59 protein-coding genes and 1 pseudogene are annotated in these 54,907 nt (G+C 71.8%); 28 read left to right on the forward strand and 32 right to left on the reverse strand.

What is annotated here, in order from left to right; all coding sequences use genetic code 11:
- Positions 1-213 precede the first annotated feature (213 nt).
- Positions 214-683 (forward strand): annotated as a pseudogene (locus tag ACIA5G_RS15285) (IS5/IS1182 family transposase); the annotation flags it as partial.
- Here the strand turns inward: ACIA5G_RS15285 and ACIA5G_RS15290 are convergent.
- The 3 genes from ACIA5G_RS15290 to ACIA5G_RS15300 all read right to left on the reverse strand — a co-directional run bounded on the left by ACIA5G_RS15290 (position 683) and on the right by ACIA5G_RS15300 (position 2,962).
- Positions 683-1,696, reverse strand: coding sequence for a YdcF family protein (locus ACIA5G_RS15290; protein WP_395923529.1), 1,014 nt, complete (start codon positions 1,694-1,696; stop codon positions 683-685). The pseudogene ACIA5G_RS15285 and the gene ACIA5G_RS15290 overlap by 1 nt on opposite strands.
- The gene (locus ACIA5G_RS15295) at positions 1,693-2,544 is read right to left on the reverse strand and encodes a phosphatase PAP2 family protein (RefSeq protein ID WP_395923530.1); all 852 of its coding nucleotides are present in this window, start codon (positions 2,542-2,544) and stop codon (positions 1,693-1,695) included. Before ACIA5G_RS15295 ends, ACIA5G_RS15290 begins: the two co-directional genes overlap by 4 nt.
- A gap of 142 nt (positions 2,545-2,686) precedes the next feature.
- The gene (locus tag ACIA5G_RS15300; RefSeq protein ID WP_395923531.1) at positions 2,687-2,962 is read right to left on the reverse strand and encodes a hypothetical protein; all 276 of its coding nucleotides are present in this window, start codon (positions 2,960-2,962) and stop codon (positions 2,687-2,689) included.
- A 248-nt stretch (positions 2,963-3,210) separates the two neighbouring features.
- Between ACIA5G_RS15300 and ACIA5G_RS15305 the strand changes: the two genes are divergently transcribed.
- Genes ACIA5G_RS15305 through ACIA5G_RS15325 form a run of 5 tightly spaced genes read left to right on the forward strand, consistent with a single transcriptional unit; the run spans position 3,211 to position 5,937 of the window.
- Positions 3,211-3,870: a DUF2589 domain-containing protein gene (locus tag ACIA5G_RS15305; RefSeq protein ID WP_395923532.1), complete on the forward strand. Its 660-nt coding sequence runs from the start codon at positions 3,211-3,213 to the stop codon at positions 3,868-3,870.
- A complete protein-coding gene (locus ACIA5G_RS15310) occupies positions 3,867-4,322 on the forward strand; it encodes a DUF2589 domain-containing protein (protein ID WP_395923533.1) in 456 nt (151 codons plus the stop codon). Before ACIA5G_RS15305 ends, ACIA5G_RS15310 begins: the two co-directional genes overlap by 4 nt.
- 13 nt (positions 4,323-4,335) lie before the next feature.
- Positions 4,336-4,857, forward strand: coding sequence for a DUF2589 domain-containing protein (locus tag ACIA5G_RS15315; protein WP_395923534.1), 522 nt, complete (start codon positions 4,336-4,338; stop codon positions 4,855-4,857).
- Positions 4,858-4,861: 4 nt separating this feature from the next.
- Entirely contained in the window at positions 4,862-5,290 is a 429-nt protein-coding gene (locus ACIA5G_RS15320) for a hypothetical protein (RefSeq protein ID WP_395923535.1), read from the forward strand.
- A 5-nt stretch (positions 5,291-5,295) separates the two neighbouring features.
- Positions 5,296-5,937, forward strand: a complete 642-nt coding sequence (locus ACIA5G_RS15325; RefSeq protein ID WP_395923536.1) for a YopT-type cysteine protease domain-containing protein — start codon at positions 5,296-5,298, stop codon at positions 5,935-5,937.
- Positions 5,938-5,990: 53 nt separating this feature from the next.
- Here ACIA5G_RS15325 and ACIA5G_RS15330 read toward each other — a convergent pair whose 3' ends face one another.
- The 3 genes from ACIA5G_RS15330 to ACIA5G_RS15340 are packed head-to-tail and all read right to left on the reverse strand — an operon-like array spanning position 5,991 to position 9,085.
- On the reverse strand, positions 5,991-7,433 hold the full coding sequence (locus tag ACIA5G_RS15330) for an alpha/beta hydrolase (protein ID WP_395923537.1): 1,443 nt from the start codon (positions 7,431-7,433) through the stop codon (positions 5,991-5,993).
- Between the two features lie 32 nt (positions 7,434-7,465).
- Positions 7,466-8,185, reverse strand: a complete 720-nt coding sequence (locus ACIA5G_RS15335) for an ABC transporter permease (RefSeq protein ID WP_395923538.1) — start codon at positions 8,183-8,185, stop codon at positions 7,466-7,468.
- A 15-nt stretch (positions 8,186-8,200) separates the two neighbouring features.
- A complete protein-coding gene (locus tag ACIA5G_RS15340) occupies positions 8,201-9,085 on the reverse strand; it encodes an ABC transporter ATP-binding protein (RefSeq protein WP_395923539.1) in 885 nt (294 codons plus the stop codon).
- A 107-nt stretch (positions 9,086-9,192) separates the two neighbouring features.
- Between ACIA5G_RS15340 and ACIA5G_RS15345 the strand changes: the two genes are divergently transcribed.
- Positions 9,193-10,329, forward strand: coding sequence for a sensor histidine kinase (locus ACIA5G_RS15345; protein WP_395923540.1), 1,137 nt, complete (start codon positions 9,193-9,195; stop codon positions 10,327-10,329).
- The gene (locus ACIA5G_RS15350; protein ID WP_395923541.1) at positions 10,326-10,928 is read left to right on the forward strand and encodes a DNA-binding response regulator; all 603 of its coding nucleotides are present in this window, start codon (positions 10,326-10,328) and stop codon (positions 10,926-10,928) included. The genes ACIA5G_RS15345 and ACIA5G_RS15350 overlap by 4 nt, the downstream gene beginning before the upstream one ends.
- Before the next feature lie 63 nt (positions 10,929-10,991).
- Here the strand turns inward: ACIA5G_RS15350 and ACIA5G_RS15355 are convergent, their stop codons facing one another.
- Both ACIA5G_RS15355 and ACIA5G_RS15360 read right to left on the reverse strand, forming a co-directional pair.
- Positions 10,992-11,552, reverse strand: a complete 561-nt coding sequence (locus tag ACIA5G_RS15355; RefSeq protein WP_395923542.1) for a hypothetical protein — start codon at positions 11,550-11,552, stop codon at positions 10,992-10,994.
- A gap of 325 nt (positions 11,553-11,877) precedes the next feature.
- Positions 11,878-12,747 carry a LysR family transcriptional regulator gene (locus ACIA5G_RS15360; protein ID WP_395923543.1) on the reverse strand — a complete coding sequence of 290 codons (870 nt, stop codon included), beginning with the start codon at positions 12,745-12,747 and terminating at the stop codon, positions 11,878-11,880.
- A gap of 96 nt (positions 12,748-12,843) precedes the next feature.
- Between ACIA5G_RS15360 and ACIA5G_RS15365 the strand changes: the two genes are divergently transcribed.
- Complete coding sequence (locus ACIA5G_RS15365) at positions 12,844-13,668, forward strand: TIGR03620 family F420-dependent LLM class oxidoreductase (protein WP_395923544.1); 825 nt, start codon at positions 12,844-12,846, stop codon at positions 13,666-13,668.
- 52 nt (positions 13,669-13,720) lie between these two features.
- Here ACIA5G_RS15365 and ACIA5G_RS15370 read toward each other — a convergent pair whose 3' ends face one another.
- The 3 genes from ACIA5G_RS15370 to ACIA5G_RS15380 form a co-directional block, all read right to left on the reverse strand.
- Positions 13,721-15,043, reverse strand: coding sequence for an LLM class flavin-dependent oxidoreductase (locus ACIA5G_RS15370; protein ID WP_395923545.1), 1,323 nt, complete (start codon positions 15,041-15,043; stop codon positions 13,721-13,723).
- Between the two features lies 1 nt (position 15,044).
- Positions 15,045-15,965, reverse strand: a complete 921-nt coding sequence (locus tag ACIA5G_RS15375) for an ABC transporter substrate-binding protein (RefSeq protein WP_395923546.1) — start codon at positions 15,963-15,965, stop codon at positions 15,045-15,047.
- Positions 15,966-16,045: 80 nt separating this feature from the next.
- Positions 16,046-17,068: an LLM class flavin-dependent oxidoreductase gene (locus ACIA5G_RS15380; protein ID WP_395923547.1), complete on the reverse strand. Its 1,023-nt coding sequence runs from the start codon at positions 17,066-17,068 to the stop codon at positions 16,046-16,048.
- Between the two features lie 153 nt (positions 17,069-17,221).
- On the opposite strand from ACIA5G_RS15380, the gene ACIA5G_RS15385 reads away from it, so the two are divergent.
- The 4 genes from ACIA5G_RS15385 to ACIA5G_RS15400 all read left to right on the forward strand — a co-directional run bounded on the left by ACIA5G_RS15385 (position 17,222) and on the right by ACIA5G_RS15400 (position 22,736).
- Positions 17,222-17,728, forward strand: a complete 507-nt coding sequence (locus ACIA5G_RS15385) for an ATP-binding protein (protein ID WP_395923548.1) — start codon at positions 17,222-17,224, stop codon at positions 17,726-17,728.
- A 54-nt stretch (positions 17,729-17,782) separates the two neighbouring features.
- Positions 17,783-19,360: an amidase gene (locus tag ACIA5G_RS15390; RefSeq protein WP_395923549.1), complete on the forward strand. Its 1,578-nt coding sequence runs from the start codon at positions 17,783-17,785 to the stop codon at positions 19,358-19,360.
- Between the two features lie 105 nt (positions 19,361-19,465).
- Positions 19,466-21,814 (forward strand): penicillin acylase family protein, encoded by a 2,349-nt coding sequence (locus tag ACIA5G_RS15395; RefSeq protein WP_395923550.1) that lies wholly within the window; start codon positions 19,466-19,468, stop codon positions 21,812-21,814.
- Positions 21,815-21,842: 28 nt separating this feature from the next.
- Positions 21,843-22,736, forward strand: a complete 894-nt coding sequence (locus ACIA5G_RS15400) for an oxaloacetate decarboxylase (RefSeq protein WP_395923551.1) — start codon at positions 21,843-21,845, stop codon at positions 22,734-22,736.
- 70 nt (positions 22,737-22,806) lie between these two features.
- Here ACIA5G_RS15400 and ACIA5G_RS15405 read toward each other — a convergent pair whose 3' ends face one another.
- Positions 22,807-23,646, reverse strand: a complete 840-nt coding sequence (locus ACIA5G_RS15405) for an LLM class F420-dependent oxidoreductase (protein WP_395923552.1) — start codon at positions 23,644-23,646, stop codon at positions 22,807-22,809.
- A gap of 112 nt (positions 23,647-23,758) precedes the next feature.
- Between ACIA5G_RS15405 and ACIA5G_RS15410 the strand changes: the two genes are divergently transcribed.
- On the forward strand, positions 23,759-25,258 hold the full coding sequence (locus tag ACIA5G_RS15410) for a phosphodiester glycosidase family protein (RefSeq protein ID WP_395923553.1): 1,500 nt from the start codon (positions 23,759-23,761) through the stop codon (positions 25,256-25,258).
- Between the two features lie 4 nt (positions 25,259-25,262).
- On the opposite strand, the gene ACIA5G_RS15415 is transcribed toward ACIA5G_RS15410, so the two are convergent.
- Positions 25,263-25,640, reverse strand: coding sequence for an STAS domain-containing protein (locus ACIA5G_RS15415; RefSeq protein WP_395923554.1), 378 nt, complete (start codon positions 25,638-25,640; stop codon positions 25,263-25,265).
- 112 nt (positions 25,641-25,752) lie between these two features.
- Between ACIA5G_RS15415 and ACIA5G_RS15420 the strand changes: the two genes are divergently transcribed.
- The 3 genes from ACIA5G_RS15420 to ACIA5G_RS15430 all read left to right on the forward strand — a co-directional run bounded on the left by ACIA5G_RS15420 (position 25,753) and on the right by ACIA5G_RS15430 (position 27,934).
- Entirely contained in the window at positions 25,753-26,217 is a 465-nt protein-coding gene (locus ACIA5G_RS15420) for an SRPBCC family protein (RefSeq protein ID WP_395923555.1), read from the forward strand.
- A gap of 33 nt (positions 26,218-26,250) precedes the next feature.
- Positions 26,251-27,045, forward strand: a complete 795-nt coding sequence (locus ACIA5G_RS15425; protein ID WP_395923556.1) for a MerR family transcriptional regulator — start codon at positions 26,251-26,253, stop codon at positions 27,043-27,045.
- A 97-nt stretch (positions 27,046-27,142) separates the two neighbouring features.
- Positions 27,143-27,934 (forward strand): GAF and ANTAR domain-containing protein, encoded by a 792-nt coding sequence (locus tag ACIA5G_RS15430; RefSeq protein WP_395923557.1) that lies wholly within the window; start codon positions 27,143-27,145, stop codon positions 27,932-27,934.
- Between the two features lie 28 nt (positions 27,935-27,962).
- Here ACIA5G_RS15430 and ACIA5G_RS15435 read toward each other — a convergent pair whose 3' ends face one another.
- From ACIA5G_RS15435 to ACIA5G_RS15445, 3 genes are all read right to left on the reverse strand, one after another.
- Positions 27,963-29,501 carry a trypsin-like serine protease gene (locus ACIA5G_RS15435; RefSeq protein WP_395923558.1) on the reverse strand — a complete coding sequence of 513 codons (1,539 nt, stop codon included), beginning with the start codon at positions 29,499-29,501 and terminating at the stop codon, positions 27,963-27,965.
- A gap of 124 nt (positions 29,502-29,625) precedes the next feature.
- A complete protein-coding gene (locus ACIA5G_RS15440) occupies positions 29,626-30,441 on the reverse strand; it encodes a hypothetical protein (protein ID WP_395923559.1) in 816 nt (271 codons plus the stop codon).
- A gap of 99 nt (positions 30,442-30,540) precedes the next feature.
- The gene (locus ACIA5G_RS15445) at positions 30,541-31,425 is read right to left on the reverse strand and encodes an SDR family NAD(P)-dependent oxidoreductase (RefSeq protein ID WP_395923560.1); all 885 of its coding nucleotides are present in this window, start codon (positions 31,423-31,425) and stop codon (positions 30,541-30,543) included.
- A 92-nt stretch (positions 31,426-31,517) separates the two neighbouring features.
- Here ACIA5G_RS15445 and ACIA5G_RS15450 point away from each other — a divergent pair, with 92 nt between their 5' ends.
- The 5 genes from ACIA5G_RS15450 (at position 31,518) to ACIA5G_RS15470 (ending at position 36,162) form a co-directional block, all read left to right on the forward strand.
- On the forward strand, positions 31,518-32,168 hold the full coding sequence (locus ACIA5G_RS15450) for a TetR family transcriptional regulator (protein ID WP_395923561.1): 651 nt from the start codon (positions 31,518-31,520) through the stop codon (positions 32,166-32,168).
- A gap of 160 nt (positions 32,169-32,328) precedes the next feature.
- On the forward strand, positions 32,329-32,700 hold the full coding sequence (locus tag ACIA5G_RS15455) for a hypothetical protein (protein WP_395923562.1): 372 nt from the start codon (positions 32,329-32,331) through the stop codon (positions 32,698-32,700).
- Positions 32,697-33,560, forward strand: coding sequence for a hypothetical protein (locus tag ACIA5G_RS15460; RefSeq protein WP_395923563.1), 864 nt, complete (start codon positions 32,697-32,699; stop codon positions 33,558-33,560). The genes ACIA5G_RS15455 and ACIA5G_RS15460 overlap by 4 nt, the downstream gene beginning before the upstream one ends.
- Before the next feature lie 87 nt (positions 33,561-33,647).
- Positions 33,648-34,859, forward strand: coding sequence for an alpha/beta hydrolase (locus ACIA5G_RS15465; RefSeq protein ID WP_395923564.1), 1,212 nt, complete (start codon positions 33,648-33,650; stop codon positions 34,857-34,859).
- 202 nt (positions 34,860-35,061) lie between these two features.
- A complete protein-coding gene (locus tag ACIA5G_RS15470) occupies positions 35,062-36,162 on the forward strand; it encodes a hypothetical protein (RefSeq protein WP_395923565.1) in 1,101 nt (366 codons plus the stop codon).
- A 14-nt stretch (positions 36,163-36,176) separates the two neighbouring features.
- On the opposite strand, the gene ACIA5G_RS15475 is transcribed toward ACIA5G_RS15470, so the two are convergent.
- Complete coding sequence (locus ACIA5G_RS15475; RefSeq protein WP_395923566.1) at positions 36,177-36,962, reverse strand: maleylpyruvate isomerase family mycothiol-dependent enzyme; 786 nt, start codon at positions 36,960-36,962, stop codon at positions 36,177-36,179.
- Between the two features lie 149 nt (positions 36,963-37,111).
- Between ACIA5G_RS15475 and ACIA5G_RS15480 the strand changes: the two genes are divergently transcribed.
- Complete coding sequence (locus tag ACIA5G_RS15480) at positions 37,112-37,300, forward strand: hypothetical protein (RefSeq protein WP_395923567.1); 189 nt, start codon at positions 37,112-37,114, stop codon at positions 37,298-37,300.
- Here the strand turns inward: ACIA5G_RS15480 and ACIA5G_RS15485 are convergent.
- The 6 genes from ACIA5G_RS15485 to ACIA5G_RS15510 form a co-directional block, all read right to left on the reverse strand.
- Complete coding sequence (locus ACIA5G_RS15485; RefSeq protein WP_395923568.1) at positions 37,290-37,490, reverse strand: hypothetical protein; 201 nt, start codon at positions 37,488-37,490, stop codon at positions 37,290-37,292. The two genes, ACIA5G_RS15480 and ACIA5G_RS15485, sit on opposite strands and share 11 nt — an antisense overlap.
- A 148-nt stretch (positions 37,491-37,638) precedes the next feature.
- Entirely contained in the window at positions 37,639-38,394 is a 756-nt protein-coding gene (locus ACIA5G_RS15490; protein ID WP_395923569.1) for a LytR/AlgR family response regulator transcription factor, read from the reverse strand.
- A 10-nt stretch (positions 38,395-38,404) separates the two neighbouring features.
- A complete protein-coding gene (locus ACIA5G_RS15495; RefSeq protein WP_395923570.1) occupies positions 38,405-39,091 on the reverse strand; it encodes a sensor histidine kinase in 687 nt (228 codons plus the stop codon).
- A gap of 44 nt (positions 39,092-39,135) precedes the next feature.
- A complete protein-coding gene (locus ACIA5G_RS15500; RefSeq protein WP_395923571.1) occupies positions 39,136-39,483 on the reverse strand; it encodes a UBP-type zinc finger domain-containing protein in 348 nt (115 codons plus the stop codon).
- Positions 39,484-39,529: 46 nt separating this feature from the next.
- A complete protein-coding gene (locus tag ACIA5G_RS15505) occupies positions 39,530-40,387 on the reverse strand; it encodes an oxygenase MpaB family protein (RefSeq protein ID WP_395923572.1) in 858 nt (285 codons plus the stop codon).
- Between the two features lie 35 nt (positions 40,388-40,422).
- On the reverse strand, positions 40,423-40,611 hold the full coding sequence (locus ACIA5G_RS15510) for a hypothetical protein (protein ID WP_395923573.1): 189 nt from the start codon (positions 40,609-40,611) through the stop codon (positions 40,423-40,425).
- A gap of 139 nt (positions 40,612-40,750) precedes the next feature.
- Here ACIA5G_RS15510 and ACIA5G_RS15515 point away from each other — a divergent pair, with 139 nt between their 5' ends.
- On the forward strand, positions 40,751-41,179 hold the full coding sequence (locus tag ACIA5G_RS15515; protein WP_395923574.1) for a hypothetical protein: 429 nt from the start codon (positions 40,751-40,753) through the stop codon (positions 41,177-41,179).
- A gap of 7 nt (positions 41,180-41,186) precedes the next feature.
- On the opposite strand, the gene ACIA5G_RS15520 is transcribed toward ACIA5G_RS15515, so the two are convergent.
- The 3 genes from ACIA5G_RS15520 to ACIA5G_RS15530 form a co-directional block, all read right to left on the reverse strand.
- Complete coding sequence (locus ACIA5G_RS15520) at positions 41,187-42,497, reverse strand: MFS transporter (RefSeq protein ID WP_395923575.1); 1,311 nt, start codon at positions 42,495-42,497, stop codon at positions 41,187-41,189.
- 115 nt (positions 42,498-42,612) lie between these two features.
- Entirely contained in the window at positions 42,613-43,833 is a 1,221-nt protein-coding gene (locus tag ACIA5G_RS15525; RefSeq protein ID WP_395923576.1) for a PucR family transcriptional regulator, read from the reverse strand.
- 45 nt (positions 43,834-43,878) lie between these two features.
- Positions 43,879-45,333 carry an NAD(P)/FAD-dependent oxidoreductase gene (locus ACIA5G_RS15530; RefSeq protein WP_395924895.1) on the reverse strand — a complete coding sequence of 485 codons (1,455 nt, stop codon included), beginning with the start codon at positions 45,331-45,333 and terminating at the stop codon, positions 43,879-43,881.
- Between the two features lie 26 nt (positions 45,334-45,359).
- On the opposite strand from ACIA5G_RS15530, the gene ACIA5G_RS15535 reads away from it, so the two are divergent.
- Positions 45,360-46,586 carry an amidohydrolase family protein gene (locus tag ACIA5G_RS15535; RefSeq protein WP_395923577.1) on the forward strand — a complete coding sequence of 409 codons (1,227 nt, stop codon included), beginning with the start codon at positions 45,360-45,362 and terminating at the stop codon, positions 46,584-46,586.
- A gap of 15 nt (positions 46,587-46,601) precedes the next feature.
- On the opposite strand, the gene ACIA5G_RS15540 is transcribed toward ACIA5G_RS15535, so the two are convergent.
- Positions 46,602-47,264, reverse strand: a complete 663-nt coding sequence (locus ACIA5G_RS15540) for a hypothetical protein (protein WP_395923578.1) — start codon at positions 47,262-47,264, stop codon at positions 46,602-46,604.
- A gap of 217 nt (positions 47,265-47,481) precedes the next feature.
- Here ACIA5G_RS15540 and ACIA5G_RS15545 point away from each other — a divergent pair, with 217 nt between their 5' ends.
- Positions 47,482-48,360: an alpha/beta fold hydrolase gene (locus ACIA5G_RS15545; protein WP_395923579.1), complete on the forward strand. Its 879-nt coding sequence runs from the start codon at positions 47,482-47,484 to the stop codon at positions 48,358-48,360.
- Here ACIA5G_RS15545 and ACIA5G_RS15550 read toward each other — a convergent pair.
- Together ACIA5G_RS15550 and ACIA5G_RS15555 are read right to left on the reverse strand one after the other, a co-directional pair.
- Positions 48,353-49,012 carry a response regulator gene (locus tag ACIA5G_RS15550; protein WP_395923580.1) on the reverse strand — a complete coding sequence of 220 codons (660 nt, stop codon included), beginning with the start codon at positions 49,010-49,012 and terminating at the stop codon, positions 48,353-48,355. The two genes, ACIA5G_RS15545 and ACIA5G_RS15550, sit on opposite strands and share 8 nt — an antisense overlap.
- Complete coding sequence (locus ACIA5G_RS15555; RefSeq protein ID WP_395923581.1) at positions 49,009-50,133, reverse strand: sensor histidine kinase; 1,125 nt, start codon at positions 50,131-50,133, stop codon at positions 49,009-49,011. Before ACIA5G_RS15555 ends, ACIA5G_RS15550 begins: the two co-directional genes overlap by 4 nt.
- A 116-nt stretch (positions 50,134-50,249) precedes the next feature.
- On the opposite strand from ACIA5G_RS15555, the gene ACIA5G_RS15560 reads away from it, so the two are divergent.
- Both ACIA5G_RS15560 and ACIA5G_RS15565 read left to right on the forward strand, forming a co-directional pair.
- On the forward strand, positions 50,250-51,323 hold the full coding sequence (locus ACIA5G_RS15560) for a LacI family DNA-binding transcriptional regulator (RefSeq protein WP_395923582.1): 1,074 nt from the start codon (positions 50,250-50,252) through the stop codon (positions 51,321-51,323).
- 156 nt (positions 51,324-51,479) lie between these two features.
- Entirely contained in the window at positions 51,480-52,589 is a 1,110-nt protein-coding gene (locus ACIA5G_RS15565; protein ID WP_395923583.1) for a DUF5005 domain-containing protein, read from the forward strand.
- 27 nt (positions 52,590-52,616) lie between these two features.
- Here the strand turns inward: ACIA5G_RS15565 and ACIA5G_RS15570 are convergent, their stop codons facing one another.
- Genes ACIA5G_RS15570 through ACIA5G_RS15580 form a run of 3 tightly spaced genes read right to left on the reverse strand, consistent with a single transcriptional unit; the run spans position 52,617 to position 54,783 of the window.
- Entirely contained in the window at positions 52,617-53,237 is a 621-nt protein-coding gene (locus ACIA5G_RS15570; protein ID WP_395923584.1) for a DUF5947 family protein, read from the reverse strand.
- Positions 53,234-53,767, reverse strand: a complete 534-nt coding sequence (locus ACIA5G_RS15575; protein ID WP_395923585.1) for a NifU family protein — start codon at positions 53,765-53,767, stop codon at positions 53,234-53,236. Before ACIA5G_RS15575 ends, ACIA5G_RS15570 begins: the two co-directional genes overlap by 4 nt.
- Entirely contained in the window at positions 53,764-54,783 is a 1,020-nt protein-coding gene (locus tag ACIA5G_RS15580) for a hydrogenase expression protein HypE (RefSeq protein ID WP_395923586.1), read from the reverse strand. The genes ACIA5G_RS15575 and ACIA5G_RS15580 overlap by 4 nt, the downstream gene beginning before the upstream one ends.
- Positions 54,784-54,907 lie beyond the last annotated feature (124 nt).

Raw genomic sequence — 54,907 nt, forward strand, 5'->3', positions numbered from 1 at the left:
TCTTACCGCCGGTGTTCTTGGACAAGCGCCGAAAACCTCGGCGCAACAACCTTCATCAACCGTTGCCGTTCGCGGCGTGAACAACCGAACACGGGAAAGGCCCGCAGCCAACCGGCTACGGGCCTACACCCACGTTCCGAGCCACCTTGGGCTAAGGGCGGTCTCGTAACCCGGTGCCGGACTGGCGGGTCGTTAGTCGATGATGTCGGTGTGGTGCAAGTGATCACAGCGTCGCGGCCGGAGTGGATTGCCCCGTTCACCGGGCTGGAGCCAGGCCAGTCCCGCAAGCTCGTGCGGCTGGTCGCGAAGCGAGGAGGCGACGAGATCACCGACGGTCGCCCGGGCCGGCAGTGGGCGTTGCCGCTGGCAGATCGGGTGCTGCTGGCGCCGGCCCCGGTCCGGAAGCGCCGGCTGGCGACACCGTCGAAGAACTACCGCTACTCGACCAACGTGCAGGTCGCGATCGACGCCGAGACCCGACTGGTGATCGCCACCGGCGACCCGCAGCCGTGCAGCCGCAACGACTGCACCGTCTACCGCGACTCCGGCATGCCCTACACAAACCCCGCGACGGGAGCGATCTGCCCGGGTGGAAGGAAGACTTCAACGCCACCCACCGCAAGGTCCGAACCGGCAAGCACTCTGGCCGACACCGTCTCCGAAATCAATTACGAGACAGCCGCTAGACAGCCTTCAGCACGCTCAACGCGATGATCACCGCGCACACCACCGAGTTCAGGATCCGATGCTCCACGAGGATCGCAGCGAACTCGCGAAGGGTTGCGCTCGGCCAGAAGTACCACGCGGTCGGTGCGCCGACGACCTGTCCTTCGACCTTCGCCTTGCGTGCGATCAGCGCCGCACGCATGACGTGGAAGTTGTTCGTGACAACGACGCACCGGTAGGCCGGGCCGCGCCGCTCTCGCATGATTTCCGCGCTGTAGGCCAGGTTCTCCTGCGTCGTCCGGGACCGGTCTTCGAGCAGGATCCGGTCGCGGGGCACACCTCGGTCGACCAGGTAGTCCGCCATCGCGTGCGACTCCGGCAGGTCCTCCCCCGGCCCCTGCCCGCCCGAAGTGATCAGCAGCGGCGTGCGGCCCTTGGCGGTTTCGGCGTTCAGCATTCGCCGCCCGCGGTCGAGGCGGCCGGCCAGGAGGGGTGGCACGTTCTTGCCGCCGAGGAGACCGGAACCGAGCACCACGACGAAGTCGACCGGCCGCCGGCTGCGGATTCGCCCGTAGACGACCGAATACAGCAGAAAACACACGAAGAGGAACGACAGGTACGCGACGATGCCGTCGACGCTGTCCCGCACGACCTCCAGCGGCGGCCAGCCGAGCTGCCCGACGATCACGCCGAACAGGACGAGCGCCACGATGCCGAGACCGGCCACGAGGGACAGCAGGTTCGCCGGGCGGCGGCCTTCGCGGCGGAGCATCGTGACGCCGTTGCAGATCAGGAAGACCGCGAGCACCACGATCGTCAGCGGCACCAAGGCGAGCAGCCCGAACCCGGCAATCGCCGCGGCTTCCGGAGAGATCGACGCCAGCAGGGCCAGCACCGCGAGCCCGAAGAACGCGAGCGCGAAGAACAGGTAGAAGCCGTTGCGCAGCTTGCGGCGGTCGAGCAGGAAGCTGACCAGGAAGACGGCGAAGCAGAAGACGGCCGCGGCGAGCGGGATGAGCGCCGGGTTCACCCGATCTCCAGCCTGTGCCACGTCGCCAGGAACACCAGCGCCGCGGCCACCGAACCGAACGACGCAAACGAACTCGCGGCCAGGTAGACGACGTAGGTGTTGTCCCGCAACGTCGCCGCGTACCCCTCTTGGGTCAGCGTCGCGCCGATCAGGATTCCGCCGAGGGCCAGGAACACCAGCCCGCCCAGCGCGGCGAAGGTCACCACGACCACCCGCGGGATCCGGCGCTTGCCCTCGTGGCGGCGCACGGCCCCGCGGCGCGCGAGCCACCACGAGGCCACGCAGGCGAGGGCCAGGGCGATCGCGTCCGCGGCCAGCGTGTCCGACAGCCGGTGCCATTTTGCGGTCACCGTGTACGCGCCGATGCCGACCGCCCAGGAAAGCAGGAAGAACAGCGCCACCCCGCGCCACCGGTAGGGCACGACGATCAGGGCGGCGAACAGCACCGTCATCGCGATCGTGGTGTGCCCGCTCGGGAGGCTGTTCTCCGCGTAATGGCCGGTCAGCGGCACGAGTGACGGTCGCGGCAGCACGAACCGCTTGAGCACCTGCGTCACCACCTGCCCGGCCACGATCACCCCGGCCGCGGCGAGGGCGAGATCGAGCCGGCGGCGCACCAGGCCGACCAGGGTGACCAGCACCACCGCGGCCGCCAGGGAGTACACCGTGATCCGGCCCAGGCTCTCGTCGGCCGCGGCCTGATCGCGAGCGGCAGCCTCGTCGGCGCCACGCAGGGCGGCGTTCTCCAGCTCCTGGCCGGGCACCGTCCAGACGGCGAGGAAGTAGACGGCGATCGCGACGACGGCGCACCCGAGCGCGACGACCAGCCAGCGACGAGCGGGAACCACCGGACCTCCTCGGAGCAAGCGTTACTCCATACAGCGTAGTTACGCACCGCCGCATGACGCACACCGAGGGTTGTCGTCCGACAAACAGTACGACGGACGGTGGCGGAGCATCACTCGATCGAGAAGAACCGGCTCGAACGGCTCAGTGCCGCCCGCGCCGGGAAGCGCTGCGAGCCAGGGCGTCGACACGCTCGCGGACCCGGTTGTCGGCGCGGTAGACCGCCAGCAACGCCCGGATCCGGGTGTTGACGTCCGCGCCGTCGTCGACCCGGCCCTGGCGCAGCACCCGGGCGTCTTCGGGGTGCAGATAAACGCTCACGCGGTGCGCCGTCACGGTTTCGGCCGTGAGGATCCGCGGGTCCTCCGGATCGTCGGCGGCCGGGCTCCCGGCGTCGCCCACGCGTTCTCTGCTGGCCATTTCGCCCTCTTTTGTCGGCACGGTTGATCACCTTTCGAGTCTGATCATCCCGGCCGGGAATGACCAGACGGCCATTGGAGTGACACCGGGGATGACCTGCGAGGACCACGGGAAGACGCGTTGGCGCTTTCACGTGAAATCGTCAAACACAATCGTGTAATTGCTCCGTTGCGGCGAACAATGGCGGCAGAGCGCAATTTCGCGCCTACAGTTCCGTTTTGCCAATACCGCTTTCGACGGAGGAACCCATGGCTCTCGAAAAGATGTCCGACCAGTTCCAGGGACTGCCGATGGAAACGCTCATCGGCGGCCCGCTGACCGCGGCGTGCAACGCCCAGGTGATGCTCGCCAACTCGACCGCGACCTACATCAACACCGTCGGCTTCGACCGTCCCGCCGACGGGACGGTCACCGACCAGGCCGGCTTCGCGCGGCTGCGGACGGTCAAGTTCGCCTTCCAGCGGCCGCGCGAAGTCCCGCCCACCGGGGACGCCGGCGGCGACGGGCAGGCGGTGACCGAGGACGTCAGCCTCTCGGTGCCGCTGCTGTCCATGGTCCCGGTGCCGAACCTGCAGGTGGACACCGTCGACGTCGCGTTCGACATGGAGGTGAAGTCCGCCGAGCAGTCGAAGGACAGCAAGGACGTCGAGGCTTCGCTCGACGCCAAGGGCGAGGGCCGGATCGGGCCGTTCAGCCTCTCGGTTTCGGTGCACGGCAAGGTCGCCACCCACCAGGAGAACACCCGCAGCTCCGACAACTCCGCCAAGTACCACGTGGCGGTGAAGGCGACCAACCACGCGATGCCCGAGGGCCTCGCCCGCGTCTTCGACATCATGGCGACGTCGATCGCGCCGGTGACCACGGTCCTGGCGGACAAGCCCGCTGACAAGGCGGTCCCGGCGAAATGAGCTCCGAGACCGTGGCGGCCATCCTGCGGGCGCTGCACCACGCGGTGCTCGACGCCCAGCAGCTGGCCGAACAGGAGCACGTCCGCCAGCTGCGGCGGCACACGCTCGACGCGTCCGGGGACGCCCGCGCGCCGCAGCTGCTGCCGGTCACGATCCCGGGCACCCTGCCCGAGGCCGAGGACCAGGAGATCCAGGTGCCGGTGCTCGCCCTCGCGCCGCCGCACCCGCTGCGGATCCACGACCTGACCGTCAGCTTCCGGGCCCGGCTGCTCGGCCTCGGCGCCGTCCCGGACACGCCGGGCGACCCGGCCGCCACCGCCCCGCTGCTGGCGGCGCTGGGCGCCGGGGAGGACGGCGACTTCGCCCAGTTCAAGGTCACCTTCGAGACCGGTGAGCGCCCCGAGGCGTTCGCCCGGCTGCTCGACCGGATGACCACGAACAACGTGCCGTGAAAGGAGAACAGCCGTGACGGCACCAGATCCCCCGGACACCCTGTCCCTGGACCAGATGATCGCCGCGCCCGTGGTTTCGGCGGCCCGGGCGGCCGAGGCGCTCGCCGACGCGTCGGCGGACTTCGTGCGCCGGGTCGGCGTCGACGAGCACGGCGCGGTCCGGACCGTCGACTTCGCCTTCAGCCGGCCCGTCGAGCAGCCGGGCCCGGCGGACGAGCCGGCGGTCGTGGCCCAGGACGTCCACGTGTCGCTGCCGCTGCTGGCCCTGGTTTCGGTGCCCAGCCTGCGGATCGACGCCTTCGAGACGCACTTCAGCCTCGAGATCCGGTCGACGGCGCCGACCGGTGACGGCGACCCGCAGGTGCTCGTGAAACCCGCCGCCCAGCGGGAAAACACGCGGGACACCGACAAGACGGCGAAGTACACGGTCGACCTGCGTGCGTCGTCGGCGCCGCCCTCGGAGGCGCTGGCGCGAGTGCTCGACCTGATGGCGCAGTCGGTCACCGCGGTCCCGCGGCCACCGGCGAAGGAGTGACGCGGTGGACACCGTCGCCGACGGGCTGCGGACGCTGTTCCGCGACCTGAACGGCGAGTTCGGCGCGGCTCCGATGCGGGTGCTGGAAGCCGCTTTCTGGGTCGCCGCGCCGGGTGGCGCCCAGGCCGTGCGGGTCACGGTGGACGGCGGTGCCGCCCGGGTGTCCGCCGGGCCGGTGCCCCCGCCCGCGTGGGTCACCGGCCGGCGGCGGGCCGGCCGGCTGGTGGCGCACTGGGCGCCGGTGCCGGGTGCGACGACCTACGTCGTCCGGCTGGTCCGCGGCGGCGTCACCGTCCGCTCGGTCGCGGTTCGCGGCACGACGACGGCGCTGCCGTTCTGCCCGCTGCGCCGTGGCCGCCACTACGCGGTCGTGGTCGCGGCCCGCAACCGGGTCCTCGGGCCCGGAAAGTCTGTTCACATCAACGAAAGGTGAGTTCCATGGACTACGAAACGATCAGCTCGAAGGTGCGCGGCTCCGGCGTGCAGAAGTTCGACCAGTCGGTCGAAGCCGCCCGCGAGCACGTGACCATCGGCAACGGCGTGTGCCGGGCGCTGGTGGTGCAGTGGCTCGCGGCGAGGGCCGGTGGCGAGGACTGGTGGACGAACCGCGGCACGGTGGCCGAACCGTTGCTGGCGGCCGCGACGAGGCTGTCGCTGGCGGTCGACCTCCAGGCGGAGTACGAACGGGTGGCCCGGTCGCGGTTCGTGGTCGACGACGCGACGGAGAAGGCGCTCTCGGCCGCCGGTCTCGGGTTCGTCATCCGCGACACGACGGCGTCGGCCCAGTGGGGCTTCGCGACGGTGAAGCCGAACGACGAGCCGGAGAAGATCGTGGGCGCGGCGTTCGACCGCCGCTCGAGCGCGTTCATCCTCTCGATCAAGGGCACCTCGGGCGGCCATTCCCTGGGCCTGCACCGCGACGAACGCGGCCACGTCCACCTGTTCGACCCGAACATCGGCGAGTTCGCGGCGCGGTCGGAGGCCGAGTTGCGGACACTGCTGGTGGCGGTCGGCGCGGCGTACCGGGAGCACGGGATGGACCTGCACGACAGCTACATCCTGTGGAGCTTCACCGGCTGACGGCGAACGCGGTCCGCGCCGCGAGCGAGGTGCTCGCGGCGCGGACCGCCCCCTCAGCCCTCCGCCGCGCAGAAGCGGTCGGCCGCGGGACGCTTGCCCGTCACCAGGAACTCGGTCACCGCGTTGTTGCCGCACTTGTTGGCGGCGAACAGGTAGGCGCCGTGGCCGCCCTGGTCGACCGTCACCATGCGGGCGCGGTCGCCGAACGCCTGGCGCAGCTTGCGGGCGTTCACCAGCGGTGTTCCCGGGTCGCGCACGTTCTGCACCAGCAGCACGTTCGACGGGCCACGGTCGGTGATCCGCACCTTCGGCTCCGCCGGCGCGGACGGCCAGTACGCGCACGCCCCGATGTTCGCCGAGCCCGCGCCGATCAGCGGGTACCGGACGCGGTCGACCGCGACGTCGGCCTGGTAGCTCGCCACCGACCGCGGCCAGCTCGAATCCCCGCAGATCACGTACAGCCTCGCCGCCAGGAGGTTTTCCGCGGGCGGCTCCCCGCCCGGGAGCTCAGGCGCTTCGCCCTTGTCCAAGGACTTCCACGCCGCCAGCAGCGCCGGGAACTGCCCGTCGCCGTACAGGTAACCGAAGTTCAGGCCGCGGAACGCCGAGCCGTTGATGCCCACGACCGGCGCCCTGTCCAGCCGGTCGGCCAGCTCGAAGAACTTCGCCGTCACCTGGGCCGGGATAATGCCCAGGCCGGGCGCGGCGAACTTCGCGAAGTCGGGGAACCGATCCTCCATGCCCCGGCCGAAGGTCCGCATCGCGTTGATGTCGTAACCGCCCGGCCCGAGGTTGCTGTCCAGCACGATCCGGTCGCTGCGCCGCGGGAACATCGTCGTGTACACCGAGCCCAGGTACGTGCCGTACGACGCGCCCAGGAACGAAACCTGGGACTCCCCCAGCGCTTCGCGGATCCGGTCCATGTCCCGCGCGGTGTTCGCCGTGGTCACGTACGGGAGCATCCAGCCGCTCTCGGACGTCGCACACTGCTTGGCTTCCGCCTTCGCGACTTCGGCCTGCTTCACCACGTCCGCCGCGTTCTTCGCGTACGGGAGGTTGCCGATCGCGATCTGCGCCGACGTCAGGTCGCAGGTCACCGGCGTGCTGTGCCCGACACCGCGCGGGTCGAACCCGATGATGTCGTAGGAGTCCCGCACGCTCTGCGGCAGCGGCGAGGGCAACGTCGGGATCGTGAGCACACCCGGGTAGCCCAGGCCCTCGCCGCCGGGGCCGCCCGGGTTGGTCAGCAGCACCCCGCGCCGCTTCTCCGGGGTCTTGCTGGCCAGGCGGGAAATCGCCAAGTCGATCTTCCGGCCGCCCGGGTCCCGGTAGTTCAGCGGAACCTGCAGGGTGGTGCACTCCAGGCCCGGGACCGGGATGGTGCCGGCCGGGCACGGGCCCCACTTCAGCCCGTTCGTCGTCGCCGCCGCTCCCGGGACCACGACTGTCGCCAGCGCGGTCGCGGTGAGCGCGGTCACCAGTAAGGCTTTGTGCATCGGATTCCCCTCGTTCGTGACGCGGCCGGTGGTCACCGGCGCGGTTCCCAGCGGAACAACCGGGAGGCCAGGGCGATCGCGACGATCACCCAGGCCAGCGTGGGCGCGAGCAGGATCAGCGAGTCGGTCAGGGCGACACCGCCGTTCCAGGCGTTCAGCACCAGCTCGGTGGCCGAGCCGCCGGGCAGCAGGCGCTTGAGCAGGGTGAGGTCCTCGGTGCCGGTGGCCCCGACCCAGCCGGCCACCGCAACGACACCGACGCTGACCGGCAGGGTGGTGACCTGCGCGTGCTCGGGCGAGTTCGTCAGGCCGGCCGTGGCCAGGCCCAGCGCGAGCATCATGACCACCGTCGAGACGACCGCCGCCACCAGCAGCAGCGGGTCCGCCGGCCGGCCGGTGACCCCGGCCAGCACACCCAGGATCACGGCGATCTGGACCGCCGTGATCGCGGTGATCGGCGCCAGCAGCCCGGTGAGGATGCCGGCGTCACCCGCCGCGGTGGAGCGCAGGCGCTTGAGGAAGAGGTTCTGGCGGCGCGAGGCCAGCGTGGTCACCGTGGTCGTGTAGAGCCCGATGCCCAGCACGAAGAACAACGCCAGCGCTGCGATGTACCCGAGGCTGCCGATCTCGGCGAACAGCTCGTGCCGGTTGATGAGGAACGCACTGAAGGCGACCGGCAGGAGCAGCGCCGTGACCAGCACCAGGCGGTTCCGGAAGATCTGGATCAGCTCTCCGCGAGCGATCGAAAGCATGGGAAGGTCCCTTTCTCAGGAGTGGCCGATGGCGCGGAAGACGTCGTCGAGCCGGGTCGGGCCGGCTTCGAGCCCGCTCAGCTCCAGCGCGTGGTCCCGCGCCCAGCCGAGCAGGGTGTGGAGGTCCTTCTGCAGGGCGAAGGTCTCGATGAGGAACCGGCCGTCCTCGCCGGAGGTGGCCTGCAGCGGAGGTGCCGGCGCGTGCGCCGGGAGTCCGAAGTGGATGGTCGCGGGCAGGGTCCGGGTCAGCTCGGCGACGGTGCCCTCCCGGTGGAAGGCGCCCTGGTGCATCAGGCCGATGCGGTCGGCGCGCTGCTGGGCCTCCTCGAGGTAGTGCGTGGTGAGCACGATGGTCGAGCCGTCCTCGCGCAGCCGGTCGACGGCCTCCCAGAGGGCGTCGCGGGACTGGATGTCCAGGCCGGTGGTGGGCTCGTCCAGGAAGATCAGCTCCGGCGTCCCGTAGACGGCGGTGGCGAAGTCCAGCCGCCGCTTCTCGCCGCCGGAGAGCTGGGACACCTTGGTGCCGGCCTTGCGGGTGAGGTCGACGATGCCGAGGACCCGCCCGACGTCGTCGGTCCGCTCGGTGAGCCGCCCGATCAGCCGGACGGACTCCCGCACGGTCAGGTCCGGGGAGAACCCGCTCTCCTGCAGCATGATCCCCATCCGGGGGCGCACGGCGGCACGGTCGCGCGGGCTCTTCCCGAACACCCGCACGGTGCCCGAGGTCGGCGCGCGATGGCCTTCGATGGTCTCCAGGGTCGACGTCTTCCCGGCCCCGTTCGTGCCGAGGAGCGCGTACAGCTCCCCGCGTTCCACCTGGAACGAAAGGTCTTTGACGGCGGGGAAGCCGCCGTAGGTGAGGTTGAGGCGAGCTACGTCGATGACGGGTGTCGTGGACATGCTCCGATTCCAGCGGCCGGCGCGCGGTTCCGGCAGTGTGGCCACGTCACCCCAAGACATGACGCAGTGTCACTGGTGGCGTGCGCCCGGCCCGATAGGCTCGGCTCATGGAGGTGGCCACGCTCGCGCGCAGGACGTTGTGGACCGGTGGCGCGGTCCAGGAGCGGCTGCGGCGGCTCAACCTGATCACGACGGTGCCGCCGCTGGCCGTCGTCGGGGTCCTGCTGCTGATCTTCACCGCCCGCACCTGGTGGCACGTCGTCCTGCAGGTGGTGGGGCTGGCCGCCGCGCTGGTGACCGCCGAACGCTGGACCGCGGGCGACTTCTTCCGCGTCGCGCGGCCCTGCGTGGCCATCACGGCGGTGGTCTGGCTCGCAGGCGCGTTGAACGACGACTCCACCTCGTTCTACGGCCTGTGCATCGTCGTCGCGTTCACCATTCCGCCGCTGCCCCGGCACCGCCTCGCGGCCCTCCTGGGACTGTCCGTCATGGTCGCCGCGCTGGGCGCGCCGAACCTGCTCGTCTTCGACGACAATCCGGGCGGACGGCTGCTGAAGTTCGTCGTCGTCCCGGCGGTGTCCGTCGCGGTGTCGACCGCGTTCACCTTCGTCAGCCAGCGGCTCTACGACCTGGTGGCGGAGCTGGAGCAGTCCCGCGACCGCGAGGCAGAGCTGGCCGTGGTCCGGGAGCGCATGCGGTTCGCCAGCGACCTCCACGACATCCAGGGCCACACGCTGCACGTGGTGAAGCTGAAGGTCGCGCTGGCCGAGAAGCTGGTGGACAGCGACCTCGAACGGGTGAAAGAGGAGCTGCGGGAAGTGCACACGCTGGTCGGCGACACGATCGTCCAGACCAAGGAGCTCGCCTACGCCCAGCGGCGGCTCAACCTGTCCGCGGAGCTGGAGAACGCGAAGAACCTCTTCGAAGCCGCGGGCATCCACGTGCGTGTCGACCGGGAGGCCGAAGTGGACACCCACGCCGGTGAGCTGCTCGGCCAGGTCCTGCGCGAGACGACGACCAACATCCTGCGCCACGCCCAGGCGCGGCAGGTGCGGATCACGCTCACCGCGTCCGGGATCACGATCGTCAACGACGGCGCCGCGGAGGCCGGACCACCGGAGCTCAACGGGCTGCTGACGTTGAAGCAACGGCTGGCGGACAACGGCGGCGAGCTGAAGGTGGAGCAGCAGGACGGCCGGTTCCTGACGGCGGCCGAGTTCCCCCGCCGGGAGGGCGGCCGATGACCACCGTGGTGCTCGCCGACGACGAAGTCCTGCTTCGCAAGGCACTGGCGTCCCTGCTGCCGCTCGAGGGCGAGATCACGGTCCTCGCGGAAGCCGAAGACGGCGCGGCCGCCGTGCGGGCGACGCTGGAGCACCGGCCGGACGTGCTGGTGATCGACCTCGAGATGCCCAATGTGGACGGTCTGGGCGCGGTCGCCGAGATCCGGCGGGCGCGGCCGGAGCAGGTGATCCTGATGCTGACCCGGCACGCCCGGCCCGGCGTGCTGCGGAAGGCGTTGAAGCTCGGCGTCCAGGGTTTTGTCAGCAAGTCCGCGGAACCGGCGCACATCACGTCGGTGATCAAGACGCTGCACGAAGGCAAGCGCTGGATCGACCCGGACGTCTCGGCCCTCGCCGTCGTCGACGACTGCCCGTTGACCGACCGCGAAATCGACGTCCTGCGCGCGACGCGGGAGGGGTTTTCGGTGGCGGACATCGCCGGGCAGCTGCACCTCGCGGAGGGGACGGTGCGGAACTACCTGTCGAACGCGATGCAGAAGACCCAGACCCGGACCCGCCACGAAGCGGCGCGCTATGCGCGGGAGCACGACTGGCTTTAGCGGACACACCGCGACGGACCGGCCCACCCGGAGGTGAGCCGATCCGTCATCGCGGGGTGGTGGTCAGCCGCGGAGCAGGGCGAGGATCTGGTTCAGCAGGTTGACCAGGGCCTGCAGGTTGGTCAGGGGGCCCGGGTCGAGCAGGCCGGCGATCGCGCACAGCAGGTTGCCGAGCAGGTTGCCGGGGCCGGACTCGGCCGTGATGTTCAGGTGGACGCGGTCCAGGTGGACGACCAGGCCGAGCAGGTCGAGATCGAGCGGCCCGAGCACCAGGTCGAGGATTTCGCACGAAGCAGCCGCAACGCCGACCGGCACGGTGACCGCGCGGGACTCACTGCCGACCTGCTGGCCCGCGGAGTCCGTCAGGGTCACGTCCGCAACACCGTTGGCCAGCAAGGTGCTGCCGTCGGCGACGAAGTCGGTCGGGGTGAAGGTGCCGGCCGCGGTGCCGGTGCCGCCCGCCGCGTCGGTGAACGTGCCGGCGATCGGGGCGGTGAGCGCCGGAACGGCGGGAGCCGCCGGTGCCGGGGCGGCGGACGCGGGGCCCGCACCGGTGAAGAGGGCGACCAGCGCGGTGACGAGCACCGCGACGACCGCCGCGCGGCCGGTGTTCTTGACTCTCATGGTGGACTCCTTCGAGTGGAGGAACGGGACGCTCCAGGGATCCACCAAAACGGCGTCGAGAAACACGATTCGCGGGAAATACCCGGGTGAGCAATGTCAACTGATCAACATCGTGTTGCGCCGTAACCGATCCGGCTTCGGCTCGTTCGCGACCACTGTGGCATTTGCCGAATTATCCTTACCGTACCAGGTTTATCGAGCTGAGGACTGTCCACTTGGAACTATTGTGACAGACGCGGAGAAATGTTCCCACGGTCGGGTTGAACCGAATGCACGACTCCGGTGCCGCCGAATGTCGGCACTGTGCTCACCCGTGATTCCCGCGTCACGACGTGGTGTCGCGGAACGCCGCCACGTGGGCCGAGGCGCACGGGCGCGGCAGGTCCTCCGGGATGACGACGCTGCCGGTGATCGTCACCGGCGGCTCCAGCGGGATCGCGCGCACCCGCGCCGACCCGATCTCGCCCACCTGGCCGGCGGGCAGCACCGCCCAGCTGTCCGGATCGGACCCGACCTCGACGATCGTGTCCCGGGGGGTGCCGGCCGGACGCCCGAGCCGGGGCCGGACCCCGGCGTCGCGCAGGGCGGTCGTGACGGCGTCGTGCAACGGCGGGTCGAGCTGACGCGAAGGGATTCGCAGGACGCTGCCCGCCAGTTCGGCCAGACCGGCGACGGCGTGGTCCGCCGCAGTGTGCCGGGTGGACACCACCGCGAGCAGCGGCTCGGTCCAGGTCGGCAGCACGGTGAGCCCCGGCGCCGAGCGCACCCCGCGGGCCAGTGCCAGGTCGAGGTCACCCTGGCGCAGGGCGTCCAGCCGGGCGGCGACCGGGAGGTCGACAAGCACAACGTCGAGGGCCGTCGCGGCCCGGCGCAGCGAGTCGATGCCCCGTTCCAACCGGGACGTGAGGCCGGCGGCCGTGCCGATCCGCAGGGCGCCCGCCGGCAGTCCGGCGGCGCCCTTGACGCGGTCGACGGCCACGAGCGCCTCCCGGGCCGCCGCGAGCACCCGGCGCCCGGCCGCGGTGAGCCGGACCCGCCGCGGTGAGCGGTCGAACAGCCGGACGCCCAGTTCCCGTTCCAGCCGCGCGATCTGCCGGCTGACCGCGGGCTGCGCGATGTGCAGCCGCTCGGCGGCGCGGCCGAAGTGGAGCTCCTCGGCGACGGTGACGAAGTACTGCAGGGCCCGAAGTTCCATCGCTCCTCCAGCGTGCCGCCGACGATGTCTTCAGGTTATCGCTGCACGTCGGTTCCGGATCTGGTTCGGCACGCGGCATCGTGCTGAAGTCGGGGCATGACCATCGAACTGGGCTTGCTGGGCGCGCACCTGCGCGAGCACGAGGTGACGCCGGAAGGCGCCGTCGAGATCGAAAAGGCCGGTTACGGCACGCTGTGGCTGGACGCCTCTCCCCCGGCCGACCTCGCGTACGCGGAGGAGCTGCTCGACGCCACCGCGCGGCTGACCGTCGGCACCAGCGTGGTGAACGCCTGGACGGCCGACGTCTCCGCGGTCGCCGCTTCCTACCACCGGATCGAGGCACGCCATCCCGGCCGGTTCGTGCTCGGGGTGGGAATCGGGCACCGGGAGGTCCACGCCGAATACGTTTCGCCGTACGAGAAGCTGGCGTCCTATGTGGACGCGCTGACCACGGCCGGGGTGCCGGCCGGCCGGATCGTGCTCGCCGCGCTCGGCCCGAGGATGCTGCGGCTGGCGCGCGACCGCACCGCCGGGACGATCCCGTGCATGGTGACCCCCGAGCACACCCGGCGGGCCCGGGCGATCCTCGGCCCGGGAAAGCTGCTGCTGCCCGGGCACTTCGCACTGCTGGACGACAACGCCGAGCGTGCGCGCGCGTCCGCCCGATCCGCACCCCCGGGAACGGCCCTGCAGGTGACCAACTACGCAGCCAACCTCCGGCGGCTCGGGTTCACCGAGGAGGACCTGGCCGGCGCGGGCAGCGACCGCCTGATCGACGCACTCGTCCTGCACGGCGGGGCGGGTGCGATCGCGGCGGGTGTGCGGGAGCACTTGGCGGCTGGTGCGGATCATGTCGGGATCTATCCGCTGGGTGCGGATCTGATCGCCACGCTGCGGGGCGTCGCCGAAGCGGTGCTCTGACGCCGCCGCCGATCGCACCTCGGCGACCCCGACGCGGGGTCGCCGAGGTGCGTCAGTGACCGGCGGCCGGCCGCTCCAGTCCCAAGTGGTCACGCAAGGTCGAACCCGTGTATTCCGTACGGAACCGCCCCTTGCGCTGCAGAATCGGGACCACGTGGTCCACGAACGCTGCCAGCTCGTACGGCAACGTCGAGCCCATGATGGTGAACCCGTCAACCGCGCCCACGTCCTGCCAGGCCAGGATGTGCGTCGCCAGCTGCTCGGGCGTCCCCACGAAGTGGAACTGGCCCGCGCCGCTCTTCAGCTGCTGGGCCACCTCACGCAGGGGCGCCTCCGGCTGCGCGCGCGAAGCGGCGAACAGCTGCTCCGCCCGGCTCGACACGTTCGCCTCGTTGCTCCACAGCTCCGCGGGCAGGGGCGCGTCCGGATCGAAGCCGTCCGGGTCGAGGCCGGCCGTGTACAGCACGTTCTGCCAGCGGAACTCCGGGCTCGACAGCTCTTCCAGCCGCTGCGCCCGTTCCTGCGCTTCGGCTTCGGTGCCGCCCAGGGTCACCATCAGCGCCGGGAGGACGAGCACCTGGGCGGGGTCTCGGCCCGCCGCGGCCGCCTGCGCGTGAAGGTCCGCCCGGAACGCCGCTGCCGCTTCCAGCGACGGCGGCCCGGAGAACACCAGTTCCGCGTACCGCGCCGCCAGTGCGACACCCGCCGAGGACTGTCCGGCTTGGACCAGCACCGGCCGGCCCTGCGGGGAGCGCGGGAACGGCAGGATGCCTTCGACGTCGTAGAACTCGCCGTGGAAGCGGGGCGCGTGCAGCTTGCTGCGATCCGCCCACACCCCGCGCTCACGGTCACCGATGACCGCGTCGTCCTCCCAGCTGTCCCACGCGCGGGTCACGACGTCGACGAACTCGTGGGCGCGCGTGTACCGGTCCGCGTGGTCCGGGTGGGCGCGCTCGCCGAAGTTCGCCGCGGCCAGCGGGGTGATCGTGGTGACGATGTTCCAGCCCGCGCGGCCGCCGCTGAGGTGGTCGAGCGTCGCGAACCGGCGGGCCAGCTCCCACGGCTTGTTGTACGTCGTGGAGCCGGTCCCGATCAGTCCGATGTGGCTGGTGACCGCGGCCAGCGCCGAGAGCACCGAGATCGGGTCGAACTGCGTCTGCGGCAGGTGCGTGGCCCGGTACTCGGCGATGGCGATGTTGTCGGCCAGGAAGACCGTGTCCAGCAGGCCGCGCTCCGCCGTGCGCGCGATGTCGGCGTAATAGGGCAGCCCGAGCACACCGCGGACGTCGTCGTCGACGACGCGCCAGGCGGACTCGTGGTAGCCGTTCGGCCAGATGAACGCGTTGAAGTGCAGTTGCCCCGCTGCGTCCGGCATCTCAGGCCAGCCCCTGCTGCGTCAGCCAGTCCTTCGCGACGTCGGCGGCCTGTTCACCGTCGGAGTCCACCCGCTTGTTCAGCTCGCGCATGCCGTCGGTGGTGAGCTTCGCGCTCACCGCGTTGACCACGGCCGCGAAGTCCGCACCCCGCTCGTCGAGCACCTTCTTGTTCACCGCCGGCACCACGTTCTCCGTCGGGATCATGCTCAGGTCGTCCTTCAGCGCGACGTACTTCTGGTCGCCGGCGGGCGGGCTCACCGAGTCCACCGGGATCACGGTCACCGCGCCGGAGTCGAGCTGCTGGATCCGCGGCCCGAACTCCTGCACGGTCTGGAACGACGCGTTGGTCAGCTTGTAGACGTCGGTGAAGCCCTTGAAGCAGGTCAGCCGCTTCTCACACTCCGGACCACCGGCCAGGACGACCTTGTCGAGCTTCTTCAGGTCGCTGATGTTCGCGAGGCCCTTCGACTTCGCAAGATCGGCCTTGACGATGTAGGTGTTCTTGTCCTCGGCCGCGGCGAAGTTCAGCAGCGAGACGCCGCTGGGCTCGAACAGCTTCGCCAGCTGCTCGTGCTCGCCCTTCGCGTCCTTGACCGGCTCGGCGCCGAAGCCGGTGGTGATCGCCGACCCCTGGTACTCCGGGATGAACTGCAGCTCACCGGACTTCAGCGAGGGGTAGATCAGCTCCCGCGACCCCAGGTTCAGCTTCTTCGTCACCGGGTAGCCCTTGGCCTCCAGCGCGGCCGCGTAGATCTCGGCCAGGATCTGGCTGTCGGTGAAGTTGAACGACGCGACGACGATCGGCGCGCCGCCCTTGCTCTGCGCGGCGGGCTGGTCACTGCCCCCGCCGCCGCACGCGGCCAGGCCGAGGGCGGCCACCGCCACCAGCACGGCCGCTCGGATGTTCCGGCTCCAGCCCACGACCCACACTCCTCTATCCACGATCAGACGAACGGAACCCTAACCAGCACCACCGACAGAAACCACATGGTGGATTCCGCTCAGCGCCAGCCCAGCTCGGGGGCCACCTGCGTGAGAATGCTTTCCAGCACGTGGACGTTGTAGTCGACGCCGAGCTGGTTCGGGATGGTCAGCAGCAGCGTGTCCGCGGCCTGGACGGCCTCGTCCGCTTTGAGCTCCCGCACCAGGTCCGCCGGCTCGGCGGCGTACGACCGGCCGAAGATCGCCCGGGTGTTCTCGTCGATCATGCCGACCTGGTCGCGCGAGTTGCGGTCACCGCCGAAGTAGGCCCGGTCCAGGTCGTTCGTCAGCGCGAAGATGCTGCGGCTGACCGACACCCGCGGCTCCCGCGCGTGCCCGGCTTCCTTCCACGCCTCGCGGTAGGCCTCGATCTGCTTGCGCTGCTGGACGTGCAGCGGCTCGCCCGTCTCGTCGTCCTTGAGCGTGGAGCTCTGCAGGTTCATGCCCAGCTTCGCGGCCCAGACGGCCGTCGCGTTCGAGCTCGAGCCCCACCAGATGCGCTCGCGCAGGCCCTCGGAGTGCGGCTCGAGCCGCAGCAGGCCCGGCGGGTTGGCGAACATCGGCCGCGGGTTCGGCTGCGCAAAACCGTCCCCTTCGAGCAGCTTGAGGAAGACCTCGGTGCGCTCGCGGGCCATGTCGGCGTCGGTCTCGCCGTCGGCCGGGGCGTACCCGAAGTAACGCCAGCCCTCGATCACCTGCTCGGGGGACCCCCGGCTCACGCCGAGCTGGAGCCGGCCCCGCGAGATGAGGTCGGCGGCGCCCGCGTCCTCGACCATGTACAGCGGGTTCTCGTAGCGCATGTCGATCACGCCGGTGCCGATCTCGATCTTCGACGTGCGGGCGCCGATCGCCGAGAGCAGCGGGAACGGGCTGCCCGCCTGCCGCGCGAAGTGGTGCACGCGGAAGTAGGCGCCGTCGACGCCGAGCTCCTCGGCCGCGACCGCCAGGTCGATCGACTGGTGCAGGAAGTCGGCGGCCGACCTGGTCTCGGAGTGTGCGCTCGCCGACCAGTGGCCGAACGACAGGAACCCAATCTTCTTCACGCACCGTCTCAGCGCCGGACGACCGGGTTTGATTCCGCAAGTGACGAGACGCGGTGAAGGTCACGAATGGGAAACGAGAACCGTGGGTACCTCACCAGCACGCGACGCCCGAGGCCATGGGGGGCCGGAGGCGGACGAAGGGAGGAGTAGATCGTGCAACGACATACTCCGGAACCGAGCACCGGAAGCGACACCGACGCCGGGACCGACGAAGCCACTGCGCCGGCCGCGGCCGGCGCACCGATCGACGCGTCGGTGCGGTCGAGTTTCGAAGAGCTCGTACCGGCGGAGTCCGGTGAGATATCCGTCCTGCGCCGCAAGCTGACGGCCTGGCTGGACGAGCTGCCGGTGGACCCGGACAGCAGTTACGACATCGTCCTGGCCACCTACGAGGCGCTGGCCAACGTCGCCGCGCACGCCTATCCCGACGGCCACGGCTGGGCCCGCCTGTACGCCGACTGGGCGGGCGACACGGTCACCGTCGTCGTCAGCGACACCGGAAGCGGCGGCGCCGTGAAGCGTGTCGGCGCCCCTCCGCTCACCGCGGGCGGGCGCGGCCTGCTCTTGATCGACGAGGTCACCGACCAGGCGATCGTCGAAAGTGGAGAGCACGGAACACGCGTGACGATGATCTGGCGGCCCGCCGCGCTGCGGTCCTGACTCGCCGCCGCCCCGACCATCGAGGGGTTGACCGGCACCCGGGCGTGGAGTGGCATGGACGCCGTGATGCGTATGCGCTCGGCCGCCGTGATCGTCGCTCTCGCCGGGTGCCTCGTCGCCCCCGCGCCCGTCTCCGCCTCGACCTCGACCGGGCCAGGGCTCGGGTTCGACCTCGACGCGGCCACCATCCCCGAGCTCCAGCAGCGGATGGACCACGGCGGGCTCACCGCCGTGCGGCTGACCTCGGCCTACCTCCACCGGATCACCACGGTCGACCGCAAGGTGCACGCGGTGGTCGCCGTCGACCCCGGTGCGCTCCGGGCGGCCGCCGCCAGCGACGCGCGCCGCCGGGCGGGCCGCACGCTCGGGCAGCTGGACGGGATCCCGGTGCTGCTCAAGGACAACATCGACACCCGCACGCTGCCGGCCACCGCGGGGTCGCGGGCCCTGCCGCGCAGCCGTCCGGCCGCCGACGCGGCCCTCGTGAACCGGCTCCAGCGCGGCGGCGCCGTCATCCTCGGCAAGACCAACCTGTCCGAATGGGCCAACTTCCGCTCGACGCACGCGACGTCCGGCTGGTCGGGCATCGGCGGGCAGACGAACAACCCCTACGTCCTCGACCGCAACCCGTGCGGCTCCTCCTCCGGCTCCGGCGCGGCGGTGGCGGCCACCCTCGCGCAGGTCGCGATCGGCACCGAAACCGACGGCTCGATCGTCTGCCCGGCCGGCGCCAACGACGTCGTCGGCGAGAAACCGACACTGGGCCTGGTCAGCCGGACCGGCGTCGTGCCGATCTCGGCGGAGCAGGACACCGCCGGGCCGATGGCCCGCCACGTCGTCGACACCGCCATCACGCTGTCCGTCCTGCAGGGACCCGACCCGGCCGACCCCGCCACGGCCGCCATCCCGGCGGGCCAGCCGCGGGACTACGCGGCGCTGCTGAATCCGGGAGCCCTGCGCGGCGCCCGGATCGGCGTCTGGCGCCTGGCCGGGCTGGACGCCGACGTCGACCGGGTGGTCCAGGACGCCGTCCGCACGCTGACCGCCCGCGGCGCGACCGTCGTCGAGGTCGACCTGCCTTACCAGGACCAGATCGGCGCGGCCGAGTCCCCGGCGCTGCTCACCGAGTTCCGGCGCGACCTGAACGCGTACCTGACGCACCGGCCGGGCCACCCCGCGACGTTGAACGAGCTCATCACGTTCAACCGGCGCGATCCGGTCGAGCTGTCGAAGTTCGGCCAGGAGCTGTTCGAGCAGGCCGCGGCCGCCCCGGGCCCGAGCGACCCGGCCTACCGCGCCCAGCGCGCGACGGCCACGGACCTGGCGCGCCGCTCCATCGACGAGACGCTCGCCCGGCTGCACCTGGACGCCGTGGTCGCCCCGACCAACAGCCCGGCGTGGAAGACGACGTACGGCACCGGCGACGACTACGTACTCGGCTCGTCGACGCCGGCGGCGGTTGCGGGCTATCCGAACGTTTCGGTGCCGGCCGGGTTCGCGGGACCGTTGCCGATCGGGGTGTCGTTCTTCGCCGGGCGCTGGGCCGACGCGCGGGTGCTGGCGCTGGCGGCGGCGTTCGAACGGGCCGCACCGGCTCGCCGGGCGCCGGCGTACCTCCCCTCCATCGGCTGACCCCCTACTCACCCCCTACCCGGCACCTGCCGTTTTCTCGGGTTCTCAACACCCCGTCCGGTTGCCACATTGAGTGTCGGCAACCAGACAAAGGGGGACGAATCCGTGTTCCGAAAGAGGACGGCACTCATCGCCGTCGTGGTGTCGGCGCTTTCCGCCGTCGCCGCCGTTGACGCCGGGGCGATGCCGCGGACCGTGGTGACCGCGGCCGGGCTTGAACGGCCCGTCGAGGTCGTCACCGACAAGTGGGGTGTGCCGCACATCTACGCGGGCAGCGCCGCCGACGCCTACCTCGCGCAGGGGTTCGCCGCGGCCGCCGACCGGCTCTTCCAGCTCGACCTCGGCCGGCGGCGCGGGCTGGGGACCCTGGCCGAAGTGCTCGGGCCCGCCTACATCGAGCGTGACCGCGCCGCCCGGCTGTTCCTCTACCGCGGGGACATGGCCGCCGAATGGGCCGCCTACGGACCCGAGGCCAGGACCGCCGCGACGCGGTTCGCCGCCGGGATCAACGCCTACCTCGACTGGCTCGGGCGCAACCCGGCTTCGCTGCCGCCCGAGTTCGGCCTGCTGGGCTTCCGGCCGGCGCGCTGGTCGGCCGAGGACGTCGTGCGCATCCGCACCCACGCGCTCACCCAGAACCTCACCAGCGAAGTCAGCCGGGCCAAGGTCGCGTGCGCCGCCGGCGTTGCGGCCGACCGGGTGCGGGTGGGGCTGCAACCCGCGCACGACCTGGCCGTGCCGGCCGGGTTCGACCCGTGCTCGCTGCCCGCCGACGTGCTGGCCACCTACCAGCTGGCGACCGCGCCGGTGGTGTTCACCGGCGCCGGCGTCACCTCGGTGCCCGCGTCGGCGTCGGCCCCGGCCGAGGGCAGCAACAACTGGGCCATCGGCCCCGGCCGCACCACGACCGGGCGCCCCATCCTGGCCGACGACCCGCACCGCGCGCTGGGCTCGCCGTCCACCCGGTACTTGGCGCACCTGTCCGCGCCGGGGCTCGACGTGATCGGCGCCGGCGACCCCTCCGCGCCGGGCGTCACCGCCGGGCACAACGGCACCGCGGCGTTCGGCCTCACCGTCTTCCCCGTCGACCAGGAGGACCTCTACGTCTACGACCTCGACCCCGCCGACCCGGCCCGCTACCGCTACGGCGGCGGATGGGAGCGGATGCGCACCACCACCGAGCGGATCGCGGTGCGTGGCGAGGCCCCGAGGGACGTCCAGCTCGCGTTCACCCGCCACGGGCCGGTGATCAAGACGGCCGGGAACCACGCGTACGCCGTGCGGACCGCCTGGCTGGAGCCGGGCACCGCCGGATACCTGGGGAGCCTGCGCCTGCTGCGCGCGAACGGGTACCGCGAGTTCTCGGCCGAAGCCCGGAAATGGGGCGCCCCGGCGGAAAATCTCGCCTACGCCGACACTTCCGGCACGATCGGCCTGGTGTCGGTCGGCCTGGCCCCGAAGCGGACCGGCTACGACGGCCTCCTGCCGGTCCCCGGGGACGGGCGCTACGAGTGGAACGGTTTTGTCGACGGCGCCGCGCTGCCCGAGACGGTCGACCCGCCGCAGGGGTACGTCGCCAGCGCGAACCAGTACAACCTGCCCGACGGTTATCCCGTCGAAGGCCTGAGCTACGAGTGGAACAACCCGGCGCGCCACCAGCGGATCGTCGAAGTGCTGAACTCGCGGCCGAAGTCGTCGGTGGCCGACTCCGTCGCGCTACAGGCGGACAAGCTGTTGATCCCGGCCCGGCGGGTGACGTCGGTGCTCGCGGGCCGGTCGAGCACCGACCCGGACACGGCGGCCGCGCTGAAGCTGCTGCGCGGCTGGGACGCGGTCATGAGCGAGGGCACCTCGGTGGGCGCGTTGTACGAGACGTGGATGTTCACCCACCTCGGCCCGGCGTTCGTGCAAGCGATCGCTCCCGAGGCGCTGCCGCACGTGTACATCCCGGACAACGCGGTGCTCGTCTCGGCGATCGAGAACCCGGTGCCCTGGTTCGGTTCCGCCGCCGCGCGTGACGAACTCCTGCTGAGCACCTTGGGTGCGGCGTACCGGGACCTGGTCGCCGAGCGCGGCCCGGACCCGGGCGCGTGGCGCTGGGGATCCTTGCAGACGACGACGTTCACCCACCCGCTTTCGCCGGTGCGCGGCGACACCGCGTGGGACGTGGGTCCGTTCCCGCGCGGGGGCGCCTGGTACACCGTCGACGCGTCCGTCTACGACCCGGGAACGCGCCGGCAGCAGGTCGGCGCGTCCTTCCGGATGGTGCTCGACGTCGGCCGCTGGGACGAGTCCCGCGTGGTCAACACCCCCGGCCAGTCCGGCGACCCGCGCAGCCCGCACTACCGGGACCTCGCGAACCGGTGGCAGGCCGGGGAAACGGTGCCGCTGGTGTACTCCCGGGACGCGGTGCTGCACAACGCGGAACGTGTGACGGTGCTCGCGCCTGGGTGAGTACCGTGGCGGCCAGGAGGTGATCGACGTGGCCGATCTGCTGGCGCCGCGGGTTCCGGGTCCGGCGCGGTTGCGGGAACTGCTGGCCGGGGACGAGATCGTGGTCGCGCCCGGGGCGTTCGACGCGCTGAGTGCCCGGCTGGTGGAGGCGGCGGGCTTTCCCGCCGTCTACATGACCGGCTTCGGCACGACGGCTTCGCTGCTCGGGCGGCCCGACGTCGGCCTGCTGACGATGACCGAGATGGTCCAGGCGGCGGGCCGGATCCGGTCGGCGGTCGAGGTGCCGGTGATCGCCGACGCCGACACCGGCTACGGCAACGCCCTCAACGTCATCCGGACCGTCCGCGAGTACGAAGCCGCCGGTGTGGCCGCGATCCACCTGGAGGACCAGGTCGCGCCGAAGCGTTGCGGGCACCTGGAAGGCAAGCGTGTGGTGCCCGCGGAGACGATGACCGACCGGGTGCGGGCCGCCGTCGCAGCGCGGTACAACCCCGATTTCATGTTGATCGCGCGGACCGACGCCCGCGCGGTCGAAGGTCTCGACGCGGCGATCGAGCGGGCCCGTCGCTATCACGACGCCGGAGCCGACCTGCTCTTCGTCGAGGCGCTGCAGTCCGAAGCCGAGGTCGAACGGGTCGCGGACGTCTTCCGTGGCGTGCCGCTGCTGTTCAACTGGGCCGAAGGCGGGAAGACGCCGCCACTGAGCCGGGATCGCTTGCAGGAGCTGGGTTTCCGGCTGGTGATCTGTCCCATCTCGACACTGCTGGCCGCGACGGAGGCGATGCGGGCGGTTCTCGGGCGGATCGCTCAGGACGGCACCCCGGTCAACGCGGTGCGGGACTTGCCCGGGTTGACCGGTTTTGCCGACTTCGTCGGTCTCCCGGAGGTCAACAAGATCGGCGAGACCTACGGCGACGGCTGAGCGGACGCGGTGAACGACTCTTCATGGCATCCGGCGCCATGAAAGAGTCGTTCACCGCAGTCGGAACGGCTCAGCGCAGCGGTTCCAGGGCCTTCGCCAGCGGCTCCAGCACGGCCGGGGTGTGCGGCGGCGGCAGGTACACGATCGCCAGGTCGAGGCCGACCTCGCCGAGCGCCTCGACCTCCGCCGCGACCTTGGCGTAGTCGGCGTCCGGGCCGAGGCGGACGTGCGAGGACAGCGTGATCTCACCCGGGTCGCGGCCGAGGTCGGCGCAGTGGCGGTGCAGCACCTCGCGCTTGTGCGCGAACTCCTCGGGCGTGCCGCCGACGAAGTTCCAGTGCTGGGCGTACTTCGCGGCCGTGCGCAAGGTGCGCTTCTCGCCGCTGCCGCCGATGCAGATCGGCGGGTGCGGGGTCTGCACACCCTTCGGCTCGCACCGGGCGTCGGTCAGCTGGTAGTGCGCACCCTTGAAGGTCGTCGTCTCCTGGGTCAGCAGGCCGACGAGCACCTCGCAGCCTTCCTCGAACCGGTCGCTGCGCTCCTTGACCGTGCCGAGCTCCATGCCGTAGGCGCCGGACTCCTCTTCGTTCCAGCCCGCGCCGATGCCGATCTCCAGCCGGCCGCCGGAAACGATGTCGAGCGTCGCGGCCATGTTCGCGAGCAGCGCGGGGTGGCGGTAGTGGATCCCGCTGACCAGCGTGCCCAGCCGAAGCCGTTTGGTGGCCTGCGCAAGCGCGGTGAGGGTGACCCAGCCTTCCAGGCACGGCCCGGTCGAATCGGAGAAAATGGGATAGAAGTGGTCGAACGTCCAGCCGGATTCGAACAGCTCGATCTCGTCGGCGGCCTGCCAGACGGCGAGCATGTCGGCCCAGACGGTGTTCTGGGGCGAGGTCTTGATGGCGAATCGCATGATCACGATGGTAAACCTGGAGTCCCTCCAGGACCGGGCTCGCGGCCGCCGTACACCGGGAATTCGGCCGGAACCCGGCAAAAATCCACCCCGCGGGAGTACGTTGCCTCGCGTGAAGACGAAGCTGCCCGCCGCGCTGGTCCTGTCCGCCGCGCTCACCGTCGCGCTGAGCACGCCCGCCGATGCAGCGCCCGGGCTCGCGCCCGGCCTGACCGTCCGCACCACCGTTGCCGGCGAAGGCACCGGCCACAACACCTGGACCGTCACCGCGCTGGTGCCCGACGGCTCGAACCCCGACCCGGACGCGCCACCGTCGGCGCTCGGCACCCGCGAGCACGCGGACACGCTGGTGACCACGTTGCGCGGCAAGGGTTTTGCGGCGCGCGCCGAGCGGGTCGACTGGCCGGCCTTCAGCGACACGCCACGGGGCGCGCTCGGCTGGCGGGTGCGGGTCGGCTCCTTCGCCGACCGGGCGCAGGCCGCCGCGACGGCGAGCGCGATGACCGCGAACGGCTTCACCAACGCCGTCGAATGGACCGGCCAGGACGGCCCGGAAGCGCAGGGCCCGCAGCGCGTGCGGGTCGCCGTCGTCGATCCGCGGCGGTTCGCCGGAAGTGTCGTCGCGTCACACGGCGAGTCGGTCTCGGGGCGGCGCACGACGTCGGCGCTCGCGGCCGCGGCCGGCGCGCTCGTCGGCACGAACGGCGGGTTCTTCGTCATCGACCCGCGGGACGGCATCCCCGGCGAGCCGGCCGGTGCCGGCGTCTACCAGGGCCTCCTGCAGAGTGAAGCCACCGCCGGGCGGCCCGCGCTGATCCTCGGCGACCGCCCGTCGATCGGCGTCCCGCGGACCACGGTCAGCGTCGGCGGCCGCGAGGTCAACGGCGTCAACCGCAAGCCGGGCCTCATCCGCAACTGCGGCGAGCCGGGCGACGTCCCCACCGACCGGCCGCTGCACGACACGACCTGCACCCACCCGGACGAGCTGGTGCTGTTCACCCCGCAGCTCGGCACGCCCACGCCGGCCGGCAACGGGGTCGAAGCCGTGCTCGACGCCCGCGACGTCGTCACCGCGGTGCGTCCGGCGGGCGGCGAGGTGCCCGCGGGCGGGCACACCGTGCAGGGCATCGGCACGGCGGCGACCTGGCTGACCGGGCACACGCGGCCGGGCGCGAAGCTGCGCGTCGAAACCCGGATCTTCGAGGGCGGCCGCCCGATCCACCCGGCGGGCGTGGTCAACGGCGGCCCGTGGCTGGTCCACAATGGACGGATCGCGGTCAACGCCATGGCGGACGGCGTGGTGCACCCCGGCGACCCGTCGTTCGTCTACGGCTGGGGTGTCAAGCGCAACCCGCGCACGATGGTCGGCCTCGACCGCCAGGGCCGGCTGCTGATCGTCACCGTCGACGGCCGCCAGCCCGGCTACAGCGAAGGGCTTTCCCTGATCGAGGGCGCGCAGCTGATGGCGCGGCTGGGCGCGGTGACCGCGATCAACCTCGACGGCGGCGGCTCGACCGCGATGGCGATCGACGGAAAGCTCGTGAGCTCCCCGTCGGACGCGACCGGGGAACGCCCGGTCGGCGACGCGCTGCTGGTGCTGCCCCGGCGGTAACGGCTCAGGACCCGCCGCGGATCCACTCGCGGGCGCCGGACACCGTCGGGTGCACGGCGAGCGCCGCGTCCAGCCGGGTCAGTTCGAGCGCGCGCAGCACCGCGCGCCGCTCGGTGACGACCGCGAACGGCAGGGCCGCGGCTTCCGTCTCGGCGATGAGCTCGGCGAGCACCTGCAGCCCGGCCGAGCCGCAGAAGGTGATGCCGCCGAGGTCCACGATCAGCGCTCCGGGCCGCCCGTCGAGGGCGTCCCGGGCCCGGGTGCGCAACATCGGCGCGCTGCCGAGATCCAGGTCACCGGCCGCCGCGACGACGACGGCTTCGGGCAGGGTGCGCACCCGCACCGTCAGCGGGGGTGTCCGCTCTTCGGCTTCGTCGACCACGCCGCCTCCTTCCGTCGGTGCCCGACCTTAGGCGGCTTGCATCGTTTTGTCATCGATTTGCGGGGTAACCGTGTCGGGACCGAGCCTCCACCAGGAAGGGAACACCTCAGCGATGAGCACCGTCACCGAGTCCGTCGACGTCGAGACCGACGTCAGCACCGCGTACAACCAGTGGACCCAGTTCGAGTCCTTCCCGCACTTCATGGAGGACGTCGACGAGATCCGGCAGGTCGACGCCACGCACACGCACTGGAAGGTGAGTGTGGGCGGGGTCACCCGCGAGTTCGACGCCACGATCACCGAACAGCACCCCGACGAGCGGATCGCGTGGAAGTCCGACGCCGGCCCCAACCACGCCGGGGTCGTCACGTTCCACCGGCTCGACGACCGCCACACCCGGGTGACCGCCCAGATGGACATCGACCCGGAGGGCTTCGTCGAGAACGTCGCCGACAAGCTCGGCATCCTCGACCGCCGGGTCAAGGGTGACCTGGGCCGGTTCAAGACGTTCATCGAGGAGCGCGGCGGCCACGAAACCGGCGGCTGGCGAGGCGACGTCCAGCGCCCCGGGAACTGAGCGGGTCCGCCCGGCCGGGCGGACAATGGGCTGATGAACCGGCCAGCCGCCCCCGCCGCGACCTGGACGGCGGGGGCGGTCGCCCGGATGGTCGGCCTCCCCGCGTCCACGTTGCGTGCGTGGCACCGGCGTTACGAGCTCCCGCTGGCCACGCCCCAGACCGGCAGCCACCGCCGGTACGGGCAGGCCGACGTGCACGCCCTGCTTCGCATGAAAGAGCTGATCGAGCTGGGGATCAGCACGGAAACCGCGGCGGCGCGCGCGTTCGGCGCCACCGACGTCGCCACCCTGCTGACCGCCGTCCGGCGGCTGGAGATCGACACGGCCACCGCGCTACTGGACGCGCACCTGGCCGGGCACGGCGTGGCCGGCACCTGGGAGCACCTCTGCCGGCCCGCACTCACCGCCCTGGCCGGGCCGGACGCCGACCACTGCATCGACCTCGTCCACGGGCTGTCGTGGGCCGTGGCGGCGGCGCTGCACCGCGTCCCGGCCCCCGTCGGCGCCGGCCCGCCGGTCCTGCTGGCCTGCGCGGAGGGGGACCGGCACACCCTGCCCCTGGAGGCGCTGCGCGCGGCACTGGCCGAGCACGGCCGCGCCGCGCTGTTCCTGGGCCCGTCGGTTCCCGCGATGGCGCTGCGGGACGCCGTCGACCGCACCCGACCGGCGGCCGTCGTGCTGTGGAGCAGCCGGCCTGCCACTCCCCCGCGCCCGATCCGGGCGGCTCGGCTCGTGCTGGCCGGGCCCGGGTGGCCCGAAGGCGCCGGGCAGCCTGCCCGCCCGGCCACGCTCGGCGAGGCCGTGGCCCTGCTGAGCGCCGGCACGTGACCGGGTCGTGGCGACCCACGGCCCGGGAGGTTAGGTTGGGCGTCGCGATGGTTGAAAAGCCAGCCGTCTTCCCCGCCGCAGCATCAGGGAGACCGGCATGACCAGCGAACACGAATGGCAACGCGACAAGGCGGCGTTCACCGCCACGCCGCAGGCGCCCGGGACCGGCCCCTTGGCCCGGCAGTTCGCCGAGCTGACGACCAGCCTGCTCACCGCCCCCACCGTCGAGGACGTGCTCCGGCGTGTCCTCGAGGCCACGACGCTCATGGTGCCCGCCGCCGACCTGGCCAGCTTCACCCTGATCGGCCCCGACGGGCAGTTCCACACCCCGGCCGAGACCGGTGAGGTCGCGATCGAGCTCGACCGGCTGCAGTACCGGTTCGGGGAAGGCCCGTGCGTCGAATCCGCCGATCCGGCCGGGCCGGCCGTGGCGATCGCGCCGGACCTGGCCGATGAACCGCGCTGGCCCCGCTGGGCGCCGGGCGCCGTCGAGCTCGGTGTCGGTTCGGTGCTGTCCACCGCGCTCATCCCCGGCCCACCGACGGGCCGCTCCGCCGGCGCCCTCAACGTGTACGGGCGCTCCCCCAACGGCCTGGACGAAGCCGACCGCGACGTCCTGCTCCTGCTGGCCACCCACGCCTCCCTCGCCATCGCCCGCACCGACGCGGTGACCCGCGCCGAGCTGCAGGCCGCCCACCTGCGCACGGCGATCGACAGCCGGGACGTGATCGGCCAGGCCAAGGGCATCATCATGGCGCGCCGGGGCGTCACCGCCGGCGAAGCGTTCGACGTGCTCAGGCGCACGTCCCAGGACCTGAACGTCAAGCTGGCCGAACTCGCCGAGACGCTGGCCGCGCGGCACAAGGAGATCGACCTGCCCTCGAGATGAGGTCACCCCGCATCGGTTCGGCAGCGGTTCACGCCGTCCCGGTGAGAGCGCAGCCCGGCCGCGCCAAATCCAGCTTCGACCCCTTGACCAGGCACGCCACGATCCCGGCGACCTGCTGGCCGTAACCCCGGCCGCGCACCGACGTCACCGTGCCGTCCGGGCCGACCTCGCAGGGGTTGTCGTCGGTGCACGGTCCGCCGTCGTCGTTGTGGGTGTTGTGGATCCCCACGACCGTCGTGCCGTCGGGGGCGAGCAGCGCCGAGCCGGACATGCCGTGCCAGGGCGCGCAGTTCTCGCCGGTGGCGTAGCGGATCGAGCCGTCCAGCTGGTAGCCGCCCTCGCGCAGGTGCGGAACCACAGCCTCGGCGACGCAGTTCAGCCGGCGGCTGGTGTAGGCCATGGTCAGCGGATCACCCGCCCGCACCGGGGTGGTGGTCAGCCGGAAGACCTTCGCGCCTTTCGCCCGCAACTGCGCGTAGGTCTTGTCCAAGCGGAACAGCGCGACGTCCGTGCCGGTCATCGTCGCGTACAGCAGCCGCTTCGCGCGGGCCGTGGCCTGCGGGTAGCCCTGGTGATCGGCGATGGGCGCCTCGAAGTCGGCCGGCTGGTCCACCAGCGCGGCCCCGGGCGCCGGACGCTGCCCCGGCACACAGTGCCCGTTGGTGAGCAGCAGCGCGGGATCGTGCGGTCCGGCCTGCGGGGTCCGGACCACCGAGCCTGCACAGCCGTTCAGCTCCACGGCGCCTTCGACGTCCAGGATCTCGTCGTCGGGCGGCACGGCGGTGCCGGAAATGATGCCGGTGATCCAGCCGGCGTGGCGGGTGACGTCGGTGTACAGGGTCGGCGACCGGTCACCGCTGGGTCCGCTGACCACGCCGGCCACGGCCCACCCGGCGCCGTCACGGACTAGGGCTGGGCCGCCGGAGTCCATGTTGCCCGCGGCGACGCTGCCGTCCCGGCTGCCGACGCAGAGCTCCCCGACCGGCGCGGCGGCCGGGCAGACGGAGTTCGGCTGTACCACGGTGTCGGCTTCCCGCAGCTTGGTGGGGAAACACGCGGGGTTCGTGCTGTCCTCGCAGGACATACCCCAGCCCAGGATGCGCACGGGCGTGCCGTCCGCCGGCGTGGCCGAGGCGATCCGCACGGGCTTCGCCCGGACCGGTTTCCGCAGGTGCAGCAGGGCGACGTCCTTGCCCCAGAACCCGCCTTCGTCACTGCTGGTCGCCAGCCGGTAGTAGTGGTCGACGTCGGCGACCTCGCCGCCGGAGGTCGTGTCGAGCGACCCGATGCGGACCTGCCAGCCCCGCGGGACGCCCGTCCGCGCCCCGGTCGGGTTCTTGCCGGCGCAGTGACTGGCGGTCAGGACCCATTGGGGCGCCAGGACTTCCACCCCGCACCCGTGCCCGTCCGGCCGCGGCGGCCGCGGGAAGGACGGTTGGAACGAGCCCAGGAAGGAGTAGGCCCGGGTGGACTCGGCGCCCCCGAGGATGGCCTGCGCGGGAACGGCGCCCACGAGGGCGGCGGTCAGCGCGAGCACCACACCGAGCAGCAGAGATCGACTTCGCATGCGCCACACCGTGCTCGGCGGATGTCCGCGTCTCGTGCGCACTCCGTCACAGGTTCGCGACAAGAACAGGCCGGGGCGCCGCACTGACGGTCTCAGCGCGGCGCCCCGGCCTGCGAACCCGGGTCTAGCGGGCCTTGTTCTGGCCGCGCCCGGCCGCCGTGCGGCCGTTCGCGCCTTCGGTGTGCTTCCCGTCGGGCTCCGCCGGCTTCGGCGCAGGCTTGGGAGCCGCCGGCTTTTCGGGCGCCGGCGTGGTCCCGGCGGCCGGAGTTACCGGCGCGGCCGGAGTTACCGGCGCGGCCGGAGTTACCGGCGCGGCCGGAGTCACTGGCGCGGCCGGAGCAGCCGTCGTCCCGGCAGGTGTCGTGGTCGCGTTCCCGGTCGGCGGCGTGGCCGGCGTCGGAACGGAATCCTCTTCCACCAACGGGTTCGACCGCTTGACCTGCACGACGGCCACCACCGCGGCGGCCACCGCGCCGAACACCAGCAGCCACGGCCAGCGGGCCCGCCGGGAGCGTTCGCCGCGCGCCGCGCTCTTCGCCTCTTCGAGCGCCACGGCGAGGTCTCGCTTCGCCGTCGCGACGGCCTTCCGTCGCTTGCGGCCCGACTCTCCCGCCGACCCGGCCACGGCCGCGACCGCCAGGGCCGCCTTCCGGCCCGGGTCACGCATCTTCACCGCGCGGGACAGCACTTCGTCACGCGCGGCGACGGAGTTCGCGCGCACTTCACGGCGGGACGACCTGGTGCTCTTGTCCAGGTCCTTGGTCGCCGCGCGGCCGACCTTCGCGAGTTCGTCCGCGCCTTCGGTCAGCTTGCGGTCGGTGATCTCGACCGCCCGCGCGGCCGCGGCCGCCCCCACTCGCGCGGCTTCCGCGGCGAGATCCCGGACACCGGCCGCCGCCGTCTTCACCGATCGCCCGACCGGGGCGTCGCCCTGGCTCATGTGATCACCTCTCACTCGTCGCAGCAGGCGGCGCCTGCAGCCTCACACCTGGGGGCTACCCACCCGAGGGCCATCCGGAACCTCGGCCACCCGACGGCGTCACGCGCGGACGTCCGGCAGGCTCGCACCACGCTGCCGCCGCCAGGCCTCGCCGGACTCGGCGTCGTCGGTCGAGCTGCTGAGGTGGGCCCACTTCGCGTCGGTGTCGACGCGGTGCTGCCACGCCTCGCGGCCGAACTCGTAGGCGTCACTCCCGGCGAGCAGGCGCACCGGCGGGTCGTCGAGGCCGGCGACGGTGAGCACCAGGTCGGCGACCTTCCGCGGGTCGCTGTTCGCGTGCCGCTCGAAGTCGGCCATCGCCCGGGCCGACGCGCCGACCGTCACCTCGTACGGCTCGCTGATCGGCGGCGTGGCCATCGACGCGCCGCCCCAGTCGGTGCGCATCCCGCCGGGCTCGAGCACGGTCAGCTTGATGCCCAGCGGCGCGACCTCGGCGGCGAGCGCTTCGGTGAACCCGCCCACGGCCCATTTCGCCGACTGGTACGCAGTCATCCCCGGGCTGCCGACCCGGCCGCCCACCGACGAGATCTGGATGATCCGGCCGCCGCCTTGCTTGCGCAGCACCGGAACCGCGGCCTTGGTGACGTAGACGGTGCCGAGGAAGTTCGTCTCGATCTGGCGGCGGAAGACGTCGAGAGTGGTGTCCTCGAGGGACACCCGGTCGCCCTGTCCCGCGTTGTTGACCACGACGTCGAGCCGGCCGAACGCGGCGACACCGTTCGCCACCGCGGCTTCGACGGCCGAAGCGTCGGTGACGTCGAGCCGCTCGACGTGGATGGTGTCGCCGTACCGGGCGGCGAGGTCGTCGAGCGCACGCGGGTCGCGGGCGGTGGCGACCACGCGGTGCCCGGCGGCGAGGGCCTGCTCGACGATCTTGCGGCCGAGCCCGCGGGACGAACCGGTCACGAAGAACACTGAACTCATCGGAAGCTCCTTCTTAACGCAATGTATTTGCGTTAACTCGACGGTAGCGCCGCGCCGAAGTTAAGTCAAAGGCGTTGCGTTATCCTGGCGCGGTGCCCCAGCCTCGCCAGCGCGCCCGCTCCGACCAGGACAAAGAGGTCCGCAGGACCGCCCTGCTGACCGCCGCACGGGAGCTCGCCGTGGAACGCGGTGTGCGCGAGGTCACCCTCACCGAGGTGACCACGCGGGTCGGCCTGCACCCGTCGGCGCTGCGCCGGTACTTCGAATCCCGCGAGGAGCTCCTGCTCGAACTGGCCGAACAGGGCTGGGCCGACTGGCGTGAGCGCCTGGTGAGCGACCTCGGCGGGCGCCGGCTGAGCGCCGTCGAGGTCGCCGACGTCGTCAGCGGGTCCCTCGACGCCCTGCCGCTGTTCTGCGACCTGCAGACCCATGTCGGCCTCAGCCTGGAGGGCGCGGTGCGCCTGGAACGCGCCCGCAAGTACAAGACCGCGGCGTCGGCGGCGTTCGACATCATGACGGCCGCCCTGGTCGAGACGGGGGCGGGCCTCGATCACGACGGCGCGCGGACGGTGCTGACGGCCGCGATGAGCTGCGCGGCCTACCTCTTCCAGCTGTCCCGGCCGTCCCCGACCCTGCGCCGGCTCTACGAAGAGGAGCCGAGGTGGGCCCACACCGCGCTGCGGTTCCGGGAGCAGCTGACGACGGTGCTGACGGCGGTCACCCTCGGCGCGCGACGCACCTGACTTGGCGGAGCCGGCTCAGCTCCCGATCGCCACGCATCGCGGGCGGGTGCCGAGGAGTTCTCCGAAAGCCGCCTTCCGGCGCAGGCAGCCGGCGTATCGTCTACTCCGATTCGCAGAGGGGGCGTCCCGCAGGGACGAACTGCAGTCGCGAAGGGGGAAGATGGTGCAAGGTTTCGAGGCTACTCCCGAACTGATCCAGCACGCTGCCGAGCGGGCAACCGAGGCAGTGACGCATTTCGAAGCACACGGTACGGCCGTCAAGCATGCGCAGGCGGCACTCGAAGGAAATTCCGTCATCCTCGGCGACTACGGCGACGCCGGAGTGTTCTTCCACGCCTGCGAGAGATTCAACAGCAAATTCAAAGAAGTCTTCGACACCCTCATTGCGGACAACGACAACTTCGTCGGCACGGCCCGCCGGCTGCAAGGCAGCCTGCAGTCCGCGTCGAAGCTCTACGCCGAGGCCGACACGGCCTCGAGCGAGCACCTCCGGCGCATCGGGGAATCCTGGCCGGACGGGGGAAGCCGGTGAACCAGCCACCCTACTTCCCCGACCGCCCACCGGGGCGCTATCCGCAGTTCGACCGGTACGAGGACCAGTGCGGCGAGGTTGCGCTCTGGGCCCGCTGGGTGGCCGGCTGGGTGGACTGGCTGCTCCACGACTTCGGCCCCACCGGCCCGCATCCGGAGCGGTGGGCCAACTATCCGTTCGAGCGGTTCTTCTACCCGTCCGACGTGATCGCGCAACAGCAGGTCAAGGTCATGCACCAGGCGTGGCAGGCCATCGACGAGCTGCGCTACAAGTCAGGCGGTGACGCCCATCCCGGCATCGACGTGCTCAACAACCTCAACAGCGCGCTCGGGGTGGCTCTCGACAAGTGGGAGGCCGATGCCGCCGTCGACGTGCAGACCTACCGCGAAGAACTGCAGGCCTACAGCGAGCCCTACATCGAGGCGGTCGGCAAGCTCGGCCAGTGTCTCATCGCGTACTCCCAGATCTTCGAGCAGGCGCGGGCCGACATGGTCAAGGTCATGAAACAGTTCGTCGGGGCGCTGCAGGCCGAGACGTTCAGCGACCCCGGGTTCGAACGGGTCGGCCTGACCGTCTTCAAGGCCATCGGAGACTGGGTGCTGGGCAAGTTCCCGTTCGAGCTCGACAAGATCCTCCAGCTGGACACCGTGCTGGACGAAGCGGTGAAACACGCGCAGCAGAAGAAGGGTGCCGCGGAGATCGGCGGCAGCAACTACTGGGAGATCTGCGACTCGTACCTGGTGGCCGCCAACGGGATCTGCGACGACGCCCGTGCAGCGATCCAAGAATTGACCACGCGGCTGGGCAAGGTCGACAACGAACTGCGCAGACCCCCGGCATTGTCCGACAAGGTGAATTAGCACTGCCGAGGCCGTCGGCGCCAACGGCATCGGCGAGTCGGCGACGGTCGCGGTCCCGGGTGAACAGCGGCGCTCGCGATAGCCGGGTTGCTCACGAGCTGCACCGCGTGGGAGGCGAACGCGCCACGCCCGAGCCTGTCCTGGACCGACTGCACCGCCGAGGTGCAGTGTTCGACCCTGACCGTCCCGGCCGACCGGCAGGACCCCGGCGGGCCGGCCACAGCACTCAACCTCGTGCGGCTGCCCGCTTCGGGCCACCGGCTCGGTTCCGTCGTGGTCGGCCTCGGCTCGGGCAACGGCACGAACGCCCTGCTCGGCCGAGTCCCGGCGCCGCTGCGCGAACTGGCCGAAAACTTCGACGCGGCCAACGGCACCTTGGTCCGCTGCGACCGGGCGCCCTCGGTCTACGGGCTCGTGCTCGACCCGACCGAGGCCGGCTGGGCGGCGCAGGCGCACAACCTGGACGCTTTACGCGCCGCACTCGATGAGAAAACGTTGCGCTACTTGGGAAACTCCTACGGCACCAGCGACGGGCAGACTTACGCCGAGCAGTTCGGCTCGCGGCTCGGGCGGATGTACCTGGACGGCGTCGCCGACCACACCCAGCCGGATCCGGCCGCCTCGCTGACCGACCACGCCCGCACCAAGGAACAGCAGCTGCGCACCTTCGGCGACTGGTGCGCGGCCACCCCGGCGTGTGCCCTCCACGGCCAGGACGTCACGGCCGTGTGGGACCAGGTCGGAGCGCCCCGGGCCGGGATGCTCATCGGCCTGGCACCGCCCCGATGGCGAGACCTCGCAGCAGGCCTCGCGGCCGCCCGGACCGGCGACTTCAGCCGGCTGCCGGCCGAGCTGCCGCCGGAGCCGTTCGGCAGCGTCCAGCCGGCGTTGCTGTGCCACGACTTCATGCCGGCGGCGCCTAGCCACCGGGAGTTCCTGGCGATCGAAGCACAGTTGCGGAAGGTGGCGCCCCGCGTCGGCCGGCTGGCCGGGCGCATGCAGCTCGGCCGCTGCGTCGGCGTCGAAGGCGGCCCGGCGTACCCGCCCGCGTCACCGAAGGCCCGCAACCTGCCGCCGATCCTCATCGGCATCGGGGAACTCGACAACAACACGCCCAACCTCGGGGCCGAGCGCGTGGCCGCGCAGCTGCCCGGCGCGAGAGTCGTCCACCACGGCGACGGCCACGCGGCTCACCTGCTCGGCAACCACTGCCTCGCCGGCCACGTGCGCGCCCATTTCGTAGCCGGAACGCTCCCGCCCGCCGGCACGGAATGCGCTGCCGAACTGATGCCCCGCTAGCCGCAGCCCCACGGCCGGCCGGTGCACAACCTGGGAGAACGCTTGGCACCACCATCCGGTTTAGGGCCGGCCACGAATGCGATTCCGGCTGCGCAAACGGGTGACGATTGGCTACAGCGAGCCGAATTCGTCGGCTGATTCCCCGTTTCCGTCACTCAGATGGAACCGGGACGCGGCGCCGAATTCGCGTTACGCTCTTCCCATGCAAATGGGGGTAATGCGCCGCTTGGCCGCGTTCGGAGCCGTAGTCTTGTCCGTGCTCGCCTCGACGATGGCGCTCAGCGCGTCCGCCGCGCAAGCTGCACCAACGCCGCTGGGCAAGCAGAACTGGGTGGTCAGCGTCGCCGGTTTCACCGAGGCCGTCGGCAACAACTACCTGCGGCTGGGTTACCTCGTGTTCGACCCGGCCAGCAACGTCGTCCAGCACAACTTCTGGACCTGGAGCCAGCGCGACAACCCGGTCCCGGTCAGCAGCGGAGACGTCTACTACTGCGGCCAATGGGAGCCGGGCACCAATCCGCGGAACAACTGCGCCATCAAGACCGCGCCGGGATTCACCGGTGATCCGAACGGCCATTTCACCGGCACCTACGCCTACAACGCCACGTCCGGCCAGGTGGCCATCACCTGGACCAGCAGCACCATCAACGGCGCCACGACCGCGGTGGACCTCGGCGAGACCTGGGCGGTGTCCGAGCTGCACCCGGGGCTCGGCCGGCTGCAGCTGGTCGGCGACACTTACTCGATCACCGGCGGGTTCGGCTACGGCAGCAACGCCTCGCTGGCCCAGACCAGCAAGGCCCCGATGAGCACCGTCCGCGCCACGCAGCGGTCGTACCTCTACGAGGCCCAGAGCTGGCACGGCAAGACGATCACCAACTCCGGCCGCGGCGCGCCGGGCAGCGGGAGCTTCACCGTCGGCCCGGACTGGAACGCCTGCACGGACGGCTCGTGCCTCGGGTACGTGCAGTACAACGCGCATTGTGACGAGGCTTCCTGCTGCGGTCTGCCGAGCGCCCCCGGTTACGCCGCGTGCGTGCAGAAGCTCGCCGACAGCGGCAACCGGCGGTTCTACTACCTGACCGGCGACCTGGGCGGGCGCCGCAACAGCTGCGAGTTCTGGTGCGAGTGCCTGTCCTACGACGGCTGTTACCTGCTCAACAGCCACGTGCGCCCGATGCTCCAGGTGATCGACGACTCGGGAACCTTCCAGGGCTGGGTCGGGGCCGAGGTCAACCCCGACCGCAGCGGCACCCGCGATCAGACCGGTGAGTACTACGCCAGCTTCGCGATGGTGGCGTAGCGGGCCGGAACAACCTAGCCCGCCACGTGGGCGGTGTGCTCCAGCCAGTGCCGGACCAGATCGACGTCGCCGTCGACGGTGACGTCGTCGCTCAGCGGCCGCCGGCGGGTCAGGACCAGCAGCATCGATTTTGCCGGACCGTGGACGGTCACGTCGGCCGTGCCGGCGCGGGGCTGCCACCGCACGCCGTCGGGGTGGCGTTCGATGTGCCAGTCGCCGGGTTCGTCGGTGGCGTGCCAGAGCAGGGTCTCGCCGGCGCCGCGCGTCGCGGCCGCGGATTCGGGCCGCCGGGCCGCCCAGGTCGGCGAGGCGAGCATGGCCAGGTGGTGGGTGATGAGATCGGCGGCGACGTCGGCGTCGAGGTTGTAGTCGCGGCCGGCGGCCGCGGCCGCGTCGAAGCCGTGGACGACCGCCTCGTTGAGCAGGCTGTGGAGCCAGAACCGAGCACCGGTCCGGTGGTCGCCGGCGGCGTTGAACACCGGGGCTTCCAGTGCCGCGTCGGAGCAGGCCGCGGCCGCGCGGGCGGCGGCCTCCGCCAGCCACGCCGGCCAGGCCTGGGGATCGGCGGGCAGCTCGGCCACCTCGGTGGGCAGCTCCGCCGGATCGGTGATCCGGCGTTCGACGATCTCGGACACCCAGTGCAGGGTCTGGCCGACGTGCTCGACCAGACCGGTCACGGTCCAGCCCGGACAGGTCGGCACCGAAGCCGCCGCACCCGCGGCGAGGGCCGACTCCGCCAGCTGTCGGGTGTGGTCCTGAAGTGCCTGCCGGCAGCGTTCCGCGCTCAGCTCGAGACTCATGGTCCGTCCTTCCCCTCGGGTCGGCGTGCGACTCGCCCGGTTCGAGAACTTACGCCGCAGCAGTCACCTCGACGGTCGGCACGACCATCGCCTGCGCACACTGCGCGGAGATCCTCGGCGACACCGGCGAAGGACCACTGACCCTCGCCGTGTACGACGGCGCCGCAACCGACGCCGGGCCGCAGATCATCGCGACGGCCTCGGACTACGTCGACACCCCGGTGGTGTTCCGGCAGTACAGCTGCCCGTCGTGCTGGATCGCGTTGTCCTCGGCCGTGGTCCCGGTCGACCACCCCGACCACGCGGCCACCCTCGGCCGGCTGACCGTCACCGCGTGACGTCCCCCGGGTGGGCGGGCGGTGCCCCCGCTCGCTCACCCGGCGCTTCGTCGCCGCTCTCGGAGGCCCCGTACTCGAACACGAACGGCCCGAACTTGACCTTGAGGTGACCGCCGGCGGCGCCCTTGTGCAGGTGCAGGGCAAGCGCGCTGACGCAGAAGGTCGCCAGCACCGCCACCAGAACGATCACTCCTGCGGATATCCCCGCCATGCTGTTCGCCCCTCCCGAGCCGTCGACGAACACGATGCTAGGAAGCCCGCCGGCACCGGAGTAGCGCTTGCCGATCTTCGCTCGTGATGGGACGACGAGTGGTCGACGAGCGGACCACCAGCGGTCGTCACCCGGGCTCGGTCGCCCGCGCGGCGCCGAACAGCCGCTCCCGCACCGCCCGGGCGTGCCGCCGGCTCACCGGCACGTCACCGAGCTCGGTGTGCGCGACCAGGCCGCCGGTGGGATCCGTGCGCAGTTCGGTGATCGCGCCGACGGCGGCGAGGAAACTGCGGTGCGTGCGCACAAAACCGGCCTCCTCCCAGTGCTCGGCCAGCTGAGCGAGCGGCATCCGCACCGGGTGGACACCGGAGAACGTGTGGAGCTTGACCGTGTCCCGGCAGGCCTCGGCGAACACGACCTCGCGGCGTTTGACGTACCGCGTCCGGCCGGCTGCTTCGACCGGAAGGGAGACCAGGGCGTCGGGGACCGGCGGCGGCGCGGGTTCGGCGGCGGGCAGCATCTTCACCACCCGGCGCAGCGCCGCCGCGAGCCGGTCGGCCCCCACGGGTTTGCGCACGTAGTCGACCGCCCCGAGGTCGAAGGCGTCCGCGGCGTGTTCGTCGTACCCGGTGACGAAGACGACCAGCGGCGGTTCGGTCAGTCTCGTCAGGAGCTGAGCCAGCGCGAGACCACTCATCCCCGGCATGGCGACGTCGATGAACAACGCGTCGAAGTGCCGGGTGCGGATCAGGTCCAGCGCGGTGAGCGGATCACCCGCCTCGCAGACCTCGGCCACCTCGGGGCTCTCGCGCAGCAGCCGGCTGATCCGTTCGAGCGCGACCGGCATGTCGTCCACCGCGAGCACTCGCAGTCCTCGGCCCACTCCGCCTCCTTCACTTGGGGAACCGCAGGGTGACCTTGGTGCCGGCCCCCTCGGCGGTCTCCACGACCAGCGCGTAGCCAGGGCCGAACGCGGCACGCATCCGCTCGTTGACGGTGGTGAGGCCGGTTCGGCCGCCGTCCCGCAGGTCCGCGAGGCGCGTGGGATCCATGCCGACACCGTCGTCCTCGACGCTCACCATCGCCTCCGTGCCGGCGTCCACCGCCGTGACGCGCACCGTGCCGCCGCCAGGTTTCGGGCGCACTCCGTGGGTGACGGCGTTCTCCACCAGGGGCTGGAGGATGAGGAACGGCAGCACGACGGCCAGCACCTCGGGCGCGATCTTCAGCTGGACGCCGAGCTGCCCGCGGTGCACGGCCCCGGCGATCGTCAGGTACCGGTCGACGTTCTGCAGCTCTTCGGCCAGCGAGGTGAGCCGGCCGGACACCCGCGAGGAATACCGGGTGAAATCGGCAAAATCCTGCAGCAGTTCCCGCGCTTCCGCGGGTTCGCTGCGGATGAGCTCGGCGATCGTGTTCAGCGCGTTGTAGGTGAAATGCGGGGAAATCTGCGCCGGCCGCGCTTCGACCTCCGCCGGCACGCCCTCCGACGGAGTGGCCGCGCGGCCACGGAGGGAGAAGCGGATCGCGGCCGCGGTCGAAACCACGGAAACGACCGCGAGCACAACGGTGATCACCACGGCATCCCCCTCGGACGAGGGTAGCCCGGGACGCCGCGGCCGCGTCAGTGCACGTGCGACTGCCAGTCGGCCGGCACCCGGCCTTCGGGGCCCGGCACCGGCTGCGTGACCGGCCGGTGCTCCGGGGGCGCCAAAGCCGGGCCGTCGTACCCTTCACCCGTCTCGAAGCTGTAGAACCAGTCCTCGCCCGGCTCGAAGCTGCGGATCACCGGGTGCCCGCTCGCCTGGTAGTGCGCCGTCGCGTGCTGGGCCGGTGAGCTGTCGCAGCAGCCGATGTGCCCGCACTGCGCGCAGCGGCGCAGGTGCACCCACCAGCCGTCCACGGCCAGGCACTCCGCGCAGCCCGTGCCGCTCGGCGGCGCGGAGACGTCGATTCCCTCGATTTCGGCCATGCCGACAGTCTGCCCCGAACGCGGGCCGCTCGCACCAAGGCCGGCGTCACGCCTCCGGAACCGGTGCGCTCATCGCCCAGCGGACCGACTTGACCAGCACCCCGGCCATCAGGCGCACGGACGTCCCCTCGGCCACCGGGAGGTACGGCAGGCGCAGCTGCGGACGGGTCCACCTCGGCAGCATCGCCACCCCGGCGGCGGCCAGGACCGCGTAGGGCACCCGGGCGGCCCACGGGATCGGCGGGGTGACGAGCAGGAACCGGGCCGCCGCACGAGCTTCCGCGGTCCCGCGCAGCTCCGGCCGGTACGCGGCGAGCGCCTGGTCGAGCTCGTCGCGGGTGCGGGGCGGTTCGAGCACGCCGAGCTTCTCGGCGATCACCGCGGTCTCCGCCACGTACCGATCGCAGCCGGCCTCGTCGAGCGGGTGCGCGCCGTAGCGCTGGTGGGCCCGCAGGAAGCTGTCGACCTCCGCGATGTGCACCCATCGCAGCAGGTGCGGGTCGTCGGCCCGGTAGGGCCGGCCGTCCGCCGCCGTGCCACGCACCCGCCGATGGACCGCCCCCACGGTGGCGACGGCCCGCTCGGCGTCCTCCGCGGTCCCGAACGTGGTCACGGCGAGAAAGGTGCTGGTGCGCTGCAGCCGGCCCCACGGGTCGCCGCGGTAGCCCGAATGAGCCGCCACCGCGGCCATCGCCAGCGGGTGCAGGGACTGCAGCAACAGGGCGCGCAGGCCACCGACGAACATCGCGGTGTCCCCGTGCACCCGCCGGATCGCGCTGTCGGCAGCGAACCAGCGTGGTCCGGGCGCACCGTGGATCCGGGCCCGGTTGCTGGGGCCGTCGGGTCCGGCCACCCGGGCGAAGAGCGCGTCACGAACCCGTTCCCGAACGTCGGTCAAGCCCATCACCAGCTCCGCTCTCCCCGTATTCCCAGGCTACGTCACCAGGTGACCGGCAGCTCCCTGACGCCGAGCAGGCGCGGGCGGATCTCGAGCTCTTCGGGGTCGGCGGCGAGCCGCAGGTCCCGCAGGGCCGGGATGGCGATCTGGAGTTCGACCCGGGCGAGGTTCTGGCCCAGGCGCCGGCAGTGAACCGCCCCCGGCGGCCACCCTCGTCTTCCCGGCCGCACCAGCGCCGTGAACAGCCGGGTGTGCGGTCGTCCGGACGTGCCGGTGCACCGACCCCCGGGGTGGTGGTGTAATCCTGGTGCACCGCGGTCGTGACCGAGTGCACTGTGGACAGGTTCCTGGGGAGGAAGCGAGCGGCCCGTGCCGGTCATCTCCCCCACCCGCGCGATGGAACGCTGGACCGTCCGGATCGACGGAAGTGAAACCGTCTTCAGCTGCGCCCCGATCGTGGAGGACCACACCGCCGCCCGCGCGCTGCCGAGGGTGTGGGCCGGCCGCGGCCTCGGTGTCCCGGACGTCGACCTGCCCGGCCTGGTCGCCGCGCTCGGCGAGGTGATGAAGACCCCGGCCTACTGGCGGGCCCGCACCCCGGGCAGCCACCGGCCCGGCGCCACCTCGGCGTGGTCCCGGCCGCGGCGGGATCCCGAAGACGGGTTCGTCTACCTGACCGGGCCGTGCGGCCGGCCCACCGCAGGCTCCGGCTACCGGCCCGTCTACAGCTTCTCGATCGACGTGGCAGCCGTGCGCGACCTGCGGATCCGGCTGACCGCCTACCACCGCGCGGTCTAGCCCCCTCCTAAGCGCGCAGGTCGGCGCCCTTGGTCTCCGGAATGCCTTTCAGCAGTACCGGAAGCGCGATCAACGCGACGACGCTCGCGTAGATCGCCGGTGCGATCAAGCTCCCGGTCCGGTTGACCAGCAGCTCGCTCACCAGCGGTGCGGTGCCGCCGAAAATCGCGTACGCCACGTTGTACGGCAACGCCATCCCGCTGAAGCGGACGCCCGTCGGGTACAGCTCCAGCACCGTCAGCGCGCCCATCTGGAGCAGGGCGATGGCCACCACGAACACGAGCAGCGCCACGATCACGGCGAGCAGGCTGCCGGTGCCGATCAGCAGGTACGCGGGCACGACCAGGACGGTCGCCGCCACCGCGCCGAGGCGGATCTGGGTCCGGCGGCCGTGGCGGTCGGCCAGGACGCACAGCCCCAGGGAGACCGGGATCGACACCACGTTCGCCGCGGTGGTCAGCGCCAGCACCGTCGTGGCGCGCATCTCGATCGCTTCGTTCAGGTACGTGGGCAGGTAACCGAGGAGCATGTGCGTCAGCAGCCCCAGCACCGCGAAGTAAGCGAACAGCACCAGCAGCGTCCGCCGGTGGCCGCGCACCAGGTCGCGGAACGGCCGCGCCGGGGCCGCCGCCTGCCGGTTCCGCATCGCCTGGAAGACCGGGCTTTCGTCAACACGCAGGCGCAGCACCAGGCCGACAACCGCGACCAGCCCGGCGAGGACGAACATCCACCGCCAGCCCTCGGTCGCGAACCGGTCGCCGAACGCCGACCGGAAGACCAGCGCGACGGCGGTGGCCCCGACGGCGCCGAGCATCGTGGACGCCCCGACCAGGCCCAGGTACCACGCCCGGCGGTGGTCCGGCGCGTGCTCGACGGTGAACGTCAGGGCACCCGTGTACTCGCCGCCGGCGGAGAACCCCTGCACCAGGCGGCAGACGAGCAGCAGCACCGGAGCGAGGACACCGGCCGACGACCACCCCGGCAGCAGGCCCATCACCGCGGTCGCCGCGCCCATGATGACGATCGACAACCCGAGCGCGACCCGCCGGCCGCGCCGGTCCCCGATCCGCCCGAACACGACCGCGCCCAGCGGCCGCGCGACGAACGCCACCCCGTAGACGGCGAACGTGCCGAGCAGCGCCGCGGCCTGGTTCCCCGGCGGGAAGAACGTCAGGGCGATCACGCCGGCGGTGTAGCCGTACAACGTGAAGTCGAACCACTCCACGAAGTTCCCCACCGACGACGCGAACAGGACCCCGTGCCGCATCTTCGCGGTCCGGACCGGGTCGGACGACATCACCTGCGTCGGCTGGCTCATCAGGCCTCCAGTGGTGGTGCTCGATCAAGTCGTTCGAGTGTGCGGTGGTGGCCCGGCCCCGAACCAGCGGCGGATGTCGTGTCCGGACACCCGCGAGGACGACGTTCGTCGATGCTCAGCGACCCAGCTGGTCGCGGTAGGCCGCGGCGATGACCCGCAGCTTGAGCCCGAGGTGCAGCATGAGCCGGTCGTCACCGGAGTCCAGGCTGCACCCGGTGATCTGCTCGATCCGCTTGAGCCGCTGGTACAACGTGGCGCGGTGGACACGCAGGGCGTCGGCGGTGCGCTGGATGTTGCCGCCGTGGTCGAAGAACCCGGTCAGCGTGGTGAGCAGGACGTCGTGGGTGTCCTCCTGCTCCACCTTCACGAGCGCCGGCACCGACGACGCGTTGAGGAGGTCTTCCGGCGGGAGCTTCAGCAGGAGTTCGTAAGGCCCCAGTTCACCCCAGCGGGCGAGGGTCCCGATGCCGGGCAGCAGCAGGGCGGCGCGGGCGGCCAGCAGCGCCTGCCGGTAGGACGTGACGACGTCGTCGAGGGCCGTCACGGTGCCCCCGAGCCCGAACACCGGCCGGGCCTGCTCGGCACCGAGCCGCCGGAAGCGGGTCGTGATCCGCTCGGCGATCGCCTCGACCTGGGCCCGGGACGGCGGAACCCGCTGCACGAGCAGGATCCACGCGCGTGACCGGTTCGCCGCCATCAGCGCGACGTCGTCGGCGACGGCGCGGACCCCGTCTTCCACCGCCGCCTCGAACGCGACCTCCTGCGGCGCCGCGGTGGCCTGCGAAGCCGGGCATTGCACGGCCAGCACGGTGAACTGGGTGCTCTCGTCGCCGAAGAGCTGTTCGGCACGCAGGTCTTCGATCGCCTGCGCCCGCACCGCCAGGTCACCGGAGACGAGCTCGCGCAGGATGCCTTCCTGACGCGCCTTCGACCGCTCGTGCAGCAGCAGCCGGCGCAGGAGCATCGCCCCGGCGGTCGCGGCCGCCGCCCCGGCGGCCGCCGTCTCGTCCTCGGTGAACACGCCGTCCTGGTCGATCAGCCACAGGTAGCCGAGCAGCATGCCGTTGCAGCGCACCGGCGCGCACAGCCGCGGCATCGCGCCCGCGACGTCGACGACACCGGGCGTGACCCAGCGGCTGATGCCCTGGGCCAGGATGTGGTCGACGATCTCCGGTTCGACCGCCCGGTTCATGACCGAGCTGACGCGGAGGGCGTCCTCGTCACCGAAGTGGCGGCTGGCGGCGAGCAGGCGGATGGCCGGGTCGTCGATCGCGACCGACCGCTGGAGGCGCTCGGCGAGTTCGTCCACGATGGACTGGAGATCGCGGTCGGACACGGCGCCCCTTCCCCTCGGCGGCTGCCGTCCACGGTAGCCCGCCGCTCAGCCCAGCACGGTCCCGGAGCTGCCCGTGTTGCGGTCGCGTTTGCGGGAGAACGCGCCGAGGTCGATCTCCAGGCCGGTGTGGACCCCTTTGTAGCGGACGGGATCGGCGTCGTGGTCGGCCCCCGACTCGACCCGGTCGACCAGCGTCGCCATCAGCCGGCCGACGACGGGCGCGTTCTTGAACTGGTTGCCGCTGGTGCCCATCGCGACGTAGAACCCCGGCAGCTCGGTGCGGTCGTAGATCGGCGTCCAGTCGTCGGCGGCGTCGTACACGCCGACGACCCCCCGGGCCCGGTTCGGCACCCGCAGCCCGGGCAGCCGCCGCGCCGCCCGGGTGACCTGGGCTTCGAACACCGCCATGGTCGGGTGGGGCCGGGCGTCGTCGGGGTCGTCGAGCCAGTGCAGCGGGTCGCACGCCGGTTCGGTGCCGCCGATGAGCAGGCCGCCGCCGACCTCGCCGCGGAAGTAGGTGCCGAGGTCCATGTCGGCCACGACCGGGCCGACCCCACCGGGCGGGTGGTACCCCTCGGGCGCGAGCACGTGGGCGACCTCCTGGCGCAGCGGCCGCACGCCGATGGTGAAGTCCGACCCGACTCCGGCCAGCTTGTTGAGCTGGCCCGACCAGGGCCCGGCGGCGTTGACCACCACGGGCGCGGCGATCTTCGTGCCGTCCGCCAGCAGGACGGCGCTCACCCGCCCGGCGCGGGACTCCACCCCGGACACCGTGGCGCGGAACCGGAACCCCGTGCCCTCCTTCGCGGCCGCGGCCGCCAGGTTCCGCGCGGCGAGCTGGGGGTCGGTGACGTACCCGGCATCGGGGGTGTAGACACCACCGAGTGTCTCCGTGGCGTCGGCCCAGAAGGCGTCGTCGTCCACCCGCTTGGGCGGCCAGAAGCGGCCGGCGTTGATGCCGGGAACACGGTCGAGCAGGGTCTCGCTGTCCCATTCCTGGTAGGGCACGCCGACTTCGTCGAACAGCGGCAGCCAGCCGGCCCTCGGCGCGGCGGCCACGTCGAGCATCACCAGGCCGCTGCGTTCGAACCGGGCCAGGTCGCCGACGTCGTGGCCGAGGTGCTCGCCCCACGCCGACCAGCAGAACTGCGACTCCCAGGCGGCGGCGACACCCGAGAGGGTGGAGAAGTTGTAGCGCACCACGGCACTCGACGCGCTCGTCGAGCCCTGCCCGGCGCCGCTCGCGCGGTCCACCACCACGACCCGGCGGCCCGCCCTGGCCAGTTCGAGCGCGATCGCCGATCCGATCACGCCGGCGCCGACCACCACGACGTCCGCGCTGACTTCCGAGCTCATCGGCTTCGTCCTCCCTGTGTTCCCGCGTCCCAGTGTGCGGAGCCGGGCGCCCGCCGTCGCCCGACAGCTGTCGCGATCCGGGCTTGCCCCGGACGACGGATGTCCATTGGCGCCGGCGACCCGCCCGGACGACAGTGGGCGCAGTCACCCACGCACGGACGGAGTAGTTCATGTGGCTCACCGGAGCGACCGTCATCAACGGCACCGGCGCGGATCCGGTCCCCGGCCAGGCCGTCCTCGTCGAGGACGGCCGCATCGCGGCATTGGGCGGCACGCCGCCGGCCGGCGCGGACGTCGTGGACCTCACCGGCCTGTACCTCACCCCGGGGCTCATCGACGCGCACGTCCACCTGGGACTGTCCAGTGATCTGGACAAGCTGAGCACGTCCCGGCAGCTGTCCGTCGCGGAGATCGCCGCCGACATGTTCGCCAACTGCCGCCGGACCCTGGAGTCGGGCTTCACGACCGTCCGGGACACCGGCGGGGTGGACGACGGCATCGCCCGGGTGGTCGCGGACGGCCGGATCCCCGGCCCGCGCATCCTCCACTGCGGCCCCATCCTGGCCCAGACCGGCGGGCACGGTTACCTCGGCGCGGAGTGGGATTCGGCCGAGGACTGGGACGCCCGCCAGGTCCCCGGCCTGTTCGCGCTGTCCCTGCTCTCCGACGGCCCGGACGCCGTGCGGCGCAACGCCCGCGAGGCGTTCCGCCGCGGCGCGGGCTTCCTCAAGATGTGCGTCACCGGCGGGGTCGTGTCCCGCCACGACAAGCTCTCCGACACACAGTTCACCCACGACGAGATCGCGACGGCCGTGGCCGAAGCGCGGGCCCGCGGCACGTACGTGACGGTCCACGCGCACAACAACGAAGGCCTGCGCACGGCGATCGACGCGGGCGCGGAGTGCGTGGAACACGGTTCGGCGGTCGACGCGGAGATGGCCGCGCTGATGGCCGAAAAAGGGGTCGCGCTGGTGCCCACGCTGGCGGTGGCGCACGCCCTGCTCAAGGACTCGACCGCGGCCGGGCTGCCCGCGCACATCGGCGAACGGGTCGGCCACGCCATCGACGGCCAGGCCGACGCCATCCGCGCCGCCCGCGCGGCCGGGGTGCTCATCGGCTCGGGCTCGGACTACGTCGGGCCGAACCAGGACCATCGCGGCCACGAGCTGGTGCTGCGCAGCGAGATCGAGTCGCCGATGCAGGCGCTGGTCTCGGCGACCCGGGACAACGCGCGTGTCCTGCGGATCGGCGACGAAGTCGGCACGATCGAGCCCGGCAAGCTCGCCGACCTGGCCGTGTTCGGCAGCGATCCCCTCGCGAACCCGCTCGTGTTCGACGATCCCCAGCAGGTCAAGGTCGTGCTCCAGCGCGGCCGCGTCGTGAAGGACGTCCGATGACCGGCTGACCCCCGATCAAGAAGTGATGGTGTCGATCAGCCGGTTGAACCGGAGCCTCGAGGCGCGTTCGACAGCGGCGAGGGCCCCGGCGACGCCCATGGTGATCTTCGCCCATGTGGGCAGCCGGACCGGCGAGGTGAACGTGCCGACGTGCTCGGCGACGACCGGAATCCGGGTGAGGGCCTCGATGCCGTGGAGGAGGCTGACGACGAGCGCGGTCAGGAGGACGACGAGGGACACGAAGCCGACAACGGCGCTGGTACGGGGAAATCGGTACCCGAACCGCTCCCGCAGTCCTTCTTGCGAACGTCGGTCGGGGCGCAGCGCGAGTTCGCTGCCGTCGTCCGACACGAAGCGCATGCGCTTCAGCCCGAACGCACTGGTGGCCACTTCGATGACACCGCCGGGCACCGGAAACACCGCCGGAAGATTGGACCGGTGGACCTGAACACCGTCCCGGTACAGCGCGGCCGGGCTCTTTCCCACCGCCTTTTCGTGCTGCTTCCGGCTTTTCGCCTCCGCGAGGTGCCGGACGTCGACCGCGTACACGTGGTCCGCGAGATCGAGGTAGAAGAGGGACCGGGAAAAGAGCTGCCAGCGGCGATATTCGGGAAGTGTGCTCCCGTCGCCGGCTCTGACTTTGCCGAGCCGCAAGCGCCGCGCGAGGTTCTTGACCATGCCCTTGATTCCAGTCGTTCGCCCGCCCGGCCACCAGTGGGATCACGTCATGACGTCACCATGACATTCCTCGGGCGCGGCCTATGACGCAGTGTCATGTCACCCGTGCGAGCTACCCGGAGGTGTCCACCGAACGGTGACGCCGCGAGGGCTCCGGATCCGTAGCTTTCACCGCGTAAGCCTTTCCTCGTAATGCGTTTTGCACCAGGAGCTCATCATGACCCGTAGGACCTCCGCGGCGCTCGCCCTGTGCTGCGCCGTGGCCGGAGTGGCGCTGGCCGGCTGCGACGAAGCCCCGGAAGCGGACTCGGCTCCGCCGGCGAGCACTTCCTTCACCGGGCCGGAAAAGATCAAGGTCGGCGACCGTTCGGTGAACGTGTCCTGCTCGGGAGAGCCGGTTGACGGACGTCCGGTGGTCGTGCTGCTCCACGGGGGCGGCGACGGGCTGGACAAGCTGGCGGGCATCCAGAAGACCCTCGCGGAAAAGGACCGGGTCTGCTCCTACGACCGGCTCGGCGCGGGCGCCAGTGACCAGCCCGATGGGCCGCAGACCTTCGAAACCACCGGGAAGGTGCTGACCGCGGTGGTCGACCGGGTCGCCGGGGACAAGCCGGTCGTGCTGGCCGGGCATTCCCTGGGCGGGCTGATCGCCGCCCGGTACACCCCCGACCACCAGGACCGGGTCAAGGGTCTCGTCCTGATGGACGCCACCTCGCCCACCCAGACCGCCGACCTCCGGGCGGGGATACCGGATTCCGCCACCGGCACGGCGGCCGAACTGCGGGCGCAGACCCTGGCCGTCCTGCAGGGGGACGGCCCGGAGAAGCTGACGGCTCCCGACGGCGCCGTCCGGCCCGCCGGGGACATCCCGGTCGAGGTGATCCAGCACGGAAAGCCTTACCTCGCCGCCCTTCCCGAGTACGGGCCGGCCCTGGAGCAGGCCTGGGCCGAAGGCCAGAAGAAGTGGCTCGCGATCTCCGGCCACAGCACGCTGACCACCGCGACCGGCAGCGAGCACTACATCTACGTCGACCAGCCCGAGCTCGCCGTGCAGGCGATCCGGCGCGTCGTCCTGCAGGCCACGGCGGTCAGGTGACCAGGCCGTGGCGGAAGGCGTAGATGACCGCTTGGACACGATCGCGGAGCCCGAGCTTCGTGAGCATGCGTGACACGAAGGTCTTGACGGTCTCCGGGCTGATCATCAGGGTCGCGGCGATCTCGCTGTTGGAGAAGCCGTCCGCGATGAGCCGGAGGACCTCGAGCTCCCTCGGGGTCAGCGTGATGTCGCCCGCGTCGTCGTCGACGGGCCGGATCCGGGCGGCGTACTTGCCCACGAGCTGGCGCGTCACCTCGGGATCCAGCAGCGCCGCGCCCGCCGCCACGGTCCGGATCCCGTCCAGCAGCCGGTCCGGCGGCGCGTCCTTGAGCAGGAACCCGCTGGCCCCGGCGCGCAGGGCCCGGTAGACGTACTCGTCGAGGTTGAACGTGGTCACCACGAGCACCTTGCCGGGCTGGGACACCCCGGCTCCGGCCAGCAGCCGGGTGGCTTCGATGCCGTCGAGCACCGGCATGCGCACGTCCATCACCACGACGTCCGGGCGCAGGCGGGCGGCGAGGTCGACCGCGGCCCGCCCGTCCCCGCATTCGCCCGCCACCTCGAGGTCGGGCTGGGCGCCGATGATCGTCACCAGCCCGGTGCGGACCAGCATCTGGTCGTCGCAGACCAGCACCCGGATCGGCGCGGTCACGACGGGCTCCCCGCGGGAATGCGGGCCCGCACGGAGAACCCGCCGCCGGCTCTCCCGCCCGCGCTGAACTCGCCGCCCAGGACGTCGACCCGCTCGCGCAGACCGGCGAGGCCCCGGCCGCTCCCGCCGAGCGACCCGGGGTGCGGGCCGGGACCGTCGGTGCTGACTTCCACGGTGATCTCCCGGGCGCCGTGGCGCACCTCCACCGAAGTCCGGCTGCCGTGGGCGTGCTTGAGGGCGTTCGTCAGCCCTTCCTGGACCACCCGGTAGGCAACGGGACCGGCGGGCGACACGACGGGCGTGCCCTCCTCGACGAACTCCACCGGTTGCCCGGCCCGGCGGGTGTGCTCCACGAGGGTGCGCAGCCCCTCGGCGGTGCCGTGGTCCGGGTCGAGCACGTCGAGCAGCCGGCGCAGATCGCTGACGGCCAGCCGCCCGGTGCCGGCGATGGCGGCCAAGCTCTGGTCGAGCCGCTCCGGCGCGGCGGTCAGGTAACGGGCCGCCTCGGCCTGCATGACCATCGCCGTCACGTGGTGCGTCACGACGTCGTGGAGCTCGCCGGCGAGGCGAGCGCGTTCGGCCGCGCGGGTGTCTTCGGCGACCCGGCGACGACGTTCGGCCTCCGCGGCCCGGGTCGAACGCAGCCACGTCCCGATCCCCCACGCCAGCACCAGCGCGAGGTAGAACGTCACGTAGCCGTCCAGTGGTTCGTCCCCGCCGAGCAGGGCGAACGCGGTCGCCAGCACCACGTATGCCACGGAGAACACGAGTGCGACGGTGCGGCGGCGCCGTTCCAGCAGCAGCCCCACGGTCAGCAGCGCGAGGGGCAACGCCGTGCCCGCGAACGAGTGGTAACCACGAAGCTGGTCGAGCGCGAAGCCGAGCGACACCAGCACAAAACCGGTGAGCGGCCACCGCCGGCACACCGTGAGGGGCGCGCACTGGAGGGCGACCGCCACGATGGCCAGCGCGTCGTAGGGCCGGGCCGGCATCCCGCCGAACTGCGTCCCGTGACTCTGCAACGCAGGCAGCAGAGACCCGGCGAAGAGCACCAGCGCGACCAAGGGGTACCAGACCACGCCGGCGCGCCACAGCTTCGAGTCCCGCGGAAGGATGACCACGCGGGGAAGCTTATTCCGGGCGCGCGGGCGGCGGCACCGAGCTGGGGCTCACCGGCGTCCGCACGGTGAATCCTGTTGCCCGACAAAGGCTCCGGAGCTGAGGTAGGGTGCCCGCCGTGACGCGAGCCTCGGATGCGGAGCGGCCGGCGGCCGGCCGGCGTGGACCGGCGCCCACCGGGCGGCCGACCATGCGCGACGTCGCGTCGGCCGCGTCGGTGAGCGTCAAGACGGTCTCGCGGGTCGTGCACAACTACCCGTTCATCAGCGACGACGTGCGCGGCCGTGTCCAGGCCGAGATCCGCCGGCTCGGGTTCCGGCCCAACAGCAACGCGGTGGGCCTGCGCCGGACCGACCGGCCCGCCGGCGGCATCGGCGTGCTCGCCGCGGACCTGGCCGACCCGTTCTACGCGGGGATGCTCAGCGCGATCGAACAGGTCTGCACGGCGCGGTCGTTCACCACCCTCGTCGCCGGCTCCGACGAGGACCCGGCGCGCGAACGCGGACTGCTCGGCACGTTCGTCGAGCGCCGCCTCGACGGGCTCATCGTGGTGTCGGCCGACCGCCGCCACGACCACCTGCGCCCGGAGCTGGACGTCGGCACGCGCATGGTGTTCGCCGACCGCCCGCCGCAGCGGCTGCCGGTGGACTGCGTGCTGGCCGCGCACGCCGAGGGCGCCGGGCAAGCCGTGGCGCACCTGCTCGGGCAGGGGCACCGCGCGATCGCCTACGTCGGCCACTCCCCCGTGATCCACACGGCGCGAGAGCGGCTGCGCGGGTTCCGCGCCGCACTGGCCGAGGCGGGTCTCGAGCCGCACGCGGTCCGCACCGACGCGGTCGACGCCGCAGCCGCCCACCGGGCGGCGGCCGAGCTGCTGGCCGCACCCGACGCCCCGACGGCGTTGTTCGCCGACAACCCGCGGCTCGTCGGCGGCGTCGCCCGGGCCATCGCCGAGTCCGGCGCACCACGAACGGCGTTGGTGGCCTTCGACGACTCGGAGCTGGCCCAGGTGCTGGGCGTCACGGTGGTCGCTCAGGACCCCCGTGAGCTGGGAAAACGGGCGGCGGAGCTGCTGTTCGCCCGCCTCGACGGCGACCGTTCCCGCCCGCGGCGGGTGGTCCTGCCGACCACGCTCGTCCCGCGCGGGTCGGGCGAAGGCCGAGGTGTCGCGCTGCGCCCGGCCGAGCACTGAGCCGACGCCCCAACCGAACCCGCAGCCGGTTCGGAAACCCGCACCGGACTACGGTTCTGTCCGGTCCTGGCCATTGACAACGCTGACAACGCCGACCGAGACTGAGCCGCGTTGCCAACGTTGTCAATCAGCACCAGGACACCTGAGGAGCGACCCGTGAAGTTCCGCCGCACCCTGGCACTGTCCGCCGCCGTCACCGCGTCCCTCGCCATCGCCGGACCCGCCGCCGCGACCGACCGTCCACTTCGGATTCTCAGTGCCACCGCCGACACCGCGCTGACCCAGCGCTGGCAGGACTTCGGCCGCCGCCCCGGGGTGAACTGGGCCGCGGCCGACGGCACCTATTCGACGCGGCTGCCGTCCGGATTGGACGTCTGGCTGTTCAACGACACCTTCTTCGGGCCCGTGCGCGCCGACGACAGCCTGCCGGAGTCGTCGCCGTTCACGCACAACTCGGCGGTACTGTCCACACCGGACGCGAAACACCTGCTCACCACGATCGCGCCCGGCCCGCCCGCGCACCCGAAGTCCTTGGTGGGCCCGACGCCGAACAGCCCGGGTGAGCCGAACGACTACTGGTACTGGAACGGCGACGGCATCGTCGACGGCGGGAAGCTGCGCGTGATCGAGTTCGAGCAGGCGCCGACCGACGACCCGCCGCCGTTCAACTTCGCCTGGACGAAGACGAAGCTCGCGACGCTCGACCCAGACACGTTCCGCCTGGAGAAGCTCACCGACGTCGCTTCGGCCGGCAACGTCCAGTGGGGCACCGAACTGATGCGCGACGGCGCGTGGACCTACATCTACGGCGTCGAAGGCGAGGGCTTCACGAAGTACCTGCACGTCGCCCGCGCGCCGATCGGCCGGCTCGACGGGCCGTGGCAGTTCCGGACCGCGGCCGGCTGGTCGGCCGACCCGGCGGCCTCGGCACGGCTGCTCGGCAACGTCGGCAGCTCGTTCGGCGTCACGCCGATCGGCGGTGAGTACCTGCTCACGACGTTCGGTTCGGGCCTGGAGAGCACCATCCACGCCTACCACGCGACCAGCCCGGTCGGGCCGTTCACCGGCGGCGAGACGATCTACACCGCGCCCGAGGCCGGGAACGGGCGCTACACCTACAACGTCGCGGCGCACCCCGAGATCAGCCGGCCCGGGGAGCTCGTCATCTCCTACAACACCAACAGCGAGAAGCTGGCCGACCTCTACGCGAACATCGACAACAACCGCCCCCGGTTCGTCGACCTCGAGCTCTCCCGACGCCGGTAGGGCCCGGTTCGTCACGGCCCGAGCGGTCTACCGCGGTTCCAGGACCAGCGGCCGCGCCCGCTGCCCGATCTCGGCGAACAGGGCGTCGACCTGGGCCCGCATCTCGCACCCGCCGTCGCGGCCCGTCCAGTACCGGCGGACCGCGCCGGCCAGCCGGTAGCACATGTCGACGGGCACGAGGAAGCAGTCCGTGCCGCGCTCGGTCCCGCGGAACAGGATCGCCTCGACGTCCGGCTCGGCCGCGGCCAGCAGCGGGTGGTCCGCGGTGAGCTCCGCCCACAGGCCCCGGGGCAGGACGGCCTCGGCGGCGCCGGCCGGCCCCGGCTGGAACGCGGTGACGCGGGTTCCGCGACGCAGGAAGAAGGCGAACCCCGCCGGGAGGCGCCGCCAGTCGAGGCAGGCGACCGGCCGCCGCGGATCCCACAGGTAGCGCTCCGGCACCGCGCGGTACCGCGCCTCCCCCGGCGTGTGCTCGGTGAACAGCAGGAAGCACGCCCGGCACGCGCACAGCAGGCCACGGCCACCGGTGTCGGCCACGTGACAGTGCCGCGAGGCGACCGGCGTCGCACACAGCTCACACTGCCGCGGCCGGGCGGAGCGCCGGTCCCGCCCGGGGGCCGCGTACTCGAATCCGGTGTGGACACTCACGAGGCTCTCCCTTCCCGTGCGGCGCCGGGTGGTGGTCCCATGCCGATCTGGTACAGCGTGGTGACGGCCTCGGGCACGATCTCGACACCCCCGATTTCCGGGGCCGCGTCCCGGACCGCGGTTTCGACCAGCTCCCTGGCCACCACCGCCGCGGACGAGCACCCCGCGGACGCGCCGAGCCGCACCCGCGCCACCGCGCCGTCGGAACCCAGGTACTCGACCGCGCCGCTCACGTGCGGGCGGACCCGGTCCAGCGCCTGCCCGATCCGGGCGTCGACGTCGAGGGGGTGCAGGCCGTGGAGCAGGAGCAGGCCCGCGACGTCGTCGTCGGCGGCGATCGAGCCGACCAGCGCCGGGGCGTTTTCGCGCAGGAGGGCGACGATGCGGGTCAGGCCGTCGCCGTACAGGTCCGTCAGCTGCCGGACGAGCTCTTCGGCGGTTCGCCGGTTCGCGCCGGTCAGCAGGAGGGACAGAAGTGTCTCGAGGCGTTCACCCCGGGCTTTCGCGGACGTGGCCGGCGGCGTGGTCACCGGTCTCCCCCCGCCCGGATCTCCCGCAGGATGCGGATGGCCGAGCCGGACACGCTGCTCGCCGGCGTCGGCACGCCGACGCCGACCGGGTCCTCCATGAAGGGCATGAACTTGTCCGGGAAGCCCGGCATGGTGCACCCGATGCAGATGCCGCCGACGTTCGGGCAGCCACCCACCCCGTTGATCCAGCCCCGCTTGGGGACGTTGCACTTGACGACCTGGCCCCAGCACCCCAGTTTGACCAGGCATTGCGGGGAGTCGTGCCGGTCGGCGAACTCGTCCTGTTCGTAGTACCCGGCCCGGTCGCAGCCTTCGTGGACGGTGGCCCCGAACAGCCACTTCGGCCGCAGCGCCTCGTCGACGTCGATCTCGGGCGCCCGGCCCGCCACCTGGAAGAGCAGGTGCAGGATGGTTTCCGAGAGGTTGTCCGGCTGGACCGGGCAGCCCGGCACGCACACGATGGGCAGCCCGGCCCACGACCGCCAGTCCCGGCCGAGGTATTCGGGCACGCCCATGGCGCCGGTGGGGTTGCCGGCCATCGCGTGCACGCCGCCGTAACTGGCGCAGGTGCCGACGGCCAGGATCGCCATCGCCCGCGGCGCCAGCCGGTCGAGCCACTCGCTGGCCGTGATGGGCTGACCGGTCTCGGGGTCGGTGCCGAACCCGCTCCAGTACCCCTCGGCCTTGTTCGTCTCGTCGGCGATGGAACCCTCGACGATCAGGATGAACGGGTCGAGCTCCCCGCGGTGCGCCTGGTGCCACCACTCCATGAAACTGTCCCGGCCACCGTCGGGCCCGCACGAATAGTCGAGGAAAGGCCAGTGCATGGCGACCTCGGGCAGCCCGGGAAGCCCGCCGAGAACGATCTCTTCGATACTGGGCTGGGTGGCGGCGGTCAGCGCCACCGATTCACCGTCACAGCTGAGGCCACCATTCATCCATAAAATATGGACAGTCGGTGGGTAATTCTCGGTGTCCTCAGCCGGGCCGTTGCCGGTCTGCCTGGCCGTGACCATCGATGGCACCTTCCCTGCGGCCGCGGGCCGCGTTTCCGCTTCGCACGCGGGCGATCCCCCTGCGTGCCCGGCCCGAAGGACGCCCACCGTAGACCTGTCCGGCAGCACCGGCAAGACTGACCTG

The organism is Amycolatopsis sp. NPDC051758, assembly GCF_044453095.1.
GTDB lineage: Bacteria > Actinomycetota > Actinomycetes > Mycobacteriales > Pseudonocardiaceae > Amycolatopsis.

Coding starts and splice junctions, on each gene's coding strand:
- ACIA5G_RS15365 (WP_395923544.1), top strand. CDS start 12,844: ATGACCATCGAACTGGGCTTGCTGGGCGCGCACCTGCGCGAGCACGAG.
- ACIA5G_RS15355 (WP_395923542.1), bottom strand. CDS start 11,552: ATGAGAGTCAAGAACACCGGCCGCGCGGCGGTCGTCGCGGTGCTCGTC.
- ACIA5G_RS15520 (WP_395923575.1), bottom strand. CDS start 42,497: ATGAGCCAGCCGACGCAGGTGATGTCGTCCGACCCGGTCCGGACCGCG.
- ACIA5G_RS15505 (WP_395923572.1), bottom strand. CDS start 40,387: ATGGGCTTGACCGACGTTCGGGAACGGGTTCGTGACGCGCTCTTCGCC.
- ACIA5G_RS15470 (WP_395923565.1), top strand. CDS start 35,062: ATGCAAATGGGGGTAATGCGCCGCTTGGCCGCGTTCGGAGCCGTAGTC.
- ACIA5G_RS15340 (WP_395923539.1), bottom strand. CDS start 9,085: ATGTCCACGACACCCGTCATCGACGTAGCTCGCCTCAACCTCACCTAC.
- ACIA5G_RS15500 (WP_395923571.1), bottom strand. CDS start 39,483: ATGGCCGAAATCGAGGGAATCGACGTCTCCGCGCCGCCGAGCGGCACG.
- ACIA5G_RS15425 (WP_395923556.1), top strand. CDS start 26,251: ATGAACCGGCCAGCCGCCCCCGCCGCGACCTGGACGGCGGGGGCGGTC.
- ACIA5G_RS15360 (WP_395923543.1), bottom strand. CDS start 12,747: ATGGAACTTCGGGCCCTGCAGTACTTCGTCACCGTCGCCGAGGAGCTC.
- ACIA5G_RS15420 (WP_395923555.1), top strand. CDS start 25,753: ATGAGCACCGTCACCGAGTCCGTCGACGTCGAGACCGACGTCAGCACC.
- ACIA5G_RS15350 (WP_395923541.1), top strand. CDS start 10,326: ATGACCACCGTGGTGCTCGCCGACGACGAAGTCCTGCTTCGCAAGGCA.
- ACIA5G_RS15405 (WP_395923552.1), bottom strand. CDS start 23,646: ATGCGATTCGCCATCAAGACCTCGCCCCAGAACACCGTCTGGGCCGAC.
- ACIA5G_RS15445 (WP_395923560.1), bottom strand. CDS start 31,425: ATGAGTTCAGTGTTCTTCGTGACCGGTTCGTCCCGCGGGCTCGGCCGC.
- ACIA5G_RS15345 (WP_395923540.1), top strand. CDS start 9,193: ATGGAGGTGGCCACGCTCGCGCGCAGGACGTTGTGGACCGGTGGCGCG.
- ACIA5G_RS15545 (WP_395923579.1), top strand. CDS start 47,482: ATGACCCGTAGGACCTCCGCGGCGCTCGCCCTGTGCTGCGCCGTGGCC.
- ACIA5G_RS15430 (WP_395923557.1), top strand. CDS start 27,143: ATGACCAGCGAACACGAATGGCAACGCGACAAGGCGGCGTTCACCGCC.
- ACIA5G_RS15310 (WP_395923533.1), top strand. CDS start 3,867: ATGAGCTCCGAGACCGTGGCGGCCATCCTGCGGGCGCTGCACCACGCG.
- ACIA5G_RS15335 (WP_395923538.1), bottom strand. CDS start 8,185: ATGCTTTCGATCGCTCGCGGAGAGCTGATCCAGATCTTCCGGAACCGC.
- ACIA5G_RS15305 (WP_395923532.1), top strand. CDS start 3,211: ATGGCTCTCGAAAAGATGTCCGACCAGTTCCAGGGACTGCCGATGGAA.
- ACIA5G_RS15535 (WP_395923577.1), top strand. CDS start 45,360: ATGTGGCTCACCGGAGCGACCGTCATCAACGGCACCGGCGCGGATCCG.
- ACIA5G_RS15325 (WP_395923536.1), top strand. CDS start 5,296: ATGGACTACGAAACGATCAGCTCGAAGGTGCGCGGCTCCGGCGTGCAG.
- ACIA5G_RS15540 (WP_395923578.1), bottom strand. CDS start 47,264: ATGGTCAAGAACCTCGCGCGGCGCTTGCGGCTCGGCAAAGTCAGAGCC.
- ACIA5G_RS15475 (WP_395923566.1), bottom strand. CDS start 36,962: ATGAGTCTCGAGCTGAGCGCGGAACGCTGCCGGCAGGCACTTCAGGAC.
- ACIA5G_RS15440 (WP_395923559.1), bottom strand. CDS start 30,441: ATGAGCCAGGGCGACGCCCCGGTCGGGCGATCGGTGAAGACGGCGGCG.
- ACIA5G_RS15455 (WP_395923562.1), top strand. CDS start 32,329: ATGGTGCAAGGTTTCGAGGCTACTCCCGAACTGATCCAGCACGCTGCC.
- ACIA5G_RS15390 (WP_395923549.1), top strand. CDS start 17,783: ATGGACGCCGTGATGCGTATGCGCTCGGCCGCCGTGATCGTCGCTCTC.
- ACIA5G_RS15300 (WP_395923531.1), bottom strand. CDS start 2,962: ATGGCCAGCAGAGAACGCGTGGGCGACGCCGGGAGCCCGGCCGCCGAC.
- ACIA5G_RS15330 (WP_395923537.1), bottom strand. CDS start 7,433: ATGCACAAAGCCTTACTGGTGACCGCGCTCACCGCGACCGCGCTGGCG.
- ACIA5G_RS15435 (WP_395923558.1), bottom strand. CDS start 29,501: ATGCGAAGTCGATCTCTGCTGCTCGGTGTGGTGCTCGCGCTGACCGCC.
- ACIA5G_RS15580 (WP_395923586.1), bottom strand. CDS start 54,783: ATGGTCACGGCCAGGCAGACCGGCAACGGCCCGGCTGAGGACACCGAG.
- ACIA5G_RS15370 (WP_395923545.1), bottom strand. CDS start 15,043: ATGCCGGACGCAGCGGGGCAACTGCACTTCAACGCGTTCATCTGGCCG.